Genomic DNA, 57,671 nt, shown 5'->3' on the forward strand with positions numbered 1-57,671 from the left:
GTGTCTTATTCTGGGAACTTAAATATTCAAATTCCAGATTTGGGCAGTTATAATTTGGCGAATGCGGCCGAGAAATTAGAAATTGAGAAAAGAGCAGGTGTTTATACGGATAAATACGGGAATCCAATTACTCAGCAAGGATATGATGAGAAATACGAGGCTTATTATAAAGAAGTTCTACGGGGAGTGAACACGTATTGGTTGAATAAACCGTTACGGGTAGGGGTAGGTCACAAGCATACGTTGTTACTTGAAGGTGGGGATGATGCTGTTCGTTACGGGATTGATTTTCAATATAACAATGTTGCCGGAGTAATGAAAGGATCTAGTCGTGAAGTGATTTCTGTTGGTTTTAATATGCAGTATCGTTACAAGAGTTTGATCTTTTCTGAGCAATTATCTGTCACTTTTAACAAAGCGAAAGAATCTCCTTATGGGACGTTTTCCGAGTATGCCAAGTTGAATCCTTATTGGAGAGCTTATAATGATGATGGTTCCGTGAAAGAGATTTTAGGTGATTATGAGAAGGCTAATTTCCAAGGGACAAAACCAATTTACAATCCGTTGACGAATGCGGATATAAATACGAAAAATGAAAGTACGTATACGGATGTAACCAATAATTTTTATATCGAGTGGTTGGCATTTCAAGGTATGAGGCTAAAAGGTCGTTTAGGGATAATCAGTAAAAAGGATGATTCTGAGATTTTTTATCCGCGTGACCACACGATGTTTAAAGATGTGGATCCGGATTCAGAAGAATATTTTGAAAGAGGTTCTTACACGATGGGAAATGGGAAAAATTTCGAGTATAACGCAGACTTGTCGGCAAACTATTCGCGGGATTTCGGTAAGAATGTGATCTTTGCCAACACACAATGGAGTTTTAGCGAGCGAAAATATAATTACGTTGAATTTAAAGCTCGTGGATTTGCTAATGATAAGATGGACTATATTACTCATGCTAAAGAATATGCAGAAGGTGGTCCGACGGGTTCTGAGTCCTTGTCTCGTGAGGCAAGTTTTTTGATCTCCACGAACTACTCCTATGACAATCGTTATTTGTTTGATGCGACTTATCGAGCTAATGCTTCTTCTTTGTTTGGTAATGACAAGAGATGGGGACATTTTTGGTCAGCCGGTATCGGGTGGAATGTGCATAAAGAGCATTTCATGGAAAATGTGAGTGCGCTTAATCAATTGCGTTTCCGGGCTTCAACGGGGTATTCCGGTTCTCAGAATTTTAATTCTTATCAAGCGATAGCAACTTATAAATATTATAACGAGATCTATGATAATATTATCGGTTCTTACTTGATGGGATTAGCTAATCCTGATTTGCAATGGCAAAAGACTCAAGATAATAACATCGGGATGGATTTGACTTTATTTGATGCTTTGGATATCACTTTCGATTACTATGTCAAAAATACGAAGAATTTGTTGACTCCCGTATCTTTACCTCCTTCAGCCGGCTTTACTAGCTACACGGAAAATTTAGGGGAAACAAAAAATAAAGGACTTGAATTTAAGGTAAATTACCGTGTATTAAAAGATACGGATCAGGATATGTATCTGTCAGTTTTCGTCTCTGGAATGCATAATAAAAATAGAATCACGAAAATTTCAGATGCTTTGTCATTGATGAATAAAAGCAGGGATGAGGATAAGGCAAATGGTGGAGGTGGAAATCCGAACTTGGAAGATAATTCGGATATAACGAAACCTTCAGTGCGTTATGAAGAAGGGCAGTCTATGGATGCCATCTGGGCAGTACGTTCATTGGGGATCGATCCGGCTACAGGATATGAGGTCTTCCTTGATCGGGAGGGCAAAATGACGTATGGTTGGAAATCTGATAACCAAGTTGTTGTCGGGGATAAGCAACCGAAATTAAGTGGAACGTTTGGTTTTAATTTTGAATATAAAGGTTTTAGTGTGAACACTTCATTCTATTATAAATTGGGTGGTCAGTATTATAACCAGACATTGGTGGATAAGGTGGAAAACGTGGATATTCAGTATAATGTTGACAAACGTATGCTGACAGATCGTTGGACGACTCCCGGGGTCCCGGCTAAATTTAGGAAATTTGATCCTTATGCAGCTTTGACTCGTCCGACCTCTCGTTTTGTGCAGGATGTGCGTGAATTGCAAATGACCTCTTTGAACGTGGGATATGACTTCCGCTATTGGGGATTCTTGAAAAAGACTGGAATTGAAAGATTGAAATTGCAATTTTATATGAATGATGTTTTCAGGACCTCTACGATAAAGGCTGAAAGAGGTATTGAATATCCGTTTGCACGTTCATGTTCATTCTCTTTGCAAGCAACATTCTAATTTGATAATGGTGATAAAATAAGAAGTTATGATGAAGAAAAATATATATCGTTTACGAGTCGTGTGTGCGGTGATGCTTGCGTTATTTTGCACGACTTCATGTAATGACTGGTTGGAGGTGAAGCCCAAGACGGAAGAGGAGGCTGATAAACTATTCTCAACACTGGATGGTTTTAAATCTGCTTTAGCCGGAGTCTACATTGGTATGTCCCAGACAGAATTGTACGGGCGTGAAATGACATTTGGAATGGTTGGTGTTTTAGGACAAGAATGGGGCAGTGGGTCAGACTTGGGTAACCAATATAGTGCTTATAGTTATTTGTTAAATTATAATTACGAGCAGGTTGTGTCTAAAGCTCTGATTGATGCTGTTTGGAATAAAATGTACGAGGGTATTGCTAATGTTAATACTTTGATTCAATATTCCGATTTGAAACGGGAAGTATTGGGTGATTATTATGGAGTAGTGCGTGGAGAGGCTTTGGCTTTGAGAGCATATATGCATTTTGATTTATTGCGTTTATTTGCTCCGTATGATTTTAGCGCAGAAGCTAAGGTGGCCATCCCTTACGTGTTGGAGGCGAAACCGGCGATCGCACCTCAATTGACTCCAACCAAGTTTGTGGAATATGCCTTGAAAGACGTGGAAGCTGCTTTGGAATTGTTGAAATCGGATCCTATTCTTACCGGAGAGGATGTGTCTGGTGTGGATAATGGGTATTTAGCTAATCGGAATTTCCATTTGAATTATTATGCCGTGTTGGGATTAAAAGCTCGTATTTGTTTGTACGCTAAGGATGTAACGGCGGCTTATGGTGCAGCTAATGAGGTTATTTTAGCCCAACAGCAGAAAGGATTATTTCCTTGGGTAAAAACGGCAGATATTACGACGACAGAAGCAAACTTACGGGATAGAACGTTCTCTTCCGAGCATCTTTTTGCTTTTAATACGACGAAGTTAGAAGAGTATATAAAAGGATATTTTAGGGAAGCATCGCTTCCTCTTATGGAGCGCTTGATGCCGGGAGAACTTTACGAGGCGGATGATTATCGTACGGCTCTTTACGAGACTTATAGCGGGTTCGCTAACGTGTTGACGAAATTCTGGCAAATGGATAAGGCCTACGTTCAAGGACAAGGTTACGTGACCTCGAAACGGAATCGAATGCCAGCTATCCGGATTGCCGAGATGTATTACATTGCCGCAGAGGCATTGAAGGAGTCTAATATCGGAGAGGCATTGGAAATGTTGAATACTCTTCGTGTTCATCGCGGATTGATGAAATTGGAAAATCTGGATAAAGATCAATTACAGGAAGAATTGGGGCGAGAGTATTATCGTGAATTTATAGGTGAAGGTCAAGTATTTTTCTACCATAAGCGTATGAACACAAGTATAATTGCCACCGCAAATGCTGTTTATGTACTTCCGATGCCAGATGATGAGATTGATTTAGGTCAGCGTGAACAATAAAGATCAGAACTATGAAAAGGATATTAATTACGAGTATATTGGGTTTTCTTTTTTCGGGATTATTCATGTCCTGTCAAGAAGATGAAATTAAATTTTACACGGGGCCTGTTGCTATTAATATGACTGTGGATGGGGATGGGACTTTTGTAAGTAACGAGACGAACGAAGAGAAAACATTCAAAATAGAGTTCGCCGTGCAAGGAGAGGTCTCCGATCGGGATCGTGTGTTAAAGCTTGCTTTCGGAAAAGGACATACGGCGGTGGCCGGGACTAATTTCGATATGCCGATGGAGGTGATTATTGAAGCGGGGAGATTGGATACGATCATTGAATGTAAAGCCTATCGTGAGGGGTTGACGATGGAACCGCTGATGTTTGATTTGGTGGTGGATCCGAGTGGGGATTTTGTTGGAGGGGTGAATGATGAGTTGTTGGTAAAGTTAATGCTCGGTTATCCCACGAAATGGATTGATCCTTCCGGTTGGGCCGCTGAATATTGGCTAGGGAAATGTACTCAAGCAAAATATGCATTCGTTTTTGAACAACTGGGTACATTGGATCTAGGGCCTTACCAAGGTAGTTTTGGTTCTGGTTATATGGATTTAATGAATAAGTTTAACAAGATTCTGGAAACAGATCCTCGGCTTGATGATGATGGGAAAGTGATGAAATTTGGTCCGGGTTATTGATTAATCATGAAAAACGAATAGTATGAATACATATAGATACATTTTGTTTTCTTTATTGTTGTCGTTAGGATTGTTTTCATCCTGTTTTGACGATAAGGGAAATTACGATTATAAAGAAATCGGGGAGGCTGTGATTAAGGCTATTCCCGGCGTAACTGATAATGGAGATAAACTGGTTTGTCTAGAGAATGATGTTATTCGCCTAACTCCTGAGGTAGAATTCAAGGCGGGAACTTCGGCTTCTGATTATGAATTTATTTGGTTCCGCTATCCCAAAAATCCTGCCGGACAATCGGGACATTACGAACAGGCCGATACATTGGCAATGACTCAGAATCTGGAATATAAGGTTATAAATACGCCCCGGGAATACTGGTTGGTTTATAAAGTGAGGAACAAAGTAACCGGAGCGTTGACAGAACAAAAGTTCGAGTTTATAATTTCAGCCATTAGTGGTTGGATGGTTCTGGATGAAAATGCTAGTGGAAAGGCCGATATTCAGGTGATTCGGGATAAAGATATTGTTGATGGAGGTGATGGTCGGATCGTAAAAGATTACTTTTCATTTAATAATGAAGGAAAAAAGATGGAGAATGCACGTTTTATGGCAATCTGTCCTTTTAGTTCCCGTGCTAATTTGTATGTTTATTCTGATGCCGGAGCTTATATCTTGGATATGTCGACGTATAAAGAAAAAGCGGATAGTTATACTGATTTGTTTAGCTCTACCGTTACTTTAGACCAGATTAATCCCCAAGCGGAGCATTATGATATATATGGTGGAAATGTTGAGGTCCTTGTGAATAATTATAAGATATATACCGTGGCTTACCGTATGATGGGGCAAACTCAATTCGTGGCAGCTTCCGGTGTGGATGATTATACTGCAGCCCCGGCAATAGCCCCGATACGCATAAATGGAAGTGCAAATAGTGCTGCCTTGTTTGACACGAAAAATAATCGTTTTATCACGGTTGGAACTTGGGGCTCGATAACGGCTCCCGTGTCTACTGGAGGGGCTTTTAATACGGGAGCGATCGACCCGGCATTGAAGTTTGTATGTATGGGAGAAGGGAAAGACGGGGAAACTTGTATGGTAATGAGAAAAGAGGATTCGGGAGAACCTTATTTGTTCCGTGCTAGTTTCGTGGAGACGGATCCTGTGGCTTTGACCAGTGATAATTTGAATGGATTGAAGGATATGGGGGTATCGAAATATTATGCTTTTGGAACACGGGGAAATTTCATGTTCTATGCGACAGATTCAAAAGTGTATGCTTGGCGCTATGGAAGTGAAAGTGCCTCGGAATTTATGACTGTAGGTGAAGGAGAGAAGATTGTTCAGATTAAAATGTATACGAACGTTTCGGATGCGACCTTTAACGGGAAAATTTTATTTGTAGCAACTCAAAAGGGGAATGAAGGTAAGGTTTATAAAGTTGTATTCAATGAAATGTCCGGTGTTGCGGAGAGTTCACCTGTGGAATATACAGGTTTCAATATCATAAAAGATATGTATTATAGATAAAAGGATATGGGGTTATGCGGACTTATCTTCGCATAACCCTTAGATATGAGGGACATGAAAAAATTGAATTTAATAAGTGGTGTTATCGTTTGTCTGTTAATGGGTTTTGTATCGCCTGTAAACGCTCAAAAATATAAGTCTGTTTTTCGGGATCTGACTTGGGAACAAGCTGCTGATTTGGCGCAAAAAGAAGGTAAAATTATTTTGGTTGATGCAATGATGCAGGCTCGTACTCTGGAAGATCAAAAAAGTAGAGAGGCCGCTGAACGTAAATTATTTTCTTCTTCAGGGATTCGGGATTTCTGTGATCAAAATATTATCGCTATTCATATTGATATGGGGTCAGAAGCTGGTAAAGCATTTGCTCCTAAATTAGTGATGAATATGTTCCCGACATATGGTTTTTTTATGCCTAATGGGGATATTCTTGGAGTTATTAGTCCTTTTATTTTGGCTAAGAAGCCGGAAGCTTTCTTGGAAACCGGTCAAAAAGCGGTAAAGGCGGCAGAAGTGAAGAGAAGTAATAAACGTTCTATTATTTTTGAAGAGATTGGGTATAAAGAAGCGTTGGTAAAAGCGAAGAAGGAGAATAAGTTGATTTTTATTGATGCTTATACAGCCTATTGTCAACCATGTGTAATGATGGTGAAAAATGTTTTTTCTTTGGATAAGGTGGCTGATTTTTATAACGAACATTTTATCAATTTGAAATTAGATTTTGGGAAAGAAAAGGAGTTAGCAGAAAAGTATGGGACTAGGGGATATCCTGCTTTTGTTTTCGTGAATGGTGATGGGAAATTGGTACATTTGGCAGGAGGTTATACAGAGGCAGAACCTTTTATTGCTTATGGGCAGGAGGCTTTAAAAAAGGCAAAAGGGATTGAATTTTTCGAGGGAAACTGGAATCAGGCATTGGAAAAAGCCCGTCAGGAAAATAAATTGATTTTCATGGATTGCTATACGTCTTGGTGTGGCCCTTGTAAACAGATGGCTCAGACAACATTTGTCGATCCTGAAGTGGCAGTTTTTTTTAACGAGAAATTTATTAACGTGAAAGTCGACATGGAGAAAGGGGAAGGAAAAGAGCTGAAAGACCGATATCACGTGAAGGCCTACCCGACATTAAATTTTATCAATACGGAAGGAGCAATGGTGCATTGTGTGGTTGGTGGAATGAACGTGAAAGAGTTGTTGGAACAAGGAAATGTTGCTTTGAATGGTAAGGGGTTAGCGTTTATGCAACATGAATATGCATGCGGGAATAGGGAGCCGGAGTTTATTGAAACTTATTTAAATGTGCTTGATATGGCAAATCTGGGCGAGGAAGCTCAACAGGTGAGCCTAAATTATTTTGCCACGTTGGATCGAGGAAAATTGAATGAAGAGGCTTATTGGAATATATTTGTCAAGTTCGTCAATGATGTAAGTAGTGATCTGTTTCAATATGTTTATGCTAATCAGTCAGAGTTTATCTCTCGTTACGGGGAACAACCGGTAAAACGTAAATTATCTGCGGTATGGTCCATCGGTGCCAATAAGTTTGTCCATGAGAAAAACGGAGAAATGGTTCTGGATAAGAAAGGTTTTGATCGTTATGTGAAATGGATGAAAAAATCGAAAGTAGAGGGATGGGAAAGTATTGCTACAAGTGCCCGTATGTTAAATGCAGAAAAATTAAAGGATTGGAAAACATATATTGATTTGGGGGAAGTACAGCTAAAGAAAGGTAAAGTTTCCGATTTGATTTTATATAACTGGGGATTGCGATTGACTCAAAATTGTAAAGATAAAACATTACGGTTACGGGCTGCTCGGTGGTTTGATGAGGCTGCGGCTACATCTGCTAAAAGAGAGACCGAAGGGAAAGGGAATATGATGTCTTTTCGTACCTATTTTGAAAAACTGGCAGAAGAGCTTAAACAATAGGGTATGTTGTTGTTCGAAATTTAATGAATTAATAATGAGATAATATGAGAAAGATTTTAAGATTATTGTTATTCGCTTGTATGATGGTTAGTACAAGTAGTGTTTTCGCTCAAAAGACGATTACGATCAAGGGAAAAGTGAAGTTCCCTTATAATCGGTTCAATATGGAAATTGTTGAACGGCAAGGATTCGACAAGACGATTATCGATTCATGCAAGGTGAAAGATGACGGGACATACGAATTCAAAATGAAGGTGGATAAACCGGGTGTTTACACGTTGGACTGTCAAAAGTGGCAATCTGTACAATTCTGGGCAGAGGACGAGGATTTGGAAATTAATTTCAGGGGAGAGGACACGGCTAAGATAAAAATAAAGAACCCGCCTTACGTGTATATTAAAGGTGGACCGAACAATGAGGTCATGAATTTAATGAACTGGGATGGATACCGAGGATACCAGTTAATGATTGGTATCTCTCAAGGAGTATATCGTATTCCGGGGATTGATGATCAGGCAAAGCAGGAAGTTTCCGGTAAGTTTTACGATATGTTGGGCAATGAATCGAGAGCGAGAATGAGATTTTTGGCAGAGCATTATGCTGACCGGAATAGCGTGTTAGCTGTGTTGCCGTCTTTGAGGGGTGAGGAAAACGAGGAGTTGGTGCAACAAGTATTGTCTCGTTTGGAAAGTAAGAATCCGAATTATGCTCCTCTTTTGAAATATAAGGCAGAAATGGCAGAAGCGAAAGCTCAAAAAGAGCGTTTAGCTGAAGGGAAAGTTGCTCCGGAATTTTCATTCCCTACTCCTGATGGAAAGAAAAAGTTAGGACCTCAGGATTTTAAAGGAAAGATTCTTGTGCTTGATTTCTGGGCTTCTTGGTGTGGACCTTGCCGGGCTGAAATTCCTCACTTGAAAGAGGCTTATAAAGAGTATAGCAACAAGGGTGTGGCATTCTTTAGTGTTTCGATTGATAAAGATGATGCTGCTTGGAGAAAAGCCATGAAGGAAGAGAATATGCCTTGGACTCAAGCGCAGGCTCCGAAGGCTGGAAAAGACGTGATGAAACAATACCAGTTCTCGGGAATCCCTTATATTTTGGTTTTGGACAAGGAGGGGAAAATCGTGGCAAAGAATTTGCGGGGAAAGGCATTGACGGATAAGCTAGAGGAATTACTTAGTGGTAAAAAGAAGAGCGTGGCGATGCCCGCTATGGGAATGTAGTAAAAAAGGGGCAGGGGGATGGCGTGTAAGGTTGGGAGTAAATGCTTCTTCTTATCACACAGTTCTTTGCATGCATCTCCCTACTTCTTTTAGAATATATAATGGTAAAGGAAATGAGAATATTACTTTGTTTTGTATTGATGTGTTGCATGTCCGGATTGGCTTCGGCACAAATGACGGCAGCGAAGAAAATACCGCCTGCTATCGAGAAAAAGATTGTGTTGAAAGCATCTGCTCAAAAAGTGTGGGATTACATCTCGGAGCCGGCAAATTACAAGAAGTTTTCGGGCGTGAAGGAATTTACTTGCGAGGAGAAGGCTTTGAATGCTAAAATTGAGTTGACTGGGAAAGATGGTAAAAAAAGGAGTCAATATATCAGCGTGATTGATTATGATGTCTTCAAGATTTGTTATTTTGTTACCCGATCGGATTACACGGGCGATAAACAGTGGGTTTATGCTTTTGAAGTTCATCCCAAAGGAGACAAAAAATGTGAGGTCGTGTTGTCTGTTTACAATGGGTTTGACGAACTTTCGCCAGAATTCAAGAAAGGAATGACCGAGGAGTTCGACACGATTATTGCCAGCTTGCAGAAGAAATTTAAATAGTGATATTACGAGAGGATGTTCAATTAAAGTTTTATGTAATGAAGAAATTATTTGTATTAATCGTTTTGATGGCCGGGATTGTTTGGGGCGCAGAGGCTCAAAGCAAGGGGATTACTTTCGAACAGACGAAAGAATGGAAGAAAGTTTTGAAAAAGGCTAAGAAAGAGAAAAAGTTGATATTTATCGATTGTTACACTTCTTGGTGCGGGCCTTGTAAGATGTTGTCATCACAGGTATTTACCCGTGAGGACGTGGGGAATCAGTTTAATGCGGATTTCGTGAACGTGAAGTATGATATGGAAAAGGATGCGGATGGTGTGATGTTGAAAGATAAATTTGAAGTGAAGGCCTTCCCAACTTTGGTTTTCGTGGACCCGAACACGCAGCAGGTGGTTCATAAGATGGTTGGGGCCGGTTCCGCCGAATGGTTAATGGAAGGTGGGAAGATTGCGAAAGATCCACAAAATAATTTGAGAGGCTTGACGAAGCGATACGAGGCTGGGGAGCGGAATACGGATTTATTAAGTCGTTATTTGACGGCGTTATCCTCTGCTTACATGCAGGAAAAACAAGGGGCTGTTGCCGCTGAATATTTGAATGCCTTGTCGGATGATGAGATTGTGACCAAGGATAATTGGGAGTTGATCAAAAAGAACGTGAGCGATCCATTATCAAAGCCTATACGTCAAGTGATTGCGAATATTGGACGTTTCTATGAAGTGGCCGGTAAAGAGGTGGTTGACTATAAATTGGAAAATTCGATCAAGGGAGCCGTGGCTGAAATTACGTATTGGCGTCCGGGAAACGGGGAGTTTGACGAGGCTAGAAATGGCGAGTTGATTAAATTACTTCAGTCTTTGGATTATGCTTTTATCCCGGGAGCTTTGGCTAGTTTATACACCGCCGAGTATGTTCGGAAAGGTGATTATAAAGGAATGTTGAATAGTATGCGTGAGGCATTCAAGTACAACGTGTTCAGGAATGGTGAAGAGCAAATGTATTTCCAAAATAATATCGAGGCGTTAGCCGGTTGTGACGACAAGACTCTCGTGCAGGAGGGAATCGATTGGATCGATGCCAGATGTACCCAGACAAAAGATTATTTTGCCAAAGCTAATTTGATGAATTCTAAAGCTCGCTTGTTGACCAAAAATGGGGATACGCTTGGAGCGGATAAGGCGAAAATGGAAGAAGAGAAATATAATGCAGAGGGAGAGAAAAGAAGTGGGGGAAAAGCAGTTAGAGCTATTCGAATGAATTAATAATGTTTTCTTTGTGTGATGAAGGCCGCCCACGCACGGGCGGCCTTGTTTTATTTATTTCTAGTAATTTTCGTGATAAACAGAACGAAAAGAGCGATTCCCACGATTGCTCCTATCGGGTAACTGATAGAAGGGGAAAGATACAAGCCACCCACTTTGTAAGGGGCTATCAAGAAATAGGTCGTACATACGATACTTAAAAACGTGGCGGGGATAGACATCATCCAATGAGCTTTTCCTTTTTTAGCCAAATAGGTGGCTGCGGTCCATAGCGTGATGGTGGCTAACACTTGGTTCCCGATGCCCACGTATTTCCATATCGTGGAGAAATCCACGTTACAAAGTAAATAGGCGATGATGAATATCGGGATAGAAACGATAAGACGATTCTTGATCGGTTTTTGGTTGAATTTTAAAGCGTCAGCAATGATCAATCGCATACTACGGAATGCTGTGTCTCCGGATGTAATCGGGCAAACAACAACCCCGATAATAGCGATAATCGCGCCAAAACGTCCTAACCACGAATTGCAGATTGCATCCACGATAATCGCAGGCGTTTTTCCTGCCGTGGCAGCGGCATTCAGGCCTTCCGCACCTCCAAAGTATGCCATGGCAGCGGTAGCCCAGATCATGGCCACGATTCCTTCTGAAATCATGGCTCCGTAAAAGATGGGGCGCCCATATTTTTCATCTGTCATACAACGTGCCATCATGGGAGATTGCGTGGCATGGAACCCGGAAATGGCCCCACAGGAGATCACGATAAATAGCATCGGGAAAAGAATGTTATTTGCCGGATCTGCGTGCATATTTTTCATCGTGTCGAAGGTTAATTCTTCGAGATAGAGTTTTCCGGAGAATCCCCCGTAAAGTAAATAGCCGCCCACCGCGACAGCCATGAATATTAATGCCAGCCCCATGAAGGGGTATATTTTTCCAATAATTTTATCGATGGGGAGCAACGTGGCAAGAATATAGTAGGCAAAGATAACATATAGCCAAGGTGTCATACTCATGTTTGTCAAGTTGCCGAGTAAATCCGCCGGTCCGTTCACGAAAGAGACCCCCACGGCCAATAACAAGAATCCTGTGAAAAATGTCATGAATTTACGCACGTTATTTCCAAGGTATTTCCCGACAATGTCAGGTAGGCTTGTTCCGTCGTGGCGGATAGAAAGCATACCGGAAAAATAGTCGTGAGTCGCTCCCATGAAAATACAACCGATCACGATCCACACGTAAGCCATCGGACCGTAAGCCGCTCCTAGTATGGCCCCGAAAATAGGTCCTAGGCCTGCGATGTTCAAAAACTGGATAACGAAAATGCGCCAAGGTTTTAGCTCGTGATAATCCACGCCGTCTGCTAGGCGTTTGACCGGAGTCTCTATTGCGGATGAGGCTCCGAAAAATCGTTCAACAAATTTACCGTAGGTAAAATAAGCAACGATTAATAGACCGATAGAGATAATAAATGTTAGCATTTGCTTGGAATTTTTGCATGATCACAAAGTTATAAAAAATGTAGTATATTATAATTCTTGAAAATGAAAAAAGAAATGGCGATCAGTCAGGCTGTGTGTAGGTGTTGAGGTTGCTCTGGAGCTGATCGCCCGGCCAAGGGACACGATATTGGTATAATCCGTTTTACAGGAAAAATAGGAACAGATTCCCTGTCTGACATTCCGGATTATTTCTGGATGTGGAATTGGATGTGGCCGTAGATGATATAACAAATCATTGTTATGTAAATTAATGTGTTTTTCATTAGACGTTTGTTTGTAACAAAATTAGGCAGAGCTTTGTGAATTCGGATAGAAATCCGGGTGGAAATTTATGTAGATCTTTTCTAAATAGATCGGGAAGATGGATTTTTGTATCCATTTTTGAAAATGTTGATTTATATTGACATACATCAGTTCGATTTTTGAAACAAAAAGCGCTGAGAGCTTTGTTAAGTGAAAAATGGTCTTGTTTTTTACAAATTCATCTTGGAAATTTTTCTCCGTAGAATTGAGTTTTTTATCTCAGAAGAGAAGAAGTACATTTGCATTTATTTAGAAAAAAACATATCTTAGTCGGGGGAAATTAAAATATCCCAATATGTTTTCGTCCGAAATGTCTATCCAAAGGCGAAAGTATGCTGATCGGCAAAATCCTGAGGCGTTTTTCGATAATATGGTGGAAGTTTGATAGGTTTATGATTATAGTTGATGATTATAGAACGAGATAAAATGAAACAGGAAGTTTTACATGATAATTTATTGAAAGCCATTCGGGAGAAGATTCCTCATGAAGAGAATTTGGCAAATGTTTTAGGGAATTTGTTGTGTATTGGCAAAGAGGCCATTTATCGGCGCCTACGGGGGGATGTCCCGTTTACCTTGTTGGAAACGGCGCAAATTTCTAAAGAAATGAATATCTCGATTGACGGGATTTTGGAGTCGGTTTCGCCTAAAAGTCGGCCCTTCCAGTTGAAATTGACGGAATTTATCAACCCGTTGGAAATTGATCTTGATATGATGGATAATTTTGTGGATGTTTTCCGTTCGATTGAGCCGAATGCTTATTCCGAGGCGGCTTCGTCTACCAATATCCTTCCACAGGCGCTTTATTTGAAATATAAATTCCTGACTCGTTTTTACCTGTTCAAGTGGAAAGCCCAGCATGACGGTTTGAATGCCGTGCAGCCATTGCACGAGATTATTTTCCCGGAGCGGATGGTACAAATTCAAAAGAATTTTGTTATAGAAACCCAGCGGGTAAAGGATTCTTGCTACATCTTTGATAACATGATCTTCGTGTACCTGATTAACGACATCAAATATTTTTCGAGTGTGAATTTGATTTCTGATGATGATGTACGCGAATTGAAAGAGGAATTATATCAGTTCTTGGATTACACGGAGCGACTAGCCGCCCGGGGAAAATTCGATAACGGGAACAGGATCAGTTTCTACATATCCAATATTAATTTTGACACGACCTACTCGTATGTCCAAACCCGGAAGTGTAAGTTGACATTAATAAAAGCTTTTACCTTGAATTCTGTGGCTTCTCTGGATGACAAAACGTTTGATAGCGTGAAAAACTGGATTTCATCGTTGAAGCGTTTTTCTACCTTGATCTCGGAAAGTGGTGATTTGCAACGTATTCATTTCTTTCGAAAACAACGGGAGTTGGTTTCGACATTATAATTTATTGAGAAATAACTCATAACTTTGGATGTAGGCCGGACGTAAATTTGCGATCTGATGCTTGTTATCATTTAAAGACGTTCGGGGGAACGAGAGTGTATGTGGCTGGGGATACTGAAGATATTCCGGAAATGCAAGACTTGAAGGATATTGATATCGCTTTTCTGCTTGTAAATCAACCTTACACGATGACGGTTCCCCAAGCGGATCGTGCGGCACTGGTGATAAAACCTAATGTCCTTTACCCCTATCATTACGGGGGAGACGAACGTGGAAGAATTGAAATCTTCCTTGAAAGATGTTGCGGGAATTGATGTACGAATCCGGCAGTTGCAATGATAAGGAAATAAGAGGGAGAAGACTTAGAATTCTCCCTCTTGTCAAATCTTTTATATCACTTCAAATAGGAATTTGAACGAGGGACTATTTACCATATCCTTGGCAGCATTTCCAGCGTAGGTTTCTCCGTTTGCGAGGTTTAATTTCTTGACAGGTGCCCCCGCGGAAAAGTCCAGATCTTTCATGTTAATCCAGAATACATTGGGCGTGATCGTGGATTCGAAGAAATATACTTTATTTTTTTGGTCTGCGACCGTTCTCCAGCGGGTGGAAGAGATATTAGGTTGAGCCGGGGTAGAAATCCCAAGCGGAACCGATACGTTTCGTATAACGCTAAAAACTCCGGCTACAGCCTCTCGTTGATTGTCGGTTTGTGGGATGACATTGATGTAAAATGATGCCCTGACAAAACGATCTACTGCCCGGTTGGTCCCCGGTAGCATCACTAGGCCCCCGATTTGTTGCCAGTAATTATTTAGCGTGATTTGTTGTTCGTAAGAGGGAGAGTTTGTCATGACCTGATATTCTTTCCCCTCGTGTATGATGAGTTTTCCCTTGATGTACTCAAATATGGCACTATTCCCCGATGCGTCGGAAATGGCTAGGTGTAAAGTTGATTTCGCCCCGTTCGGCATATCCGGAGCGTCTATCCGGAATGTCTCTTTGCTTAACTCTTTTACGGCCTCATCCACGGTTGCAAAATTGTCAAGCACGTACTGCGTCCAGATGCTGATCCCCATTGCCGGACGGGTGTCGTTTGGACGGTAATAATCGGATTCTGTCAGGTATAGGAGATTGGCGACCAAACCTTTTTCATTCATCCCGTCGGAAGTACCGATGTCGTATCCCGCCGTGATGACACTTCCATATTTTGATTTCCAATGAATCGTGTTCCCCTTGTCCGCCCCCGCTCTTTCAATTCCTCTGGGGAACACGTAAATATTGGATTTTAAATCTTCTTTCCAGTCCATGGTTCGGCCTGTCACGACCATCCCGTTTTTACCTAGGTATACCACACGGGTACAAGCCTGAGTGTATGTTGTCAGCATTCCTGCTATCAATAATGTTACAATAAATAATGTTTTCATTTCTATCCTTTTTGATTTATATATTAAACGGATAGAGCGTGTAATAAGTTCCTCAAAAGTTATACAAGATGATAAAATTCATATATTTGCTATAATTTAAAACCTAAAACCTAGATTATGGAAAACAAATTTTGTCAGAGTTGCGGGATGCCGATGACGGCAGAGGAACAATTTGGTCGTAATGCTGATGGTTCCAAGAATGGAGAATATTGTTCTTATTGCTATCGTGACGGGGCTTTTACTGAAGATTGTGCGATGGACGAGATGATTGACCATTGTCTGCAATTCCTTGATGAATTTAATAAAGATATGGAACATCCTTACACGAGAGAAGAGGCTCGTGCTGAGATGGAAAAATTCTTTCCCATGCTGAAGCGTTGGAAAAATTGATTGTCTTGTGAGCAAAGTTAGATATGTATAATTAGTTATCATTGCTATTCTGGATGGCGTATAATCTTATTATTGTGTGGGCTGAAAATTCTAAGAATAAAGTTTTATATTTGTGTCATTAAATGAACGTTTAATAATATAAAACTTCCGAATAAAATCGCAAAAACGAATATTATTCAAACTTATGGTAATTAATTATTTATAAGTTGCACAAATTCCTACATAAGTGAACGCTGCCGCCAAAATAGGCTATTATTAAACGTTCATTTTATGACATCAAAAGTTCCAATAAATCAAGATCGTTTAATAAATGGGGATGAAAAAGAATTTAAGTCCTTGTTTGATTTGTTGTATGTTGGAATGGTGCAGCAGGCGACGTTCTATACAAATGATTTTGCTGTAGCAGAAGATGTTGTGCAAGAGATTTTTGTTCGTTTGTGGGAAAAACGGGGGGAGTTGAAAAGTGTCCAGAACCTTGAGGGGTATCTGTTGCTATCTGTGAAAAATCGTTGTTTAAATTATTTGGAACATCAGCAAGTGGTGGATAAATATAAACAATATTGTTTGTTGCAGGAAATACAAGATGATGATGATGAAGATCCTGAACAATTCATAGAAGATATAGGAAAATTGTTGGATAAGTTACCGGAGAAGCGTAAAATGGTATTGGAACTATGTGTGATCGAGTCGAAATCCTACGCTGAAATTGCAGATTTATTAGGTATTTCTTTGAACACGGTAAAGGATCATGTGAAGAAAGCCTACGCTTTCTTACGAGAAGAATTGCGTAGAGAAGTTTCTTTTCCGGTATTATTTTTTGCCCTCTATTTCAAGGGGAAAGTGTATTTGAATAAATAATCTTTAATTTTTTTATTTTTTTTGAGCCACTCGTTTTATTTCTTCTCCTGTCTTTAGGGTATAACAGCCAGAAATAAAGAAAATGAATATAGAAGAAATAATAATAAAACGGCTTTCGGAAGAACATTTGTCAGAAGAAGAAAGTGCTTTTTTTGACAAGTGGTATCAAAATTCTTCCAACCGGGAATATTATAATGATTTACTGAAGATTCGTTCGGGCATCATCGCTTCTCAGGTTAAGGAGAGAATTGACAAGAGAAAGGCGTGGAATCAAGTTCGTCCAGCACGTAAAATATCCCTGATACGGACTTTGTTGAAATTCGCAGCTATTATGATATTACCTTTGAGTCTCGGGGTTTTCCTTCTCATCCGTGAAAATAAACAGGAAAAAGTGGTTTATGCTGAAGTGCCCGTGCAACCGGGTAAAAAGCAAGCCGTGTTGACCTTATCTTCTGGTCAGCAAGTAATGCTTGCGGACACGATCGTTCACGTGAACGAGAAAGGAATGGTGATTTCAAATTTTCCGGATAAAGAATTGGTTTATAAAATCATGAATGATACCATGAAGACAGAAACTATTTACAACACGGTCACTGTCCCTCGTGGGGGAGAATATAAGCTGGTGTTGGCTGATGGTACCATTGTTTGGTTAAACTCCGATAGCCACATTCGTTATCCGGTGACATTTTCCGGTAATACACGGCAGGTTGAATTAGAGGGGGAAGCCTATTTTGAGGTGGCTAAAGATGTGGAAAAACCTTTCATCGTGCGTATGAACGAGTATAATGTGAGAGTGACAGGTACTCAATTTAACGTTCGGAATTATTCGAATGAGAGTCTGGCGACAACGCTAGTTGAAGGGGGAGTACAGATCGAGAGAAAGGGAAAGGTAGACAGGTTACGACCGGGACAACAAGCTGTTTTGGAAAATAATGAAATACGGATACGGGTTGTAAATGTTGAAGAGCAAGTGGCTTGGAGACATGGTGCGTTTGGTTTCACGCAATGCCGTTTGGAAAATATCATGGAAGAGCTTGCCCGTTGGTATGATGTTGACGTGTTTTATATGAATCAACAGGTAAAAGATTATCACTTCTCCGCTTGGTTTAAACGAAGTTCTTCGATAAACGAGGTGATTAATATATTAGAAAAAACAAAGAAAATAAGTTTAGATTTAAAGGGACGGATTCTCACGGTAAAAGATATAAGTAGAAATTGAAAATAAAACAGGAAGCTTGCGCCAACATGCTTCCTGGATGAAAACTCCTCGTCAAAGGAATTTTAATGTTAAACTTGAAAAACAAAGTTATGAAATTTTTATGTAGAAACCTAATCTGGATTATGATTAAAATCAAGCTAGTATTCCTGGTATTGATTTTGGGCTTCTCTAGTTTGAATGCGAAAGTGTGGTCGCAACAGGATCGGATTGATCTGGTATTTGAGAACATGAATATGGTTCAGCTTTTTGAACAGATTCAGCAAAAGACCAATCTAAAATTCGTATTTAACCATGAGGATGTTCAAAAATATACCGTTAGTGGAAAAGTACATTACAAGACGGTATCGGAGATTCTTGATCTTGTTTTCGTGGATAAACCTTTACGGTACGAGATTACGAGTGATCATGTTGTGATTTTTTATGCTCAACAACAAGATGATGAGAAGAAAGTTACTGGAGTAAAGGTAAAAGGTACGGTTACAGACGAGGAGGGTATTCCGTTACCGGGTGTTACGGTAATGATAAAATGGACATCAATAGGAACGGCAACGGATATTGATGGAAAGTTTAACTTGGAAGTGCCTCAATCGGATACGACAAAATTGATTTTCTCTTTTGTGGGAATGCAGAATTATGAGTTAAAGATCTCCAAGAAGAAAACAGAGTATAATGTTGTGATGAAGTCTGATACCAAGGCATTAGATGATGTTGTGGTTACCGGATTTTTCACCAAGAAGAAAGAAAGTTTCACGGGGTCTGTCAAGACAATGACCGTTGAGGAAATTAAGGCGGTATCTAATACAAATTTGGTTAGTGCCATTTCGATGTTAACTCCCGGTATGCGAATGGTGGAAAATAACGCTTTCGGGTCGAACCCGAACCGGATGCCTGAAATCGTCATTCGAGGGACTTCATCTCTGTCCACGGAAGCGGACCAAAGTGCGAACCAGCCAGTTATTATGTTGGATGGTGTAGAGATCACGATGCGAGATTTGTATGATATTGATATTAATGATATCGAACGTGTGGATGTTTTAAAAGATGCTTCTGCTACGGCACTTTATGGAGAAAAGGCTGCTAATGGTGTTATTGTTATTGAACGAAAAAGAGTGCTGAATGATAAATTACGATTGTCCTATAATTTGGATGGAGCATTAGAGGTCCCTGATTTGAGATCATACGATTATCTGAATGCAAAAGACAAATTAGAGTTTGAACGTTTGGCGGGGTTATATAATTTTTCTTTGTTGAATGATTTTGAAGAATATAATAGGAAGAAAATATTAATTTCTAAGGGAATGGATACTGACTGGATGTCCAAGCCTCTACGTTCGGGTTACACGATTAATAATTCTATCGGGGCTAGTGGCCGAGGAAACGGGATGACCTATCGGTTGAATGCTAATGTGCGAACGGTGAAAGGAGTTATGCAAAAAGACTATCGTAATACGATAGGTCTGAATATGTTCCTTTCCTATCATGTCGATAATAAATTGACCGTGTCCTTTCAATCCAGTTTTTCTGATTTGAAATGGAAAGAGAGTCCTTATGGAAAGTTCTCGGATTACGTGGTTATGAATCCTTATGATTCTCCTTATGATGAATATGGGCGTTTGAACAAGACTCTTTCATGGGAAATGGCAAATCCTCTGTATGAGGCTGAATGTGGTAATTATGATAAAGGGTCAAGTCGTTCCTTTACGAATTCATTGTCCTTCCGTTGGGATGTGAGACCCGGTCTTTTTGTGAATGGGACGGGGACGATTGTAACTTCTAAAGATAGAACGGAAGTTTTCTATTCTCCTGAATCTAATGTGTTTAAGGATGCAACGAGTCGTTCGGAGCAAGGTTCTTTGCTTATTGAAAATGAGCAGTATCTGAAATATGAGGGACGGGTTGTTGTGAATTATGCTCAAAATTTTGGAGAGGACTTCTTGTTAACCTTGCATGGTGGTGCGGACATAATGAAGGAGACTACTACAACAGATGGATATACGGCTTATGGTTTCTACAAATCTTCCTTACATGCACCAAATTTTGCGGCAGGCTTTGGTGAAGGAAAGCGTCCTACCGGGTCGGAAGAAATAAGTACGAGTATAGGACCTTTTGTAAATGCAAACTTTATCGTGAAAAATCGTTATTTCGTGGACGGGTCTTTCCGTCGTTCCGGTTCTTCTAAATTTGGAGATAAGAATCGTTTTGCTCCTTTCTGGTCTGTAGGTGCCGGATGGAACATTCATAACGAGGAATTCGCAACTCGTTTTGGCTGGTTGAACACGTTCCGTCTTCGCTATTCTTATGGTGTCACTGGTAATGTTAGTTTTGCTCCTTATCAAGCTGTGACAACTTATTTCTATAATGGTGAAAATTTTTATTTGCATGGTATTGGTGCGGTGCCGAAAACAATGGGTAATCGAGATCTGAAATGGGAATTGACGAAAGCTCATAACTTTGGGTTAAATCTTGATCTTTGGGATAATCGTATCAGTGCGACATTTGATTATTACGTGAAGACAACAGATGACGTGTTGATTGATATGTCAGTTCCGCCTTCTGTAGGAGAAGTTACGGTTCGAAATAACTTGGGCCAGATGCGTAACAAAGGATTCGAATTTGAAGTAACGGCTTTGCTGGTAGCCTTGGAAGATTGGCGGTTTAGCTTGAAAGTAAACGGGGACCATAATAAAAATGAAATTTTGGGAATTAGTAATAGCTTGGCAAAATATAACGAGGAGGCTAATGCTGATGGATCCTCGGCTCCAAAAATCTTGTATAAAGAAGGAGAGTCAACTTCTGCCATTTATGCTGTACGTTCTGCAGGAATTAACCCGGCAACGGGAGAAGAGGTATTTATCAAGCGAAATGGAGCTTGGACCTTGGAGTATGATCCTAATGACAAAGTGGTCGTGGGTGATGAGTCTGCTTGGTTAAAAGGTGCGTTTTTCCCGATGTTATCATATAAGGGATGGCAATTGAATATGGCTTTCGAGTATAATTTCGGAGGACAAATATATAATACGACTCGTGCAGATAACGTGGAGAACGTGAATCCGAGAAATAATGTGGATCGGAGAGCTTTTGAAGAACGTTGGAAAAATGTGAATGATGTTCCCGCTTATTTGGATATTGCAAATGCAGATTCCCGCACAAGTTATCATACTAGTCGATTTGTAGAAGATGATAATAACGTGATATGTAGAAGTATAGAGTTAGCTTATGATTTTAATCAAAATCTATTGAAAAAAATTGGTTTCAAGCGTTTAAGACTGAGTGTGGGAATGAAAGACCCATTCCGTATGTCAACCGTGAAATTTGAACGGGGTACGGAATATCCATTTAGCCGGGGATTTACTTTCTCAATTAGTCCGACCTTCTAAAATGATATGATTATGAAAAGATTGATATACACATTATTTATCTTATTGACAATCTGTTATTCTTGTGATAGTTTCTTGGATGTTAGACCGACAGGAGAAATTGTGAATAATGAATTGTTTGAAACTGCCGAAGGATTTGAAGAGGCAATTTATGGCGTCTATTCTTATTTAGCGAGAGAACCTCTGTATGGGAAAAATATGACGTATGGTTTGGTGGATGTTGTCGGACAGTATTTTTCCGGAGGATGGGATCAGCACTGGTCTAATCAGTTGCGGCTTTACAATTACAAACATATGGAAGTGCGCCCGGAAATCGATGCGATATGGGAATCCATGTATAAAGGGATCTCTTACGTGAATAATATGCTGGAGAATCTTGCCAAACATGATTCTACAAAATTTGCCTTGTATAATGTTTATAAAGCTGAGGGATTGGGATTGCGAGCTTTCATGCATTTTGAACTTTTACGTTTGTTTTCAGAGAGTATAATACAGAATCCGAATGCAACGGGAATCCCATATCGTGAGAATTATACTTACCAAGTAACCCCATTCGATCCGATCAATGAGTCTTATAATAAGATCATTCGTGATTTTAAAGAAGCTGAAAGATTATTAGCTGCTCATGGAGAGTATTTTGATCGGGTGGATGAAAATGCTGGGGGATTCGTGAAGGATCGTGTGATTCATATGAATCTTTATGCAGTACAAGCTTTACTTGCTCGTGTTTATTGGGAAAAAGGAGATTTAGAAACAGCGAAGAATTATGCCATGAAAGTGATTGATTGTCCTTTCTTCTCGATGGAGGATAAGACAAATGTGGAGGATATTATGAACGGTATTATTTCTGATAAAGAAACGATTTGGGGGTTATATTCTGAAGAATTTCCTAATTATACGCGGGATGTAATGTATTCTAGTGGTGGAAACAATTACTATGATCCGAAACCGGATTATAGGGAGATTTACGAGGTTGACCAAGACGGGTTTGATTATCGCTTGGATAAGTGGTTCCAGACTTTGTCTGATCATGGAGCGGAAGGTTTGCGGTGTATGAAAGTGGTAGATCGTTTTAAAGTACGATTAAATACTCGTCCCGTGGCTAAATTAAGTGGGATTAACATGATTCGATTACCAGAGTTGTATTATATCGTGTCAGAATATTATCTTGTATCAGATAATATGGAAATGGCAGCGACTTATTTAGATAAAGTTGTGAAGGCTCGCGGTTTAAATGGCTTTAACAAAGGGGATGGCATTGTTGTTGTGTCGCGAATGAATATTAATAATGATCGCCGTAAAGAATTGGTTTGTGAAGGACAATGGTTCCAGATTATGAAACACTATAATATGTCAATTTATGAATCAATAACCGATCAAACATTCCAGGCCTCAAAAGATATTTATGTGTTCCCGGTACCTGATAATGAGTATGAATATAGAAATTAATATGAATGTTGTTATGAGAAAATTATTATACACGAGTATTACTGCGCTATTGTTATTAGGGGCATTGTTTTCATGTACGGATGAAGATTATAAATTGTATAATACCTCTTTAACAAATAAGATTTATTTTGACAAGGACACGTTCTTTTTTGAATATGGTCCCCGTGAAGATAAAGAAGTTGATCTGGAAGTCCCGATTAGTTTGATTGGTTTAGCTAATTTTGATCGAGATGTTGAATTTAAGGTGAGTGCGGATGTGCGTAATTCAACGGCGAAATTAGGAGTTCATTATAACATGGATGAAATTCAAGTGTTTATGAAAGACTCTGTGACAGCAGCTATCAAATTAGATTTTAAACGAGATAACCTAGTAAAAGATATTCAGTATAAATTATACTTGAATTTGGAAGCAAACGATGAATATATACCAACCAATAGGACAAAATGCCTCGTGTTTTTTGGTGATATTAGTATCGAACAACCCGAATGGTGGCGTCCTGATCGATTAGGAACCTATAATCAGGATAAGTTGATATTATTTATCAAGTATTTCCATGAAACTAAAGAAAAATTGCCCGTCTTGTATGACGATATTGAATCCAAATGGGGAGAATATCTGGATAACGAATCACATAGCCGCTATCCGTATTTACTGACGACCTATGTTTATTTAGGTTATTTTAAACAGCATATTTATACTCCGATGTATGAGTATTATCTACAGACAGGAGATGAACATTATAAATTGCCCAATCCGGCGACAACAGAGTATGAATAATTGAAAATTAGGCTTTTATGAATAGAATAAAATATATATGGGGTATATTGATCGTTTTATGTTGTTTGCAAGCATGCTATGATGATAATTCTAGATTGGCAGATCAACCTATTATAGAGGTAAATATTTTACCTACAGCAAAAGATTCGATCAATATTTATTTCAATAACACGCTGGAAATTAAAGCTGATATTGAAAGTGAGACAGACGAGTTAACCTATCAATGGGATATGGGGCTTTATGCTGAAGATCCAAAAACTGGGGAATCTACAACGGTTTTTAAAAACATTTCTCAAGAAAAAGATTTGAGTTACGTCGTTCGAGAGTTGGGGCATTACCACTTACGGCAGATAGTGACAAGTGAGGATGGAAGTACAATTAAATATTATCATGTTTTTGTTAATTCTCAGTTTGAGGAAGGTTTTACAATCCTAGAGCGTCGTCCCGATGGAAAAGGTGGTATTTCTTTCTTGAAAACGTTAACTCCGGAAGAGATAGAAGCAGGAATGGAACCATCGTTCATGCAGAATGCTTTTGCGTATGCGAATGGAGGTAAAGAATTATATCTAGATCCAGTGGATATAGATAAAGTGGGGAATTATTTATACATTCTGCATGGGGAAAGTCAGAAATTAGTGCAGATAGACGCTAAAACTTTTGAAGAAATATATGAATATGATTTCAAATTCTATCAACTGGATTTTGTTCCAACCACGATGATGACCTGTGATTACCGTTATTGTACAGAGTTTACTGTAACTTCTAAAAATGGAGGGGTTGCAATGGTACAAGTGCAACAACAAGCGATTTTCCCATTCCCGGGACTTCCACAAGGTACAGTTTACACGGATGGGTATGATCGTCCTAGTTATTTTAGTAGTTCAACAGAGGTCTTTATTAGTAAAGATCGGGATGCTGTATGTTGGAGTGGTGCTAATGGTTATGATCCATTCTTTTCATTTCAAAATTGTTTCGATTATTTTAAAGGAAAGTATGTATTGAAGATTTTCCAGAATGAGAAAAGTGATGGTAATGATGTTTTTGTTGTGTATCGTGATGGTGGCCAGACTAAAGTTGTTGGTATTCATTCTGCTATGTTAAATTTATCCACGGGAAAAGGATTATGGGTCTTATTTGAACGTCCTGTAAGAGAAGGAATTATTACAGAAGAATCGCAAATTCTACCTAATGATTACTATACTTGTGCATTTGTATCTCATAAAAATGAAGTGTATAAATGGTTCTATACTCAATTAGATTTGGACGCAATGCCATTCATCAAGTTACCTGAAGGAGAGGAAATTCGTTGTTTGAATCATTATCAAAAAAGTCGTAATGATTCAAATTATCAAGATTATTCTGTACAAAAAGAAATTTATATAGCTTCATATAATCCGAATCGAGAAGGGGAATTCAAGGGATCGTTATGGGTTTATAATGCGGATACAGGAGAACTGATAAATAAATATGAAGGGATTTCTTATGAGCCTATTGATATGTTCTACAAGATTAAATAGAAATTAATAATGAAGATTATGAAACGATATATTGTAAATCTAGTGCTTTATAGCATTGTGTCGCTTTGGATATTTTCATCTTGCGAGGATTACGACTTCAAGGATATTCCTGATCCGGTGATTCCGGAAGATATGACCCCGGGTTTGAAATTATCGCGGGATGAGATTATGATCGATGCCATGGGAAATGCCCAGGGATTCGAGTTGCGTTCCATTGGTGGCGGGTGGAGTATTGAGCCGATCGAGGAAACCAATTGGATTTTTGATTATGAACCGAAATCCGGGGACGAGGGTAATGCTGTTGTCGGGATTACTTTGAGGGTAAACGAGGGGATGCAGGAACGCTACACGAGAATGATTGTTCGCCAGGAGAATACCGGCGTGACCGACACCGTGTTCGTTGGTCAGTACACGTATGAATCCAAATATACTCGCAGAAGTGATAGTTTGGCATTACTTGTTCTTCACGAATCACTTAATGGTGAAGGATGGCGTAACCCGTGGAACCCTAGAAAACCGATGACAGAGTGGTCCGGAGTTACCTTAGAAGAGATAAATGGAGAATTGCGAGTGACAGCATTGCTATTGTCTGACTTCAGTTTGTCTGGTAACTTGCCGAATGAAATTGGGAATTTACGGGAATTGACCTCTCTGCGGATTACCGGGAAAGTTTACAAATGTCCGAATAGCTTGATTAACTTGAGAAAGTTGGAATCCTTGAATGTGAACTTCTCGGATGGGACGGAGTGGTTCTTGCCGAATGATATGTCTTCCATGCTTTCATTAAAGGAATTTAAGCCGGGACAATTGAAAATCCCGATGGAATCTTTTGCGGCATTCTATACTTTGCCTGCGCTGGAATCCTTGTCGTTATCAACGATATATCTGATCGGGGACTTGCCGGAAGGAATATCCAAGTTGAAACACTTGAAATCGTTAGATCTTGCAGGAACGAATATTTATAGTTTACCGGATGATATTGGGGAATTGGCGGAGAATTTAACAACATTGAATTTACGTGGATGTCAGGCTTTGGCCTCTTTAGGTGAGAATATCGGGAAATTAGTGAATTTGAAAACTTTGACCTTATCCGGTTGTAAAGTGTTGAAAGAACTTCCCGAAGGTTTTGGAAACTTGATCCAGTTGACGGCATTAGATTTATCTGATTGTGAGAGGTTGGAGCGTTTGTCAAGTGATATAGGAAATTTACAAGTAAGCACCTTGACTTTAAGAGGATGTAAGCTACTGAAAGCCGTCCCGGAAAGTTTTGGTAAACTGGATAAACTGACGAAATTGAATTTTTACGATTGTGCTGCTTTGGAATCATTACCCGAGAGCATTGGTAACCTGACCAAAGTAACGGAAATAGACGTGAGTCAATGTACTGCACTGACTTCTCTTCCGGCTAGCTTGGGACAGTTGACAGGTTTGAAGAAATTGACCATGCCGAGAACTGGTTTAACGACACTACCCGCTGCGATTTCTTCTTTGTCCGCCTTGGAAGAGTTGGATGTTACCGGGAAAGAGGGTACGCCGGGAATCCGTGGAGTTGCTGCCGATGTCTTCTCTGGTTTGACGAAATTGAAAAAATTGAATGCAAGTAACAATTCATTCTCGGGTGATCTTTCTTGGCTGAAAAACCTATCGGCATTGCAGACGTTGAGATTGGATGGTAACCAATTATCCGGGCAACTTGATTTGAGCCAGTTCAGTCCGAATTTGACCGATGTCTATCTTTCAAATAACAAGTTAGAAGGTAACTTGAACGGGATTTCAACTCTGACGAAGGTTCGGAACCTGTACTTGGAACACAACTTGTTATCAGGTGAATTACCTGCCGAATTAGGAAATTGTTCGACCTTGAGTTATTTCTATTTAAGTAATAATAATATTACCGGAACAATTCCTGTAGAGGTGGCAAAAATGAACTTGGGTTACAGTGGATTGAAGCTGAATGGGAACAGAATGTCAGGAGAAATTCCGGCAGAAGTATTATCATCAGCCGTGTGGAAGAAGTTATATCCGGAAACGAATATCTATCCTCAGCAAGAGGGATATGGATTCTCGAATGTAAAATAATACAGTGTGTTGTTTTTATCAAGGGGGCTTTTTTAGCCCTCTTGATTTATAAACTTACTCTTCGGGGGTGGTTTGGGATAATCATATAATGAAAATAGCATGAAGAAAATAATTATTGTCGGGTTATTTTTACTTGTTCTGTTCGGCTGCAAACAAACTACAGTCCAGATTACGGGAGAAGTTGAAAAGCAATGGAAAAGTGATAGCGTGGAAGTCACGCTTCCTGACGCCCGACGAGGAGAACGCTTGATGGTTGCTTCGATTCAGAAAGACGGGACTTTTCATCTTTCGGGTAATATTGCACCGGGTAAGCTTGTGTTTGTTAATTTCCCGAAAGATTATGTTCGGATACCGGTATATATCGAGCAAAAGCATTACATGCTTGTTGAGTCCGGGGATAAGTATTACCTGCTTTCCGAAGAATCGTCATTGCAAAATCGATACGTGGAATTCCTGAAAGAACTCGATAAATTGAATCAGGATTACGAGAAGGCGTGTCAGGGTTACGATACCATCACGGACATTCATCAGAAAGCCGCCCGTTCGGAAATGCTGGATCAAAAGTTCACGAAAAAGAATGAACTTGTGTTAGAAGGTATTCGTGAATTTGCCGGAACGGAAATTGCACAAAACCTGATACACGAAATCCTTTTTTATTGTGAGGTCGATTTTAAATTCTTTACCCAAGCAATCGAAGCATTGGGAGATAGCATTCCGAATAGCGGGATGAAGACGAGGATTTTTGATACTTACAATAAGTTGAAAGTAAAACAATTGACCGGGCAGGCTCCGGATTTTGAACTACCGGACGTGAAAGGGCAGAAAATTCGATTGGCTGATTTCCGGGGGAAACACGTGCTTTTGGATTTTTGGGCATCTTGGTGCGCTCCTTGTCGAAAAAAGAACAAGGAATTGAACCAACAATATCCGGAATTACGGGATGCGGGATTAGAAGTGATTTCTGTTTCTCTAGATAGTAAAAAGGCTCCTTGGTTACAGGCATTGAAGGAAGACCGGGTAGCGTGGGTGCAGTTGATTGACGAGACTGGTTTTGAACAGAGTGAAGTGCGGAAGGCTTACAAGGTGGAACAAGTTCCCACGGTTTATCTGATAGGTCCGGACGGGAATATCTTGTTGAAGAATCCGGAGGTTGAAGAGATACATGAAATCATAAGACAGAAGAGATCATGAGATTAATAGGTTGTGTTATAATATCTCTCCTGTGTTGTTTCCATGGAAATGCGCAGGAGAAGGCGATCATCCTGAAGAATGTGAATGTCGTGGATGTCGTGGAAGGAAGCATCCGTAAGGGTCAGGATGTCGTGATAAAAGAGGGAATAATTCAAGCGGTTGGTAAAGGTGCCGGGACTGGCGTTTCAGGAGAGGTGAAAGATCTGACGGGAATGTACGTGATGCCGGGATTGATCGATGCACACGTGCATATTGCAAATGACCCGAAGGAATCACAGGCGGATCGGGCGAAGCATTTGGAGTATTTCTTACGCCACGGGGTAACCTCTATCCGGGATGCGGCGGGAGATGCCCGTGTGTTGCGGGAATTGAAGGAGGGTGTACAACAGGGGAAATACTTGGGACCGGACATCTATTACGCAGCCTTCATGGCCGGACCGGCTTATTTTGAGGGAAACGACCGGGAGAAAAGTATGGTGGAAGGCTGGCCCGAACCTTACGCTCCTTGGATGCAGTGTATCCGTCCGGATTCCGATTTGGATAAGGCGATGGAGGATGCGAAAGAATGGGGATGCACGGGAGTAAAGATTTATGGCGGGTTTGATAGGGAAACATTGTTACCCGTCATCCGGAAAGCCAAGGAACACGGGTTACAGGTATGGGGACATGCCACGCTTTTCCCCGCTAAACCGTGGGATGTGGCGGATGCCGGGGTACAGGTGATCTCTCATGCTTATATGTTGGAGTGGGAAGGGGTTTCGGAAGAGTTGAGCGGGAATATCTTTGAGAATTACGAGAAATTCTACGACAAGATTGATCATGATAAAATATCGGTAGAACGGTTTCTACAAACCGTAAAATCGAAAGGACTTATTTTTGATCCCACTCTTTTCCTGTGCATAGAGAACAAGATGGATTGGGCTACCCGCTTTGTCAAAAGGGCGAACCAGATCGGTGTGAAAATCTGTGGGGGTACCGATTATATCAATGATTTAAACCGTCCCTTCCCTTTTATTTTCGACGAACTTGACCTGTACGTGGAGAAATGTGGTTTTTACCCCATGGAGGCGATTTTCACGGTGACAAAAGTTGCAGCCGAGGCGTTGGGAGCTGCCGATAAAGTGGGTTCCGTAGAAGTCGGGAAACAAGCTGATTTGTTAGTCCTCCCCGGTAACCCGTATGATGATATTAAGGAGCTGCGGAAAATTCGGATGATAATCAAAACCGGTAACGTAATAGAATAGACGGAATGTTATATTGTCGATGCATAATATTAATAATGATCTTCCCGTTTATAGGTCTAGAGCTTTACGGACAAGTTGCTAAGGAGAATTATCAGGATTCTATCTTTTTGGATTTGAGGGGAGATCTAAGAGATCCAGAGGTATTAGGTCGGGATTGGGAAGTGTATATTCGGGCTTATAGACGGGTGCAACAACACATGAGATTTCAGATAGAGGGACAAGCTATTCGTTTTGTGTGGGATGTGAAAAGTGGATCAGAACTGAAAGTTTCGGAGCAGATATTCAATCATATTGTCCGCTTGTGGGAAAAGTACAATAGAAGGTTGGCTACGGGGAGGTATGATATTCTTTTAGAATTGGGAATATTTATTGTACAGCCTAAAAAGAATCCTCAACTTTATCCCGTGGGAGGGAAATATCAAGATTCGACTTTTTTATTTATAAATGGGGATCTAAATGATCCTATGGTTGCCGCAGCTAATGCTTTCACTTTTGTAAAGGCCCAAGAGCGTGTTGAGAGGTATTTGTACATCCGAAATAATCGGTATGAATGGAAAGATATTAGTGCGCCGGAATTGAGAATTTCCGATAATATTTTTGATTACATCGTGGATATGCGGGAGCGGGAGAATGATCGACTTACCACGGGAAAATATGTAATTCGGCGTTTGCGGCTGAACGGTCGATATTATACATTGAGAAAAGATTATTATTGTAGTAATGAGGAATGGTATCCTTTGGAGGGGGAATGAACCATGAGAAAAGCGATTTTACTTTTTTTATTCTCTGCTTTTTGTTTCCTGTGCTTGTTATTATGAAGATGTACGCCAAGAGGGAGAAATATTAAATCCCACGTCTTACGTTTATGATTTTCCAGAAATGGAAGTACGGAGGGTGTTGGATTCGTGTTTTGCTTTACACGGATTTCAACTTCCGCCGGATGCGCGGAAGAAGTATTGGGAGGGTTTAAAATCTTTAGTGTTATTACCCTGTCGTGACGTTCTGGATTCTCTGGGGGAGAGTAAGTCTTGTCGTTTCTTAAATCATCAAGATACGTTGTACCCCGTGTCATTCCCCCTTCGTTCTTACGTGTTTAAGAATCGGAAAGGAGAATTTCTTTGGGCTTATTCGGAATATATTCTGCGAATTGATTCTATTGCGAGGAATAAGACAAAGATTGCAGTTTTTTCACATAAAGGTAATGTGACTGTGGGGCGTAAGTTAGGTTTTAACCCGGTTTCAAATGGGTTGCTCGTTTCGAGGCTTATGGAGGCAACTTCAACAACAATAGAAGAATACGAGATATTGAAATATATAGGCAATAAATTGGGACAAGAAGGTATGCCGCCGATTCACTATCCTAAAGCGTTGACGAGAGAAGAGATATTGGAACATTTTTACAATGGATTCTCTTTGAGTTTTCCTTTCACTGAGAAGGATATTTACGGGTGGTAACATAAAAAGAAGTTCTCTCGAAATGGTTTTGTAGAGAACTTCTTCTTTCTAAATAAATAATGTCTGTATCTTTTATTTTTTCTTTCTGCCCTTTTGTTCTTTTTTCCGTTTGGTGGGTGCATCCCCCCGTCGTCCTCGTCGGAGTTTACGTTCCGGGCGTTGGCGGCTGCCACTGGCTTTGGGAGGAACCACTTTTGCCGGGGCGGCCGTTGTGGTGCTTTCACTGCCTGCGAGAGCGAAATCCAGTTGGCGGGCAACTAAATTAGCCTTTACCACTTTCACGAGTACTTGATCACCAAGTTGGTACACTTTCCGATGGTGGCGGCCCACGATGCAGTAGTTTTCTTCGTCGAATTCGTAATAGTCTCCTTCCAGTTCGTTGATAGAAACAAGTCCCTCGCATTTGGTGTCATTCAGTTCCACGTAGAACCCCCATTGCGTTACGCCGGAGATCGTTCCCATGAAATTCTCGCCCAGTTTGTCGCTCATGAACTCGACTTGCTTGTACTTGATAGAAGCTCTCTCTGCATTGGCGGCGATCTGTTCCATGTCGGAGCAATGTTTACACATCTCCTCGTACTTCTCGGCATTGGCTGAACGTCCGCCGTCGAGGTAGCGTTGCAGCAAGCGGTGGGTCATCACGTCCGGGTACCGACGGATCGGTGACGTGAAGTGCGAATAGTAGTCGAAAGCCAGTCCGTAGTGTCCCACGTTCACCGTCGAGTAGACGGCTTTTGCCATCGTGCGGATAGCCAGTGTTTCGATCATGTTCTGTTCCGGGCGGTCCTGCACGTCTTCCATCAATTTATTCATGGAAGACGATATTTGTCGGGGTGTACCTGTCCGGATGCGATAGCCGAACTTGGCGATAAAACGGCCGAAATCTTCCAGTTTCTCGGTGTTCGGTTGTTCGTGAATACGATACACGAACGTTTTGGCTTTTTGATTTTCTTTGACTTTTCCGATTCTTTCCGCGACCTTTTTGTTGGCGAGAAGCATAAATTCCTCGATCAGCTTGTTGGCCTCTTTCGAGCGTTTGAAATACACGCCTGTGGGTTTCCCGTTCTCGTCAATATCGAAACGAACCTCGATCCGGTCGAAAGCGATGGCACCGTTCTGGAAACGGGCGGCCCGTAATTTCTGGGCCAGATCGTTAAGGGTTAATATCTCTTCTTTATAGTCACCCTCGCCGCCCTCGATCATGGCTTGTGCTTCCTCGTAAGTGAAACGGCGGTTTGACTTGATGACGGTCCGTCCGAACCATTGTTTCACCACCTCGGCTTTGTCGTTCAACTCGAAAACCGCCGAGAAACAAAGTTTTTCCTCGTCGGGGCGTAGCGAACACAACCCGTTGGACAGGTGTTCCGGCAGCATCGGGATCGTGCGGTCCACGAGATACACGGATGTAGCACGGGAGTAAGCTTCCTTGTCCAGCACCGAATCCGGGGTCACGTAGAAACTGACATCCGCGATATGCACGCCGACCTCGTAATTCCCGTTTTTCAGTTTTTGGAGCGAGAGGGCATCGTCAAAGTCCTTCGCATCTTTCGGGTCGATCGTGAACGTCGTGACTTCCCGGAAGTCTCTCCGGTTCTTGATCTCTTCTGCCGGGATGGCGTCCTTTATTCTCTTCGCGGCTTTCTCCACGTTCGTCGGGAACTGCACGGGCAGTTCGTATTCCGCCATGATGGCGTTCATTTCCGTGTCGTTGTCTCCCGGTGTCCCGAGAACTTCTAGCACTTTACCCACGGGGTTTTTCTGGTTCTCCGGCCATTCGGTGATCTTGACGATGGCTTTCTCCCCGTCCTTGGCCCCGTTCAAATCGCTCAAGGGGATGAATATGTCGTAGGGTAACTGTTTGCCCGTGGGAACGAGAAAGGCGTATTGTTTGGAGCATTGTATGATGCCCACGAAGGTCTCTTTCTTGCGTTCGAGGATTTCCACTACTTCCCCTTCGGGGCGTCTTTTGGAACTCCGGGCGTAGAGCAACACTTTTACCTTGTCACCGTTTAAGGCGTGGTTCAGACCGACTTGGGGGATGAAAACATCTTCCTTGCAATCATCCGAGATCAGGTAGGCGGTGCCTTTGGCCGTCAGGTCAATAATTCCGGTAACGTAAATGGTATTTACCTTGAATTTAAATACCCCGGTCGATTCTTCCGTGAGCATGTTGTCATTTTTCATCTCGTAAAGAACCGTCATGATCAATTGCTTGGCATTCATGTTCTTGATGCCTAGTCTTTGGGCTAGTTGCTTGTAATTGAAGTTTTGATCGGGGTTACCGGAAAATATATCGTATAATAATCGGTGTAATTCTTTTTTACCGATGTCTCTCTTGCTTTTTTTCTCTTTCTTTGGCATAATCTAAATCGTAAAATATCGGGTGTGGGCGCTAAAAGAACGCCTGTCCTTCTTAAATGAAGTTACTAATGTACTGTTTTATTTTCGTATTTTTATATATAAAGTTTCAAAATCTCCATTTTTCTTTCCTGAGAGATATTTAGACAACTTGAATTGCTTGTCGGGGAGAATATTTTAGCTTTCTTCCAAATAATCGTTTTTGATATTGTTAGTTGTATGATTTTTAAGTGGTTATTTATGCCCTTGTTAATAACGATTTGTGGAATTATACATGAGCAATAGCTGATTAATCTCGTGTAAAGCGCTATTAGAACGCTATTAAAACGCTATTAAAGTGCTATACTAGATAGCGTTTTAATAGAATTTTAATAGTGTGATTATAATTTTTTATCCGGAAGTGATCATCAAGTGATCTATTATACTTGATGTAATGATTATTAAATAAGGGACTTAAAAGGTTTGTCGTGGGGAGAACGACCCGATGGGTACCCGTTTTGTATTTACGGGATACCCATTTTTTTGATCAATTTTGGGCTCGGAACTCGTTGGGTGTGCATCCGGCCACCCGTTTGAACATCCGGCTTAAATGCTGGGGATATTGGAATCCCAGATCGTAGGCGATTTCGCTCATCGTTTTGTCCGAGGAGAGTAGGTTTTCCTTGGCGCGTTCGATGACCTTGGTCTGGATGTATTCCGAGGCCGTTTTTCCGGTTTGTTTGCGGATCATGTCACCGAAATAATTCGAGGAAAGAAAGACCTTGTCGGCGAAGTATTTGACTGAAGGTAGGCCTTCTTGTTGTGGCATCGGGCCATCGAAATATTCATCCAGCAAGCGTTCGAACCGGACGATGATGTCGTTGTTTTGCTGGTTACGGGTAACGAATTGTCGGTCATAGAAGCGGAGACAATAATCCAATAGCACGCCAATGTTCGCCGTGATCAGCCGTCGGCTGTGTTTATCGATGGCGTGTTCCAGTTCTGCCTGTATTTTATTCAGGCAATCCATGATGGTCTGGCGTTCCTCCTCCGAGAGATGTAGGGCTTCATTTACTTCGTAGGAGAAAAACGTGTAGTTACGAATTTCTTGTCCGAGTGCCGTACCCCGGATCAGGTCGGGATGAAACAGTAGTCCGTGGGCAATGGGGCGAACCCCGGGTGCCATATCAATCCCGGTGATCTGTCCCGGGCCGAAACTGACGATGGTGCCGTCCTGATAGTCATAGAATTGCCGTCCGTAGCGGATGTCTCCGCATTTGACGTCTTTCAGGAAAAGAGCATAGATGCCGTAATTAAAAACCGCTTGAGTGGGCCATCGAGTGGCTTGTGATAAATCGACGATGCTGACTAACGGGTGGCGGGTTTCCAATCCGTAGAGCTTGTTATAGTCGTCCACGTTGTTTATTTTCAGAATCTCTTCCATGTTGTTCGTTATTAGCTATTCACAAAAATAAGATATTTTGTCGGAAAAATAATCGGTGTACTTTGAAGTTCCGTAATTCGGGTATAAACTTCTGTAAATCGTGTACAGGCGGGCCGCTTGAGGGTGTGTCAAAAGGTATTAAAAAAAGCAGCCCGATAAAGGCTGCTTTTCTTGCTCTGAAGTTGTATCTTTATTTGATCAATCCTTTGTCGAATTTTTCTTTCACCTTGATCAACATATCGTTTGTCATGCTGGTAAGATCGAATTTCGGAGCCCAGCCCCATTCTTCGCGGGCGCAAGTGTCGTCCATGCTGTTTGGCCAGCTGTTGGCGATGGCTTGTTTCACCGGATCAATCTGGTAATCCATCTTGAAGTCGGGGAGGTGCTTGCGGATTTCGGCTGCGATTTGCTCGGGTTCGAAGCTCATGGACGCGATGTTGAAGCTGTTCCGGTGTTTTAATTTGCTGGGATCAGCTTCCATTAATTGTACAACCGCGTTTAAGGCATCCGGCATGTACATCATGTCCATGTAGGTTCCCTCTTTCACGTTACAGGTGAATGAACCTTTGCGGATGGCGTCGTAGTAGATCTCTACGGCATAATCCGTGGTTCCACCACCGGGGAGAGTCACGTATGAAATCAATCCCGGGAAACGCACACTACGGGTGTCAACACCGAAACGGTTGAAGTAGTAGTCGCTTAAAAGCTCGCCTGTTACCTTGCAAACCCCGTAGATCGTGGTGTTGGAACGTTGCAGCGTGTCTTGGGGAGTTTTGTCTTTTGGGGTATCGTTCCCGAAAGCCCCGATAGAACTCGGCGTGAACACGGCACAGTTGTTATCCTTGGCAATGTACAGAGAGTTGGTTAAAGCACCAATATTGATGTCCCAAGCGAGTTTGGGGTTCTTTTCTCCCGTGGCTGACAACAGGGCAACCAAGTTGAAGATGGTGTCAATATTGTATTTTTTCACGATGGCACTGAAACCTTCCCCGTCAAGAGCGTTCAATTCCTCGAATGGACCTGCTTCTGCCAATGCTTTACATTTTTCAGCACTAATATCAGCTGCCACTACATTGTTGTTTCCATAAATGGATCTCAAGTGGGGTACCAGTTCGGAACCGATTTGTCCCCCTGCACCAACGATTAATATTTTTTTCATCTCTATAAGTTTTTGTGATGAATGATGTTACTTTTTCTAGTTTTAGATTGTAGCGCGAAAATAGTTATTTTAGAATCTCCTTGACTAACAATTGACAATTTTTTTTGCCTATTCACTAAAAAGTTGTTCGTCAGAATTCTGTTCTGCTTCATAATATTCATCGATTTGCAGGTTCGGGGCTTTATAGGCGGCCACGGCGAGCTGGTCACAGCGTTCGTTTTCCGGGATATTGGCGTGTCCTTTTACCCAAATGAATTTCACGCGGTGTTTGCGATAAAGGGCGAGGAATTGTCGCCAGAGATCTGGGTTCTTTTTTTTCTTGAATCCGGTCTTTTCCCAACCGAATACCCAACCTTTTTCAACGGCATCGACCACGTATTTCGAGTCGGAGTAGATGGTCACGTTGCTCCCTTCGAAGCGCAGGGCGGCAAGCCCGATGATGACGGCGAGCAATTCCATGCGGTTGTTCGTGGTCCGGCGAAAGCCTTCCGACAGTTCTTTACGATGCGGTCCGGCCATGAGTACGACCCCGTAGCCTCCCGGTCCGGGGTTGCCGCTGGCGGCTCCGTCTGTGTATATCGTGATATTATGTGACATATATTCGTTTTTACGGTGTAAAAGTAAGTATTTTGTTAAAATATTTGTATATTTATATCGAGGAAACAACAGGCCTTTGCGTGGACCTGATAAAATAGCAAATATGATAAAATTAAGTCAAACTGTCTTGATGTTCCTGTTCGTGGGCATTCTCGTCGCTTGCCAACCGAGGGAACGGGTGATTGATTACCCGGCCTTTCAGGCTAAAAATTCTGCATCACTTGAGATTTCCCGTATTGTTTTGAATGACTCGGCTACTATTATTTATGCCGATGTCGAGCAATTTCCCGGTGGCTGGGCCCGGGTGGATTCCGGGATCTATATCTTGGCGAACGGGCAAAAGTATCTTGCCTTGAACTCGGAAGGATTGAAGTTGAGCGAGAAATTCGAGATGCGTGATACCGGGTTGCTCTCGTTCAAGTTGTTTTTCCCGCCTCTCCCGAGAGGGGTGAATTCGATCGATGTGATCGAGAGCCGGATGAATCTGGGGGGCTGGCATGTCTGGGGATTGAATTTGAATCCTGATGTTGAAGTGGCCGCGGTGGCTGTCCCGTCGGACGTGTCTGTCCGGGACTGGAAGGAGGCTACCACGTTGCCACCGGCTGAGTTGAAGACAGGGAAGACGAGGGTGAAGGTGCGTTTATGTGGTTATCGTGATTTGATGGATGGGCGGGATGTCGAGCTTTTCGTGAGCGATATGTTTAGCCCGGGGAAGGAGTTGTCGAAGAGGATAGATCAGGATCACAGTTGTACGTTTGAATTTGATCAGTATTCCACGATGTGTGTTCATTTGAGTAACACGCTTTTCCACACGATGATCGTGCTTGATCCGGGGGATGACGTGGAGGTGTATGTCGATTTGGAAGAGGCAACCCGAAGGGCTTCTCGCTACCAGAAAGACCGGATGAAGGCTCATCGTTTGGCTTACGTGGTCGGGGAAAGTCGATTTATCCCCTTGAATTACGCGTTACAGGATGAGTACGAGGATGGATTTTCTATGTATTCTTTCTATGAGGATATCAACGGGATGAATGCCGACGAGTATATTGCGTACGTGATGAAGCTTTACAGGACCGAGATGGATCGTTTGGCGAATGACAAGGCGCTACCGGATGGGGTACGGAAATACCGGGAGATCGGGGTGAAAGGTTTTGTGATGAGGCTGGTTTGTTCCGGGGAGTCTAATTTGGAAACGGCTTACCGGGAGGCGAATCATATCGGGTGGGATCAACGGGAGATCGATTTCAAGGCCCCGGAGTTCACGGATAAGCATTTCGCGGTGTTGAAGGATTTGGATGTGAATCGGTTGGATATGTTGTACGCTCGTGATTTCCCGTATTGTTTTGATATTGTTGGCTACCGGATTCCGTCGCTGAATCGGTTGGAAAAGATACTGGGGAGTCAAGAAGGATTTTTGATCGATTATTTCAAATTGCAGGGCATTTATGATCAACTGGAGAATATGAAGCCCTTGACAAAAGAGCAACTACGGAATCTAGCTACTATCGATCCTTACTATACGAAGGCTTTTGAACAGGTGAAACGGCAGATCGATGCTAAAGTTGCGGAAAGTAAGGTGAAAGCGGAAAAACGAATCCGGGAGGTGCCGTCGGTGTCTGATAAAAAGCTATTCGACGCGATTATGGCCCGCTATAAGGGGAAAGTGGTGATGGTGGACTTGTGGGCTACGTGGTGCGGACCTTGCCGGGGGGCGATTGCCGCTTTTGAACCCCGGAAGAATAAGTTCAAGGATAAGGATGTCGTTTTCGTGTATATCACGAACGAATCTTCCCCGGAATCCAAATGGTTGGAGATGGTGGCAGGAATCGAGGGGGAGCATTATCGTTTGAATCGTAAACAATGGGATTATATATGTGATTATTTCGGTGTGGACGGGATTCCCTCGTATGTTATTGTTGACCGGGACGGGAATGCCCGGTTGAGAAATGATTTGAGGGGATCGGGGATGTTGGAACAGGAATTGTCGGGGATGCTTTAAGCGCCCCGTTGATATTTCATCGTGAACTCTTGCCGACCGGTTTGTTCGTCGGTTTGTTCACGTGTGACCGTGAAGCCTTGGCGTTTGTAGAATGCCAAGGCTTGCGTGTTTTCCGCGTAAACGTTTAATTCCAGTTCGGGGTGTTGTTGTTTAACATGTGCCATGAGGGTTTGCCCGATTCCTTGTCCTTGCCGGTCGGGAGGGACGAAGAGAGCGGCGATGTAGTTGTTGATCAGTGAGATGAATCCCGTGACCTCGTTCGTGTGTTCGTCTTCGTGGATGAGGGTTTGGCTTTGTGGCAGGTACTTGTTACGCATATCCGGGATCTTGCTTTCCCAGTAGGAACGGGGAATGAAGGAGTGGGCAATGGCGGATGCTTCCAGCCATATCTGGATAACGGCGGCCTCGTCTTGTTGTTGAAAGTGGCGGATCATGGTCTTGTATATTTTTGCGTTTATGTGAGCGAATGTAATAAAAAATAGGCGAGATTGAAAGTGTTTTTTAATGGAGAGGAATAAATGTTGGAAAAGAGGGGGATAAAATTGTAATAGCTTGAAGTGCTGATTTTCAGAAAAAAGTTGTTACTTTTGCATGGTTGCGATTCATTGAGGAGGAGTGGAGACATTGATTTTTTGTCATGAGGTGCGGCGCTTTACAAAAAAGTGTATGTTTGAATATTTTTTGCATTAAATAAAAATAAGAATAATGGATTTTGTATCTCCTGAACATTTGTTCGAGGAACTTCCTCTCACGAAAGAAGAGGCAGGCATTCTTGACGAGTATATTTGCGATTATGATTTCACGGTTGTTGGAAAACAAGGGCCGGAGTGGATATTTTCTTTCTTGGGTGTTGTTCGTGCGGAGTTAGGGGGAGAGGAAATGATCTTGGAGGATTATGATCTTCTGAATGATATTTTTATTCGTATACTGGAATGGATGCTTGAGGGATCCGATTATTTGAAATGTTTTGAGGGGGTCAAGCTGAATGATGCCCGAATGCAGGTGGAACGTTATCTGGATGAGGCTATTGCCAGTAGGGAGGCGGTCCGGCTGATTGATGCTGGGGAAGAAGGGGAGTATATTACTTCGAAGTTGGAGAAATTGATGGTGTCGGGTTACCTGTACAAGAAATCGCTCGTGTGGATAACGCTACTGACGATCGTTCGGTTTAGTCCGAGGTTGCATTTATTGCCGGCACGGGGACTCGTTTTACTGGTGTATAACACGTTGAATAAACCTAATCCAAGGGTGATGGAACGTTTTAACGAACGGATAGCTCTTGTGAGAGAACAGGATGATACGCTGTGTTTTGAGGGATATACCCGGGATCAGATTCAGGAGGCTGTTTGGATTCTGGGGACCCGGATCTTGTTGGGGGATCCCGTGCAGGAAGAGCTGGCAAGCTTGCGTTCCATGTTTTTCAGGTACTTGTATGTGTTACGGGATAAGGAAGATGAGGTGATTCGGAAGAACGCGTTTAATTCTTTGTTATTTAACCAGAAGAATGCCGTGTTCACGTGGGAGGATTTGTTAAAGTTCTCCATTCCTGTCTTGATGGAATCTATTGCAGAAAAGACGGTTGATGCGATTAGAAATTGTCAGGGGCGTCTGTACGAGGGGCACGGGCAGTTATTGGTGGAAACGAAAGCGATCACGCTTGCTGCCCCGGTTTCATTAAAGTTTGACACGCTGATGGAGATTGACGGTGTTGCTCTGAAACTCGGGTACAGTAAGAAAAAGTTGAGTTTCGAGGAAGGGTTGGTGGGAACGACTCAAGCGTGGAGAGGTATCCTCGCTGACTTTTCGGATGAATTGAGAAAGAGCGTGATTCATAAAAAGCGGCCGCCCGTGGGGGCTGTCGTGAATATACGGGTGAAGCTGGTGCATAATTTTAAACCCACGCTGGCTTTCGTCGCGATCGTGGACCCGCAGTACGACGGGCAGGGTATTCTGCATGTCAGTCAAGTGACACGGGCAAGGCTGGATAGTTTGAAAGATATTCTTCATCCCGGGGATATTATGACGGCGACGGTGGTGGAGTCGGAGGATGACCGCTTGCAGTTCTCGATCTGGGAGGAACTGAATCAGGTGGCCGTGGAGCATTTGCGGGTTGGTGATCAGTGTAACGCCTTACTCTTGAGCGAGAAGAATGGTTTCGTGACATGGCTGTCTGAAAGTGGTTTCTTGGTTTCTACTCCTCTGGCAGAGGGGGTAAGCGAGGAAAGGGGTGGTTACTATCTTTTGGAAATCACGGATGTCCCCCCGGTAGGGAGAATCAAGGGAAAGATTTTGGAAGCGACGAAGGAACGGTTTGACCGGCATGAGGCAGTGGCCAATCTGGTTTACAGTTATATAGAAGAGTGCAAGAAATATAAAAACGGGGACGGGCAGGGAAAGTTTAACACGGGCAAGATCGAGCGTTCTATCGGGGTTTCGGGTAAGTACGTGAAGGAGTTGATCCGACTGTTGCAGCTTTACCTGACGCAAGAGGTCTGTTTGGAGAATCTGAATTTACTTTATTTTATTCGCTTGTTGGCTCACGTGTTGGGTGATTATCGTTTGAAAGGGTATTATGATTGCCTGATCAATCATTTGATCGTGAAGTATGAATTTATAGAGGGGCGTTTGGAAACATTGGATCTGGGCGTGTTGGAGAAAGACTTCCGGGCTTACCCGGCATTGGAGCCTTTGTGGGCGGTGATCCGGATGCTGGCGTCCTACGGGGACCGTTCTTTCGCGGGGGATTTGGAACGTCTTTCTCATTCGAAGGATGATTACGTGGCTAAAGTGGCCGAATCTATATTGGCAAAAGAGGGGCAGGGAAATCTTACGGAAGAATCCCGTTGGAGGGAGGATGAGGTATTGGAATTGTTGTCGCTGAAGGGGAAGGAAGATACTATGGTCGGGAACATGAAAGAAAAGCAAACGTTTAAGAACTCACTGGTCTATCCGGTGGGGGCGAAACACGTGGACGTGGAGGCGCAGTTGGATTCGATCATGCAGGATATGTGCAGTTTTTTGAATGGACAGGGGGGAACCGTGTATATCGGGATGAGTGATAAAGGGATACCCGTGGGGATTCAGGCGGATTTGGATTACTTGTGTTGTAATCTGGATAAGTATGAGTTGTTTCTTCATCAAAGGATAAGGGAGGCTTTCGGGGAAGAGGTGGACCGGACAATTCAGATTGAAAGAAAGCAATTCGGAGATAAGGTGGTGGAGGCTCTCGTGGTTCCGCATTTCGACCGGGTGGTGGAGTATCATTCGGAGAATTGAAAGGCCGTCGGGAACGTGTTTCAAGAGTTTTAGGATTGTTATATAAATAATTGGAGTTATGAAATGGGGTTGAATAGTAACAATCGTGAAAAGTTCGAAGAAAAAATTGTAACCAATACTAAATATTTTTCCTATATTTGTTTCTAAGTAGCACATTTATATGGAGCTTGGTGATGGATATACGAAATTAGTTTACGGGGTAAATCGTAAAGACGAGAAAGCGTGGCAAGAGTTGTTCAACTCTTACTATGAAAGTTTATGTCATCATGCGGCTCGGATTTTATTAGATGATCACGTGGCGGAGGATGTCGTGCAGGAGGTGTTCGTGAACCTGTGGAACGGAACAGCCGTTTTCGAGAACGAGAAGGCTTTGACGGTTTATTTATATCGTTCAGTGACGAATAATGCTTTGAAATATTTGCGGGATCGGAACACGGAAGAGGCCCGGTTGAGGTTGTGGAACGAGGTGGAATTGGAGATGTCCGAAGAGGATTTCTCGAGCGTGGTGCGGGAAGAGGTGTTGCGCAAGTTGAGGGAGTTGATCGATTTATTGCCGGGAGAACGTCGGAAAGTGATTTTGATGAGCATGGACGGGATGAGCGGGGAGGAGATTGCGGTGAAGTTGGGCGTGACGATTCATACGGTTAAACAACAAAAATATCTAGCCTATAAATTTATAAAACAGGAACTTGGCAAGTACTGGATCGTGGCCATGTTATTTTTCCTGTAAAAAAATCATTTTTCTTTTTATACTTTTTCGGTTTTTTGGATTTGATAGATGAATCCAATATAAAAAGTGTAATGAAACGTCATGGTCATACTATATTTGAGGTTGTTCAACAAGTGGTTCGAAACTTTTTCAACGAAGAAGATGAAGAGGCGAAAAAGGAGTTTCAGCGATTGATGCGGGAACCGGGTTTGTTGAATAATGCTTCCGGGCTGGAAGACAAGGAACAGCTTGTATCTTGGCTGAAGGAATCCTCTCGTTTTTCTTCGAAGGATGGGTACAAGAAATTTCAGGCATACGTGAAACGGGGACGGAGAGTCCGGGTATTACGGAAGGTGAGGATTGCCGCCTCGTTTTTACTGGCTCTTGTTCTGGGAGGGGCTGCTTACTGGTTGAATGTGCATTGGGAGAAACGGAATCACGTGGAGTTAGCTGAAGAAATACAGCCCATCATGTCAAAGGGATATATCATGCTGGACGACGGGACCCGGATTGATTTGGGAGAGGATAAAGGAGAGGTTCGGGAGGCGGATGGGATAAAGATTACCCGGGATTCCGTGAAGGTGGTGTATGCCTCGGAGGATGTAACGCCAACGGATAGAATTGCTTATAACGAGTTGAATGTCCCGCGGGGAGGGGAGTACATGCTGGTACTGACGGATGGAACGAAAGTGTGGGTGAACGCCGATTCCCGGTTAAAGTTCCCTGTACGTTTTCGAGAGGATCACCGAGAGGTGTATCTGTTATCGGGAGAGGCTTATTTTGAGGTGGAGAGAGACGAATCGAAGCCTTTTTTGGTGCATACTTCCCGGGGATGCGTGAAGGTGTTGGGGACGGAATTTAACGTGCGTGATTACCCGGAAGAGCATCGGGTGGTAACCACGCTGGTCAATGGTTCCGTGCAGTTCACGGGGAAGGATAAGAAAAAGGTTGTGCTGGAGCCGGGGTTTCAGGTTGTCGCTGATTCCTTGACGGGAACGTGGGATGTGCGGGAAGTGAATCTGAAAGAGTACGTGGGATGGCGTAACGGGCTTTACGTGTTTAGTCATTTGACGCTGGAGGAATTGATGAGGGTGATCGAGCGGAATTATGACGTGACGGTCTTTTTCGCGAACGAAGAGTGTAAGCGACTGGTTTTTTCGGGAGATTTACAGAAGTACGAGACGGTCGAGCATTTTTTGAAATTTATAGAGACGGGCGGGGATGTTCGCTTTGTGGTGAAGGAGCGTACGATTACTGTGTATAAAAAATAAGACAGGGTTGCCCTGGTCCGGCACCCCCGTCTAAGTTGTTATAATTATCTATAATTAAACATTCAAATGTATGAAAAAAAATTGGATTAGTAGGCGTGGTGTACCTATCCATGTCTTAAAAAAAGTTTTTTTGATGATGAAACTGACTTTCTTATTAACCGTTGTGTTGCAGGTCAGTACTTGGGCAACGGGGTTCTCTCAGGAGAACAAGGTGTCTTTGCAGATGAAGGATGTTTCCTTGGAAACGATTATTCTGGAGTTACGGGAACAGACGGGGATTCGCTTTTTTTATAGCATCGATAAGATAAAAGCGATCGATCATCTTTCTATTGATGTCAAGAACGAGGTGCTGAAGGACGTGTTGAGTCGCTTGCTGGAGGGGACGGGGCTCACGTACACCTTGCTGGATGATGTGATCGTGATCAAGGATTTGGTGATCAATCAAGATCCCGTGAGGATTTTCGTCCGGTTGAAAGGATGGGTCGTGGACGAGAAAAAGCGGGCGATGCCGGGGGTTACGGTAAAATTATCGGGAACTTCTCTCGGGACGGCCACGGACGCGAAGGGGTGGTTTTCGTTGCAATTACCCGTTCCCGAGGGTAGGTTGGAGTTTTCTTTCGTGGGGTTTGCTACCCAGATCGTTGACTTCTCGGTCCGCACGGCAAGAGACACGATGCGAGTTGTTTTGAAAGAGGATCTGATTAAAATGGATGAAGTGGTTGTCACGGGCTATCAGGCCGTGAAGAAAAAAGCGATGGCCGGCTCATACTCGAAAGTGAATGCTGATGAATTGGTGATGACCGGATCGCAGACGCTCGAACAGATGCTGCAGGGGAAACTGCCGGGAGTGATGGTAATTAACCAGAGCGGTTTGACCGGTACCCGTCAGAAAGTGCGTGTTCGGGGAACTTCCACGCTGGTCGGGAATGCCGATCCGGTGTGGGTGGTTGACGGGATTATCCAACAGGACCCGTTGCCTTTCAGCACCAGTGAATTGACCAATATTGGTGATGATAATATGGATATGATCAAGAACTTTGTCGGAGGGGCTATTGCTTGGTTGAATCCCAATGATATTCAGGATATAACCGTGTTGAAGGATGCTTCGTCCACGGCCATTTATGGGGTAAAGGCTGCTAACGGGGTGATCGTGATCACGACGAAGAAAGGGGAGCGGGGACGTTTGTCATTGAACTATTCCGGTAATTTCTCCGTGGGGGAGAAGTTGAATTATGACAAGCTGGAGATTATGAATTCCAAACAGCGGGTTGATCTTTCCCGGGAGGCTTACCAGAGAGGGGCTCAGGTGCCGAATGATAAAATCGGTTATATTGGGTTGGCGTTGGCTTACCAGCGGGGAGAGATTTCTTACGACGAGTTTGATCGGGGGGCTAAGGCGTTGGAATCCGTGAACACGAACTGGTTTGACGTGCTTTACCAAACCCCGTTTTCTCATTCTCATTCGTTGAGTTTTTCGGGAGGTAATGAAAACTCGACTTATTATGCCTCTCTGGGGTATTCAAATAACCAAAATACGGCAAAGGGAAATTCACAGACTTCTTATACCGGCCGGTTGAATCTGAGTTCGACGTTTTGGAATAAGCTACGGTTGAATGTCTCTTTATCCGGCTCGCACACGGAGACAAAGGCTTTTGCCAATGGGGTGGACCCGTTCAATTATGCTATTAATGCCAACCGGGCTATTGCTTGTTACGAGGAGGACGGGAGCCTGTTTTATTATGCTAGCGGAGACGACGGGTATGATTATAATATTTTGAATGAATTGAAATATTCCGGGAATGAAAATAGGAGTAGAAGTCTGAATTTGAGTGTTGATGCACGCTGGACGATTCTGGAAGGTTTTGTTTTCTCTACCACCTTGGGGGGAGGTTCTATTTCTACGTTCGGGGAGTCGTGGTTTACGGAACGGACTCATTACATTGCCGGAATTCGTGGGTATAATTATGGCGAATACGATGTGTTTGATGCGGACCTCAAGACTTCGCCTTTACCTTACGGGGGTGAGTTGAACGTGAACGAAAATGAAGGATTCAATTATAGCTGGCGAGGACAGTTTGAATATATAAAGAATTTTGGCCGTCACGCTGTGAATGTGATGGTTGGAGGAGAGTTGAGTAGTAATAAGCATAAATCTTACGCGCAAACGAATTATGGTTATATGCCGGAGCGAGGGTTGTCGTTCGTGGATGTGCCTTTGGGTATGAGACCGAGTACGGATGTCAATTACACGTTGAACGGCTATGCGCGCACGTCACCCTCTTTGACGAAATCGTTGAATAACACGTTGTCTTACTATGTTTCGGGTTCTTATATGTATGATAATCGGTATGCCTTGAATTTTTCCGTGAGAGGTGATGGTTCCAACCGTTTCGGGCAGGATGAGAAGGAGAAATATCTGCCGGTGTGGTCTATCGGTGCCCGTTGGAACGTGACGGATGAACATTGGTTGCAGGGGCAGGATTTGTTGAATTATTTGTCTTTGTCGGCAACCTTCGGTTACCAAGGGAACGTGGTGGAGAACGTGAGCGCGAATCTGATTGCTAAGATCCTGCCTTTAGACCCGGAGACGGGAGAGTTCAAGATGACTTACACGAAATTACCGAATCCCGACTTGAAATGGGAAAAGACGAAGTCGATTAATTTAGGAATTAATTTCAGCGTTTTGCATAGTAAGGTAAACGGTTCGTTCGAGTATTATTACAAGAAAACGGAAGATTTGGTTACCCAACGGGAGATTCCTTACGAGAACGGAGAGCATTCCATGTACGTGAATGGTGGTAATATGAAAAATTCTGGTTGGGAGTTGTCATTCAGTCTGGTACCTGTTCGGACACGGGATTTCGTGTGGAGCTTGGGATTCAATACCTCGAAAGTGTATAATGAGGTGAGTTCGGAATTTGAGCCGACAGGGGATTGGAAAGAGGTTACAGGCGGGAAATATAACAAGAAAGGGTATCCTGTTTCCAGTTTCTGGGCATTCCGTTTTGCAGGGTTGAACCCGAGAAATGGCGGGCCTTTATTCGATATGTCCGGGGCGGCCACGAACGCGGGGGAACTGGACGTGACACAGTACATGGTTCATGCCGGGAAGCTGGACCCGGATTTAACGGCGGGGTTGAATATGAACTTCCGCTACAAGAATTGGACGCTGGCGACTTCTTTCTATTTATCGACCGGGAACCAGTGTTTTTTGAGTTCGCCGTATGGAGAGATGAATAACACGTACGGTATGCCGAGTGAGTACAAGAATGCCTCGACCCAGCTGTTGAAACGCTGGCGGGAGTCGGGTGACGAGAAGTACACGAATATTCCTTCTATTCCGGTGGGTGAGAATTGTTTGCCGATGTACCCGTTTAAAGATTCCAGTGTGAGCCTTTATCCTTACGAGGCGTGGGCGAATTCGGATGTCCGGGTCGTGGACGCGTGGTATTTGCGTTGCAACAGTATAAGTCTTTCTTACGTGTTCCCGGAGAGATTGATTCGTCGGTTTGCCCAAAACGTGGGTTTTACCATGACGTTATCCAATCCCTTCCAGATCGTGAGTAGCGATTTTGATAGCCGGGATCCGGAGGTGGCGAAGGGAAGCCAGCCATTGACGAGGAATTTTACCTTTAGTTTGAACGTGAGTTTTTAATTAAAATAGATAAAGAGCATGAAATCGATCGTATTAACACTCGTTGGTTCGTTCATGTTGTGGATGCTTGTCGGTTGTGACGGTTTCCTTGACGAATATAGTATAACTGAAGTTCGGCCGACAGAACTTACCGATATAGAACAGTTGTTGCTGGGAGATGCTTATCTGGATGCCGGACAGAAAGAGGTGCAGTATAATATCATGGATATTTTCACGGATGATATAAAGTGTAACGGGTTGGGGAATGAAGGTTTCCGGACTTATTTCGAGAATATGAGGTGGCGTTTTTTGTGGGATGCGGATATGTTCAACAATGCCGGGGGCGGGTATGATGCGGCCTTCTGGGAGTTGCCTTACAACAAGATCTTGGGATGTAATATCGTGCTGGATTGTCTGGATGACATGACTGGGGAGGCATCTTTGAGAGAGAATCTTCGGGGGGAGGCGTTGACGTTACGTTCCATGTATTACCTGATGTTGGTGAATATGTATGGAATGCCTTACAATGAGGGTGATCCGAGCCTGAATCCGGGAGTACCTTTGAAGTTGACGATGGAGGTGCGGGACGAACGATTTCCTCGTAATTCCGTGGCCGAGGTGTACGGGCAGATCGAACAGGATTTGTTGAGGGGTAATCGGCTGTTGACAGAGTACGATTATAACCGTAACTTTTTGCGGATAGGTCATTTGGCAGCCAAGGCTCTTTTGTCGAGGGTGTATCTGTACATGGAGGACTGGGACCGGGCGATAGCTTACGCGGATAGCGTGTTGCAGGTGAAACCGAATCTATTGGATTTGAACACGGTGAATTGGGGAACGCCTAGATCCCCGGAATCGTTATCCGTGTACGCTACCGGAACACCGGACGAGGTGATTTGGATGCGTGAAGGTTACCGGGAGTTGGGGGATATGCAGGCTTCCGATCCTTGTTATATGGTTTCCGATGAACTGTTGGATTTGTACGGTTCTTGTAACCAGACGATGGTGCAACAAAAGACGATCCGGGATATACGGGGTTGTTTGTATTTCGCATGGAATTTTAAAATGGCTTTCCCGTCTATAACCTACTACCGGAGTTTTTTGTCTATCGGGGGAAGTGATAATGGCGTGTATCAAGGGATTCGCACGGCTGAAATGTATTTGAATCGAGCCGAGGGATATATCCGTAAATATATGGCCGGAGGGGATGCGTCTTATTGCCGGAAGGCTTTAGATGATTTGAATGAATTACGTCGCCACCGTTTTAATAATCAGTACACGTATGAGGAGGTGAATATCACGGATCCGGATGATTTGTTTCAGTTTTACCAAGAGGAACGCCGTCGGGAGTTAGCCGGGGACTGGATGCATCGTTGGTGTGATTTGAGAAGGTACGGTATGCCGGAAATTAGTCATACTCTTTTCGAGACGGCTTCCGGCAACAAGACCGAGGCGACTTTGCAGAAGAACAGGTACGTGTTGCCGATTGCGGAAGAGGTGATCCGTTTGAATCCCAGATTGGAACAGAATAAATAGTCATGGAATTTAAAACTAAGGGTATTATGAGATATTTTTTGATAATAATATTAGGATTGTTTTTGTGGACGGGATGTAATGATGATGATGAGAAGTTAACGCCTTCCACGGAACCGGAGTTTCGTTATGTCCTTCCGCAAGGGAATCACGATTATGACACGAAGATCGTGAACTGGTATGAAGACTGCGGGATTTATTTCCTGTACAAGTTCGAGGATAAGGATGTGTATTATAACGAAAATGACCGGTGGGCGGGATTTGTGGATGATACGATGCGAGTTAATGATGGTGAGCTAGCGTTTTATAATTCCGGTTTGCGTGTGGAATTGCCGGACGAGGAGTATGTCGGTAAGCAATTGGAGTGGATCGAGAAGTTGTTTTTGAATCATTATTCCAAAGAACTTCTGAAAAAGAAGATGGTGAAAAAGGTGATTCTTGCCAAGAATGTGACTTACTGTTATCGTTTGGGAAATAAGGATCTGGCAGAACAGGAACGGGATTATTTCAATAATATTGCCAATACGCTGATATTTAGTCATGGGGATGCGTCTGTGGAGAATATGACGAATGAAGATTTGCTGGAGATGAAGAATGAGCTGCACTTATGGATGCTGACGGAAAAATTGGTGGATGATTACCCGATGGCGGATTTGGAGGATTTCCTTTCCGTGACGGATTATTCTAAAACTTTGTCCGCGGATTATTACGAGGAGTGGATGGCTGAAGGTTGGTTGGGACGGTTGGCAAACTCCGAGGAAGCGGCAAAGAGTGAGGACATTCGGGCTTACGTGGAGATGATTATTACAACCCCGAAGGAGATGCTGGAAATAGATGTAAATTCAATCTCCTATCCTGACCCGTTGTTTTGGGTAATCGGGGATTATAATTATGCCGGTTTTTTACATCCGTCGATGGACGTGGCGGGGAACATTAAGAAGAAATATGATCTTATTGTCGCCGCGTTTAAAGACTGGGGGGTAGATTTACCGGTTATTGGTGAGTTGTATTATGAGTAGTTGAGTGGCAATAGAGCATACATATCTTTGTAATGACTTATTTTATTGTGAGTTATAATATGGGATATTAGAAATAATATCTAAAGACGGTGAGTAATTCAACTCTCCCTCTGTTTATAGAGGGAGTACCCGAAGGGGGAGGGAGTTCTTGTAAATAAGTTGACTACATTGAAATAAACTCCTCCGTCACTTCGTGCCACCTCCTCTATAAACAGAGGAGGAGTTGGGATACAATCTTGCTTTGAAAGATGTGTATAGAGAAATGATGGCAACTTGCTGTCATGGGAGAACTATGTCTAGAATTTTATAATAATAAATCGTTTGTATGGAAAATCCAATTGTAAAAGTTGAACATTTGTATCATCGGTATACCTCCAGTCGCTGGGCGATAGAGGATATTAATTTCCAGATCGATGAGGCCGGGGTGGTTGGTTTGTTAGGATCGAACGGGGCGGGTAAGTCAACCACGATGAACATTATTTGTGGTGTGATGAGACAGACCACGGGCGAGGTGTATATCGACGGGATAAACACGTTGAAAGAGCCCGTGAAGGCTCGTAAGTTAATTGGTTTTTTGCCACAGAAACCGCCTTTGTATCCGGATCTGACGATCGACGAGTATTTGCGTTTTTGTGCTGAAATACAGTGGATGGATAAGAAAAAGATTAAATCGGCGATCGCTGTCGCCGAGGAACGTTGCGGCATTACTCACATGAAAGACCGGTTATTGCGTAATCTTTCGGGTGGATACCAGCAACGCGTCGGGTTGGCTCAAGCCATCCTGCATGACCCGAAGTTCGTGGTGCTTGATGAACCGACGAACGGGTTGGACCCGAACCAGATTCTGGAAGTTCGCCAGTTAATCAAGGATATTGCCGTGGATCGGACCGTGATGCTTTCGACGCATATCTTGTCGGAAGTGCAGGCCACCTGTTCTTCTATCAAGATGATTGAACACGGGAGAGTGGTTTTTTCCGGTAGCACGGAAGATTTTGATAATTATATCGAACCGAACACGCTTTATTTGGAATTTGATCAGCTTCCGGTCGTGGATGAATTGATGAAATTACCCGGTATCAAACGGGCGGAAGTGTTGGACAATCATGGCGTTCGCTTGTGGTATGACGGGGAGCGGGGAACGATCAAGCAAGTGATGCGGGAGGCGGTTTCCCGGGGATGGGATATGACAGAATTGCGAAAGGAGAAGAGTTCCATGGAGGCCGTGTTCGCTAAATTGTCCGGTAAATAATCAATTAATTCTAAGAAGTAAATGTTATGAGAGCAATATACAGAATAGCTCGTTTGGAGTTATCAAATCTTTTTTACTCGCCGATTGCGTGGTTGATCCTGATCCTTTTTGTCTTTATGACAGCGATGAACTTTACGGATGTGCTTTGGGCGTATGCCAGAAGTCAGGAATTCCGGGGTGGGGGCTTGTCTGATTTGTCCCGGGCGTTGTTTTTCGATGTAACGGGACGGGGGTTGTGGCCCAAGATTAGTAATTTGTTGTACATGATCATGCCTTTGTTGACGATGGGATTAATCAGTCAGGAGTTCAGTCGGGGATCGATCAAGTTGTTGTTCGTGGCCCCGATTACCAGTCGTCATATCGTGCTGGGAAAGTTTCTGGGGATGATGATGTACGGGTTGTTAATGTTTAGCGTGTTGCTGGTGTACGTTATCCTTGGCGGATGTTGGATTGAATCCTTTGACTGGGCGGCCGTGTTGACCGGATTGTTGGGGTTGTACCTTCTTTTCGGGACTTACGCGGCAATCGGTCTGTTCATGTCCACGCTGACGACTTACCCGATCGTGGCGGCTATTTATATGCTGGCTTTGTTGACTTTTCTGCGTTTCGTGTCCGGGCTGTGGCAGGAATATACTTTTGTCCGGGACATCACGTATTGGCTGGCCTTGGACCGACGGGCCGGTACGTTTATTAACGGGATGATTTGCAGCGAGGATTTCCTTTATTTCGTTATCATGACGGCCATGTTTCTCGGGTTCGCGATTTTGAAATTGCAGTTTATCCGGGAGCGTCGTTCCATGTTGAGTAAAGTCGGGCGATTCTTGGGTGTGTTTATCGTGGCGATGTTGCTGGGGTACGTGACTTCTCGTCCTACGTTGCGATTTTATCACGATTCAACGCATACCAAGACAAACACGTTGACCGAAGCTAGCCAAGAGATCGTGTCCAAGTTGGACGGGGGATTGAAGATGACGACTTACGTGAATCTGTTTGGTAGTATTTACAATATTACTCCTGCCAAGGTGATGGCCGATATAGCACGCTATAATTCTTATATTCGGTTCAAGCCGGAGACGAAGATGGATTACGTGTTTTATTATTATACGGATACGACGGACGGGTTCTTTGCACATCGTTTTGCCGGAAAAACGTTGAGCGAGGCTGCGAAAGAGATGGCAAAGTTTCAAGGTGTTAATGCTAAAAAATATGTTCCCTTGTCTAAAGTTGACCCGGACGTGGATTTGAGAGATGAGGGGTATCGTTTCGTGGTATTGCTGGAACGTGAAAACGGGGAAAAGACTTTTCTACGAGTGTTCAACGACGCTCAAAGGGTCCCTTTTGAGACGGAGATTTCCGCCGCGTTAAAACGGATTGGCATGAAATTACCAAGTGTGGGTTTCCTCTCGGATCACTATGCCCGCACGATTACCGGAGATCGGAACCGGGATTATTCCTACATGGTGTCGGAAAAGCTCTATCGTTCGGCCTTGATTAATCAAGGTTTTGATGTGGTGGACGTGAAATTGAGCCGTAATCCTCAATTGCTTGATAGTTTGGATGTGCTGGTCGTTTCTGAACCGAGGGAACCCTTCTCGGAAGAGGAATTGGATAAATTATATCGTTACGTGGAGAGCGGGAAGAACTTGATTATTGCGGGGAAACCAAGGACGAACAGTTATCTGGCCCCGTTGATGGAGAAACTGGGATTGCGTTTTGAGCCGGGGATTCTGGTGCAGAAACAGGATCAGATAGCGGATAAAAATGCTGCCAGTATGCCTTCTGCCAGAGGTGCGGGTGGCGGCCCCGGAGCTTTGGGGCAGGCCGAGGAAAGAGAATATCCGGTTAGCCTGTTTCTTTGTAGAGCTACCGATGAAGCCAAGGGATTATCTAAACTTTGGGACGATTTGTACATAAAAACCAATCATCCTGAATGGCCTTACTCGATCGTGATGCCGGAGGCTTCAGCGGTTTTGCAAGTGGAAGATAAAGGTTTTAGGGTGACCCCGTTACTGGTTGGGCGTGATCCTTCGAGTTGGAACGAGTTGGAGACGATTGATTTTGTGAATGAAACACCCCTGTTGAATCTTAATGCCGGGGAGCAAGCCGGGACGAAAACGACGATGATGGCTTTGGAGCGTCAACAGGCAGGAAAGGAACAGCGAATCGTGGTTATCGGGGATGCGGATGCTTTCAGTATGGGAGAGGTGATGGCGAATCGTAGGGGGATACTTTCTATAAACGGGGGGCTGATCATGTCGATGTTTGAATGGTTGTCTTACGGGGAACTCCCGGTGGATACTTCCCGTCCCGAACCGGTTGACAATAACCTGACGATTGGTGCGGAGGCCGCCGGAAACGTGAAGACGATGTTGCAATGGATTCTACCGGTGTTGATTTTGCTGGGTGGTGTGTTATTGCTATTCAGGAGAAAGGGAAAATAGAGAATGTATTTTGGTGCTGTTTTAATACAGTGTTTTGTGCAATAATTTTCGTGTCACAGGGCCGTGGCGGGAGTGTCTCTTTTGACACGGCTCTGTGATTTAACTAATTTGAGAATGATGATGAAGAAATTGATTTACATGGTTGTATTATTGTTTGCAGCTATTTCTGTTAAGGCTCAGGATTACGAGGCTTTTAACAAGTTTATGAGAGATTATTCCAAAGGTTGGATGACAGATTACAGGAAACCGGCAGGCAACACGATGGAGATGATTAAACAAGTGGGTGAGCCTGCCCCGGAATTTTATTTTGATAAAAAGTTAAATAGCAAGGCGTTAAAAGGGAAGTTTATCGTGATAAATTTCTGGTCCACGTGGTGTGGTAGTTGTATCAATCTGGTTCACGATTTGGACACCGTGCTGTTCCGGAATATGCAGCCTTACGAGGGAGTGCAGTTTATCGGGGTGGATTCACACGAGACGGTTCCGGAACGTGAGGCCCGGAAATGGTGGGAAGATCGTGGGCTTCATTATCCTTGCGGTTACGGGAAAGGAGCAGATGCTTGTGCGGAGGCGTTTCATGGCAATCACCCGTCGGCTATAATTATTGATGATCAAGGGATCATTCGAGGACGTTGGGATGGGTGGAGTCCGAGGTTAGCGGAAATCATTCGAATGGCCATCTGGGCGCTTAAAATTGTCCCGGGACAGGGAATTCAGGCCGATCTGGCAACAGTCAAGGGGCTTGTAGAAGAAAAGGAGTATCTTAAAGCGCTCTATTTACTCGAAATTATGCCGGAAAATATAGAGAGCGCTGCTTTGAAATACCAGTGTAAACTGAAGGTTTCCGAAAACAGTGCTATCCGGTATTTTGATGTAATACAGGAAAAATACAGGGGAGACGAGCAATATCCTGCTGTTATGGAGAGTATTATGCATTTGGTGCTGGACTCTGATTTGAGAACAGATGCCGTTATCAAGAATGGTTTAGATGCGGCCGAGAGGTTATTGAGAAGTGGAAGAAACGGGGACTACCGTGTTCATGAAGCGATGGGCATTTTGTGTTACAGGTATGGCGAAAGTTTCAAACGTAAAGGTGTTCAGGCTTTGGAAAATAGTATTCCGGCAGCCAAGATGAATCGTGTGGGGGATGATGTTATCAAGCATCTGGAAGAGCAGGTGAAGATTTATCGGGAGAAATTAGATTGATTGTTGTCGATAGATGTGAGGAAATCACAACGTTCGTCCACGATTGCTCTGGGGTAGAGCTGGGGATGGGCTAGGACAAGTACCCAATAATTACACGGCACAAACATAGCAAGAACACTGGAGATTGTTCTTGCTATGTTTATGCTATGAAGATGCTGTTTTCTTGTCCTAGCCCATCGGCAGACAAAGGGATAATCATGGGCGGACAAATGGCGAATGTTCGGGATTTGTTCACGTATGTAAAGTTCGGCAGTTAGTTGTTGGGGTATTTTATGTATTAGTTTTATGATTGAGTGTCACCGTTTTTCTATCTTTTGCTTTTTCTGCTAAAATACCGGAAATATCCGGGCATTTCTTTTTGAATTTTTCGAACGTGTCACGGGAAAGCTCGTAGTGACGGCATATCGTGATAATTGATTTTCCTTCTTTTAACATTTTGATGATCGTGTGACGATTGTCCATCAATATCTTCAATTTTGTATAACTTCCCTTTTTACGTCCGAGTGTAACTCCTTCTGCTCGCCTTAAAGCTAGGGCTTCTTTGGTCCGCATGGAGATCAGGTTACGTTCTATTTCAGCCACGAGTCCGAAGGCGAAACATAACACTTTACTGTTGATGGAGTCATCGAAAGTATAGCCGTCCTTGACGCTGTGGAGAACAATTCCTTTTTCCAGGCATTTACCCATGATACTCATGATGTCTGTCAGGGTTCGACTTAAACGTGAAATTTCTGTAACGATCAGGGTATCTCCTTTTTTGAGTTTCTTCAGCAGGCTTCCTAGTTGACGCTCTTTACCTGCTTTTTTCCCGCTAGCAATTTCCATGATAAAACGATCAACTGTAATGTTTTTTTGAACTGCAAATCGCTCAATCTCAGATCTTTGATTGAATAAATTCTGTTTTTCTGTACTGACTCTCAAATAGGCAATAATCATAATAATTTGTATTAAATAATGGCAACCAAAAGTACAACTATTTAGATGTCGTTTTATACAAATTATATGAATATTCTATAAGTAAAATTGTTGGTTAAAACGTTGGTTTTCTGATACAAAGATATGGATGTTATGTGAAAAAACAAAATATTATTGTAAAATAATGACACTTAATGGAAAACGTTTGCAATGTAGCTAATAACTGGATAGTCATTTTTTTATCTTTTTAGTAACCGTTTTAAACGAACGATTAAATCGGCCATTTTAGGTGTTAATCGTTTCAATATCAAATGAAATATGATATTGTCAATCTCTCGGCGTGTAAGATTGGGTTTTCGGCGTAGTAGAAGGATAATTATACTATAATTAAAAAGAAGGTGACATGAAGAAATCGTGTGTACTGGCCTTGCTGATACTTTTATTGTTCGGCGGGGGCCGTGTTTTTGCACAGAAAGTCGCGGTTAAGACCAATGTGTTATACTGGGCAACAACAACTCCAAATCTTGGTTTCGAGTTTGGTTTGGGTAAGAAAACCTCGTTAGAACTTTTTGGTGGGTACAATCCTTGGAACTTAAACAAGGGGGAGAACAAAAAGATGAAACATTATTTAATTCAACCGGAATTTCGTTACTGGTTATGCGAACGTTTTCAAGGGCATTTTTTCGGGATCCATGCCGGGTTCTCTGAATACAACGTGAGCGGCGTGCGCTTGCCCCTGCCGCAGTTCCCCAAACGGATGAAGGATCACCGTTACGAGGGCTGGGGGATGCTGTTCGGTGTCTCTTACGGTTACTCTTGGATACTGGGGCGGCGTTGGAACCTGGAGGCCACGATCGGTGGTGGTTACCTCTACGGTAAATACGACGTTTACGATTGCGTGAAGTGCGGTGATTTCCGGGGTTCGAACAAGAAGAGCCGTTTCGGGATCACGAAGGCCGGCTTGACTTTAGTTTACTTGATAAAATAAAGGTTATGAGAGATATAGTGTTGCTTTTAAGCATGTTTTTGCTTCCGGGTCTGGTAGTAGCCCAGATCGATGTGAAGAACAGTTCCTTGAAGAAAACCAAGAGAGAGGTAGAGGTGAGTTTTGACTTGAAAACGACAAAGGCGGACTTGAAAAGTCGTTACCGTATGACGCTTACCCCTTACCTCCTTCATGGAACGGACACGGCATGGTTGTCCCCGGTCACGGTTTATGGCCCGATAAAATACAAGCGTGAGCGTCAGGAACGCCTCTTGGTAGATCGAACTCGTTGGACCCTAGAAGAGGGAGAGATGATGCGGGGAGACTCGATGACTTACCGAGTGGTGATCCCTTACGAGAGATGGATGCGGGTGGCTTCCTTGCAGATGGACCGGAAAGTGGACGGTTGTGGTTGCGATTGTTATGACGGCTCGCAGGAGATCGTGGGAGAAACACCTATTTATATAGCTCCGGTACCCGTGGTGACGGAAACGAAGGATGTCCCCGGTAAATACGAGGTGAAGGAGGTTGCCAAACGCTGGACGTTCAAGGAGAAAGAGATGAAGGTGATTTTCCAAGTGGGCCGGACGGAATTGCAGCCTGATCGTTACGGGAACCAGAAAGTACTGGACGAAATCATGGTAGGAGTGGAGAAGTTGCGTG

Annotated in this window: 41 protein-coding genes and 1 pseudogene (2 of these 42 only partly in view); 34 read left to right on the top strand and 8 right to left on the bottom strand. The window is 43.0% G+C overall.

The features are described 5' to 3' along the window. The 8 genes from QVC79_RS11380 to QVC79_RS11415 form a co-directional block, all read left to right on the top strand. A protein-coding gene (locus tag QVC79_RS11380) for a SusC/RagA family TonB-linked outer membrane protein (protein WP_270594556.1) crosses the window boundary here: on the top strand, window positions 1-2,343 show its 3' portion. Its footprint begins 1,050 nt before the window's first position; the window shows 2,343 of its 3,393 coding nt (coding positions 1,051-3,393); its start codon lies off the left edge, out of view; its stop codon occupies window positions 2,341-2,343. A gap of 28 nt (window positions 2,344-2,371) precedes the next feature. Next, the gene (locus QVC79_RS11385) at window positions 2,372-3,817 is read left to right on the top strand and encodes a RagB/SusD family nutrient uptake outer membrane protein (protein ID WP_270594554.1); all 1,446 of its coding nucleotides are present in this window, start codon (window positions 2,372-2,374) and stop codon (window positions 3,815-3,817) included. An 11-nt stretch (window positions 3,818-3,828) separates the two neighbouring features. Further along, window positions 3,829-4,506, top strand: a complete 678-nt coding sequence (locus tag QVC79_RS11390) for a DUF4843 domain-containing protein (protein WP_124316754.1) — start codon at window positions 3,829-3,831, stop codon at window positions 4,504-4,506. 22 nt (window positions 4,507-4,528) lie between these two features. Beyond that, window positions 4,529-6,034 (top strand): PKD-like family lipoprotein, encoded by a 1,506-nt coding sequence (locus tag QVC79_RS11395; protein WP_270594551.1) that lies wholly within the window; start codon window positions 4,529-4,531, stop codon window positions 6,032-6,034. 54 nt (window positions 6,035-6,088) lie between these two features. After that, entirely contained in the window at window positions 6,089-7,960 is a 1,872-nt protein-coding gene (locus tag QVC79_RS11400) for a thioredoxin family protein (protein ID WP_270594548.1), read from the top strand. Between the two features lie 44 nt (window positions 7,961-8,004). Next, window positions 8,005-9,183 carry a TlpA disulfide reductase family protein gene (locus QVC79_RS11405; protein ID WP_124316900.1) on the top strand — a complete coding sequence of 393 codons (1,179 nt, stop codon included), beginning with the start codon at window positions 8,005-8,007 and terminating at the stop codon, window positions 9,181-9,183. A gap of 113 nt (window positions 9,184-9,296) precedes the next feature. Next, the gene (locus tag QVC79_RS11410) at window positions 9,297-9,791 is read left to right on the top strand and encodes an SRPBCC family protein (RefSeq protein WP_270594546.1); all 495 of its coding nucleotides are present in this window, start codon (window positions 9,297-9,299) and stop codon (window positions 9,789-9,791) included. A gap of 38 nt (window positions 9,792-9,829) precedes the next feature. Beyond that, a complete protein-coding gene (locus tag QVC79_RS11415) occupies window positions 9,830-11,053 on the top strand; it encodes a thioredoxin family protein (protein WP_124316898.1) in 1,224 nt (407 codons plus the stop codon). A gap of 50 nt (window positions 11,054-11,103) precedes the next feature. Here QVC79_RS11415 and QVC79_RS11420 read toward each other — a convergent pair whose 3' ends face one another. Continuing rightward, window positions 11,104-12,537: a carbon starvation CstA family protein gene (locus QVC79_RS11420; RefSeq protein ID WP_124316897.1), complete on the bottom strand. Its 1,434-nt coding sequence runs from the start codon at window positions 12,535-12,537 to the stop codon at window positions 11,104-11,106. Between the two features lie 750 nt (window positions 12,538-13,287). Here QVC79_RS11420 and QVC79_RS11425 point away from each other — a divergent pair. Both QVC79_RS11425 and QVC79_RS11430 read left to right on the top strand, forming a co-directional pair. Continuing rightward, on the top strand, window positions 13,288-14,250 hold the full coding sequence (locus tag QVC79_RS11425) for a hypothetical protein (RefSeq protein ID WP_124316896.1): 963 nt from the start codon (window positions 13,288-13,290) through the stop codon (window positions 14,248-14,250). A 68-nt stretch (window positions 14,251-14,318) separates the two neighbouring features. Next, window positions 14,319-14,589 (top strand): annotated as a pseudogene (locus QVC79_RS11430) (MBL fold metallo-hydrolase); the annotation flags it as partial. A 50-nt stretch (window positions 14,590-14,639) separates the two neighbouring features. On the opposite strand, the gene QVC79_RS11435 reads toward QVC79_RS11430, so the two are convergent. Further along, window positions 14,640-15,677, bottom strand: coding sequence for a linear amide C-N hydrolase (locus QVC79_RS11435; protein WP_124316895.1), 1,038 nt, complete (start codon window positions 15,675-15,677; stop codon window positions 14,640-14,642). A 117-nt stretch (window positions 15,678-15,794) separates the two neighbouring features. Here QVC79_RS11435 and QVC79_RS11440 point away from each other — a divergent pair, with 117 nt between their 5' ends. The 12 genes from QVC79_RS11440 to QVC79_RS11495 all read left to right on the top strand — a co-directional run bounded on the left by QVC79_RS11440 (window position 15,795) and on the right by QVC79_RS11495 (window position 31,234). Then, window positions 15,795-16,067, top strand: coding sequence for a zinc ribbon domain-containing protein (locus QVC79_RS11440; protein WP_270594544.1), 273 nt, complete (start codon window positions 15,795-15,797; stop codon window positions 16,065-16,067). 270 nt (window positions 16,068-16,337) lie between these two features. Next, window positions 16,338-16,925: an RNA polymerase sigma-70 factor gene (locus QVC79_RS11445; protein WP_124318489.1), complete on the top strand. Its 588-nt coding sequence runs from the start codon at window positions 16,338-16,340 to the stop codon at window positions 16,923-16,925. An 82-nt stretch (window positions 16,926-17,007) separates the two neighbouring features. Then, the gene (locus QVC79_RS11450; RefSeq protein WP_151411710.1) at window positions 17,008-18,144 is read left to right on the top strand and encodes a FecR family protein; all 1,137 of its coding nucleotides are present in this window, start codon (window positions 17,008-17,010) and stop codon (window positions 18,142-18,144) included. An 89-nt stretch (window positions 18,145-18,233) separates the two neighbouring features. Further along, on the top strand, window positions 18,234-21,521 hold the full coding sequence (locus tag QVC79_RS11455; protein WP_270594542.1) for a SusC/RagA family TonB-linked outer membrane protein: 3,288 nt from the start codon (window positions 18,234-18,236) through the stop codon (window positions 21,519-21,521). A 12-nt stretch (window positions 21,522-21,533) separates the two neighbouring features. After that, a complete protein-coding gene (locus tag QVC79_RS11460; protein ID WP_164719845.1) occupies window positions 21,534-22,970 on the top strand; it encodes a RagB/SusD family nutrient uptake outer membrane protein in 1,437 nt (478 codons plus the stop codon). 13 nt (window positions 22,971-22,983) lie between these two features. Next, on the top strand, window positions 22,984-23,748 hold the full coding sequence (locus QVC79_RS11465; protein WP_158581815.1) for a DUF4843 domain-containing protein: 765 nt from the start codon (window positions 22,984-22,986) through the stop codon (window positions 23,746-23,748). A gap of 17 nt (window positions 23,749-23,765) precedes the next feature. Continuing rightward, complete coding sequence (locus tag QVC79_RS11470; RefSeq protein WP_270594536.1) at window positions 23,766-25,265, top strand: hypothetical protein; 1,500 nt, start codon at window positions 23,766-23,768, stop codon at window positions 25,263-25,265. Between the two features lie 18 nt (window positions 25,266-25,283). Beyond that, window positions 25,284-27,344, top strand: coding sequence for a leucine-rich repeat domain-containing protein (locus QVC79_RS11475; protein ID WP_270594534.1), 2,061 nt, complete (start codon window positions 25,284-25,286; stop codon window positions 27,342-27,344). Between the two features lie 99 nt (window positions 27,345-27,443). Further along, window positions 27,444-28,535: a peroxiredoxin family protein gene (locus QVC79_RS11480; RefSeq protein WP_270594532.1), complete on the top strand. Its 1,092-nt coding sequence runs from the start codon at window positions 27,444-27,446 to the stop codon at window positions 28,533-28,535. Continuing rightward, window positions 28,532-29,779: an amidohydrolase family protein gene (locus QVC79_RS11485; protein WP_270594530.1), complete on the top strand. Its 1,248-nt coding sequence runs from the start codon at window positions 28,532-28,534 to the stop codon at window positions 29,777-29,779. Before QVC79_RS11480 ends, QVC79_RS11485 begins: the two co-directional genes overlap by 4 nt. A 35-nt stretch (window positions 29,780-29,814) precedes the next feature. Beyond that, complete coding sequence (locus QVC79_RS11490; RefSeq protein ID WP_287642483.1) at window positions 29,815-30,531, top strand: hypothetical protein; 717 nt, start codon at window positions 29,815-29,817, stop codon at window positions 30,529-30,531. 127 nt (window positions 30,532-30,658) lie between these two features. Then, a complete protein-coding gene (locus QVC79_RS11495) occupies window positions 30,659-31,234 on the top strand; it encodes a hypothetical protein (RefSeq protein ID WP_270594527.1) in 576 nt (191 codons plus the stop codon). Between the two features lie 72 nt (window positions 31,235-31,306). Here the strand turns inward: QVC79_RS11495 and rnr are convergent, their stop codons facing one another. The 4 genes from rnr to rnhA all read right to left on the bottom strand — a co-directional run bounded on the left by rnr (window position 31,307) and on the right by rnhA (window position 36,771). Further along, the gene (gene rnr / locus QVC79_RS11500; RefSeq protein WP_270594526.1) at window positions 31,307-33,595 is read right to left on the bottom strand and encodes a ribonuclease R; all 2,289 of its coding nucleotides are present in this window, start codon (window positions 33,593-33,595) and stop codon (window positions 31,307-31,309) included. Between the two features lie 523 nt (window positions 33,596-34,118). After that, window positions 34,119-35,015, bottom strand: coding sequence for a helix-turn-helix domain-containing protein (locus QVC79_RS11505; protein WP_270594525.1), 897 nt, complete (start codon window positions 35,013-35,015; stop codon window positions 34,119-34,121). A 190-nt stretch (window positions 35,016-35,205) separates the two neighbouring features. Continuing rightward, window positions 35,206-36,174 carry an NAD-dependent epimerase/dehydratase family protein gene (locus tag QVC79_RS11510; RefSeq protein ID WP_087419403.1) on the bottom strand — a complete coding sequence of 323 codons (969 nt, stop codon included), beginning with the start codon at window positions 36,172-36,174 and terminating at the stop codon, window positions 35,206-35,208. 108 nt (window positions 36,175-36,282) lie between these two features. Then, a complete protein-coding gene (gene rnhA / locus QVC79_RS11515) occupies window positions 36,283-36,771 on the bottom strand; it encodes a ribonuclease HI (protein WP_124317546.1) in 489 nt (162 codons plus the stop codon). 103 nt (window positions 36,772-36,874) lie between these two features. Between rnhA and QVC79_RS11520 the strand changes: the two genes are divergently transcribed. Continuing rightward, on the top strand, window positions 36,875-38,770 hold the full coding sequence (locus tag QVC79_RS11520; protein WP_270594523.1) for a TlpA family protein disulfide reductase: 1,896 nt from the start codon (window positions 36,875-36,877) through the stop codon (window positions 38,768-38,770). On the opposite strand, the gene QVC79_RS11525 is transcribed toward QVC79_RS11520, so the two are convergent. After that, complete coding sequence (locus QVC79_RS11525) at window positions 38,767-39,204, bottom strand: N-acetyltransferase (protein ID WP_124317544.1); 438 nt, start codon at window positions 39,202-39,204, stop codon at window positions 38,767-38,769. The genes QVC79_RS11520 and QVC79_RS11525 overlap by 4 nt on opposite strands. Window positions 39,205-39,475: 271 nt before the next feature. Between QVC79_RS11525 and QVC79_RS11530 the strand changes: the two genes are divergently transcribed. The 9 genes from QVC79_RS11530 to QVC79_RS11570 all read left to right on the top strand — a co-directional run bounded on the left by QVC79_RS11530 (window position 39,476) and on the right by QVC79_RS11570 (window position 55,108). Continuing rightward, window positions 39,476-42,046 carry an RNA-binding domain-containing protein gene (locus tag QVC79_RS11530; protein ID WP_270594519.1) on the top strand — a complete coding sequence of 857 codons (2,571 nt, stop codon included), beginning with the start codon at window positions 39,476-39,478 and terminating at the stop codon, window positions 42,044-42,046. Window positions 42,047-42,206: 160 nt separating this feature from the next. After that, window positions 42,207-42,776 (top strand): RNA polymerase sigma factor, encoded by a 570-nt coding sequence (locus QVC79_RS11535; protein WP_270594517.1) that lies wholly within the window; start codon window positions 42,207-42,209, stop codon window positions 42,774-42,776. A 71-nt stretch (window positions 42,777-42,847) separates the two neighbouring features. Next, window positions 42,848-44,026 carry a FecR family protein gene (locus QVC79_RS11540; RefSeq protein ID WP_270594515.1) on the top strand — a complete coding sequence of 393 codons (1,179 nt, stop codon included), beginning with the start codon at window positions 42,848-42,850 and terminating at the stop codon, window positions 44,024-44,026. Between the two features lie 133 nt (window positions 44,027-44,159). Beyond that, window positions 44,160-47,681, top strand: a complete 3,522-nt coding sequence (locus QVC79_RS11545; RefSeq protein WP_270594513.1) for a SusC/RagA family TonB-linked outer membrane protein — start codon at window positions 44,160-44,162, stop codon at window positions 47,679-47,681. Between the two features lie 18 nt (window positions 47,682-47,699). After that, window positions 47,700-49,196, top strand: a complete 1,497-nt coding sequence (locus QVC79_RS11550) for a RagB/SusD family nutrient uptake outer membrane protein (RefSeq protein ID WP_270594511.1) — start codon at window positions 47,700-47,702, stop codon at window positions 49,194-49,196. Window positions 49,197-49,222: 26 nt separating this feature from the next. Then, a complete protein-coding gene (locus tag QVC79_RS11555; RefSeq protein WP_270594510.1) occupies window positions 49,223-50,212 on the top strand; it encodes a hypothetical protein in 990 nt (329 codons plus the stop codon). 325 nt (window positions 50,213-50,537) lie between these two features. Then, window positions 50,538-51,461 (top strand): ABC transporter ATP-binding protein, encoded by a 924-nt coding sequence (locus QVC79_RS11560; protein ID WP_118303082.1) that lies wholly within the window; start codon window positions 50,538-50,540, stop codon window positions 51,459-51,461. Window positions 51,462-51,487: 26 nt separating this feature from the next. Further along, window positions 51,488-53,902, top strand: coding sequence for a Gldg family protein (locus QVC79_RS11565; protein ID WP_270594509.1), 2,415 nt, complete (start codon window positions 51,488-51,490; stop codon window positions 53,900-53,902). Between the two features lie 114 nt (window positions 53,903-54,016). Next, entirely contained in the window at window positions 54,017-55,108 is a 1,092-nt protein-coding gene (locus tag QVC79_RS11570) for a TlpA family protein disulfide reductase (protein WP_287642484.1), read from the top strand. Window positions 55,109-55,378: 270 nt separating this feature from the next. Here the strand turns inward: QVC79_RS11570 and QVC79_RS11575 are convergent, their stop codons facing one another. Then, window positions 55,379-56,044 carry a recombinase family protein gene (locus QVC79_RS11575; protein WP_270594505.1) on the bottom strand — a complete coding sequence of 222 codons (666 nt, stop codon included), beginning with the start codon at window positions 56,042-56,044 and terminating at the stop codon, window positions 55,379-55,381. A gap of 382 nt (window positions 56,045-56,426) precedes the next feature. Between QVC79_RS11575 and QVC79_RS11580 the strand changes: the two genes are divergently transcribed. Then, the gene (locus QVC79_RS11580) at window positions 56,427-57,011 is read left to right on the top strand and encodes a DUF3575 domain-containing protein (RefSeq protein ID WP_270594503.1); all 585 of its coding nucleotides are present in this window, start codon (window positions 56,427-56,429) and stop codon (window positions 57,009-57,011) included. A 5-nt stretch (window positions 57,012-57,016) separates the two neighbouring features. Then, window positions 57,017-57,671: the 5' portion of a hypothetical protein gene (locus tag QVC79_RS11585; protein WP_270594501.1), read on the top strand. The gene runs 614 nt beyond the window's last position; 655 of the gene's 1,269 nt are visible here — the first part of the coding sequence; it begins with the start codon at window positions 57,017-57,019; the stop codon falls past the right edge of the window.

Origin of the sequence: Butyricimonas sp. (assembly GCF_019423355.1) — a bacterium.
Taxonomy (GTDB): domain Bacteria; phylum Bacteroidota; class Bacteroidia; order Bacteroidales; family Marinifilaceae; genus Butyricimonas; species Butyricimonas faecihominis.

Coding starts and splice junctions, on each gene's coding strand:
- QVC79_RS11385 (WP_270594554.1), top strand. CDS start 2,372: ATGATGAAGAAAAATATATATCGTTTACGAGTCGTGTGTGCGGTGATG.
- QVC79_RS11390 (WP_124316754.1), top strand. CDS start 3,829: ATGAAAAGGATATTAATTACGAGTATATTGGGTTTTCTTTTTTCGGGA.
- QVC79_RS11395 (WP_270594551.1), top strand. CDS start 4,529: ATGAATACATATAGATACATTTTGTTTTCTTTATTGTTGTCGTTAGGA.
- QVC79_RS11400 (WP_270594548.1), top strand. CDS start 6,089: ATGAAAAAATTGAATTTAATAAGTGGTGTTATCGTTTGTCTGTTAATG.
- QVC79_RS11405 (WP_124316900.1), top strand. CDS start 8,005: ATGAGAAAGATTTTAAGATTATTGTTATTCGCTTGTATGATGGTTAGT.
- QVC79_RS11410 (WP_270594546.1), top strand. CDS start 9,297: ATGAGAATATTACTTTGTTTTGTATTGATGTGTTGCATGTCCGGATTG.
- QVC79_RS11415 (WP_124316898.1), top strand. CDS start 9,830: ATGAAGAAATTATTTGTATTAATCGTTTTGATGGCCGGGATTGTTTGG.
- QVC79_RS11420 (WP_124316897.1), bottom strand. CDS start 12,537: ATGCTAACATTTATTATCTCTATCGGTCTATTAATCGTTGCTTATTTT.
- QVC79_RS11425 (WP_124316896.1), top strand. CDS start 13,288: ATGAAACAGGAAGTTTTACATGATAATTTATTGAAAGCCATTCGGGAG.
- QVC79_RS11435 (WP_124316895.1), bottom strand. CDS start 15,677: ATGAAAACATTATTTATTGTAACATTATTGATAGCAGGAATGCTGACA.
- QVC79_RS11440 (WP_270594544.1), top strand. CDS start 15,795: ATGGAAAACAAATTTTGTCAGAGTTGCGGGATGCCGATGACGGCAGAG.
- QVC79_RS11445 (WP_124318489.1), top strand. CDS start 16,338: ATGACATCAAAAGTTCCAATAAATCAAGATCGTTTAATAAATGGGGAT.
- QVC79_RS11450 (WP_151411710.1), top strand. CDS start 17,008: ATGAATATAGAAGAAATAATAATAAAACGGCTTTCGGAAGAACATTTG.
- QVC79_RS11455 (WP_270594542.1), top strand. CDS start 18,234: ATGAAATTTTTATGTAGAAACCTAATCTGGATTATGATTAAAATCAAG.
- QVC79_RS11460 (WP_164719845.1), top strand. CDS start 21,534: ATGAAAAGATTGATATACACATTATTTATCTTATTGACAATCTGTTAT.
- QVC79_RS11465 (WP_158581815.1), top strand. CDS start 22,984: ATGAGAAAATTATTATACACGAGTATTACTGCGCTATTGTTATTAGGG.
- QVC79_RS11470 (WP_270594536.1), top strand. CDS start 23,766: ATGAATAGAATAAAATATATATGGGGTATATTGATCGTTTTATGTTGT.
- QVC79_RS11475 (WP_270594534.1), top strand. CDS start 25,284: ATGAAACGATATATTGTAAATCTAGTGCTTTATAGCATTGTGTCGCTT.
- QVC79_RS11480 (WP_270594532.1), top strand. CDS start 27,444: ATGAAGAAAATAATTATTGTCGGGTTATTTTTACTTGTTCTGTTCGGC.
- QVC79_RS11485 (WP_270594530.1), top strand. CDS start 28,532: ATGAGATTAATAGGTTGTGTTATAATATCTCTCCTGTGTTGTTTCCAT.
- QVC79_RS11490 (WP_287642483.1), top strand. CDS start 29,815: ATGATCTTCCCGTTTATAGGTCTAGAGCTTTACGGACAAGTTGCTAAG.
- QVC79_RS11495 (WP_270594527.1), top strand. CDS start 30,659: ATGGAAGTACGGAGGGTGTTGGATTCGTGTTTTGCTTTACACGGATTT.
- rnr (WP_270594526.1), bottom strand. CDS start 33,595: ATGCCAAAGAAAGAGAAAAAAAGCAAGAGAGACATCGGTAAAAAAGAA.
- QVC79_RS11505 (WP_270594525.1), bottom strand. CDS start 35,015: ATGGAAGAGATTCTGAAAATAAACAACGTGGACGACTATAACAAGCTC.
- QVC79_RS11510 (WP_087419403.1), bottom strand. CDS start 36,174: ATGAAAAAAATATTAATCGTTGGTGCAGGGGGACAAATCGGTTCCGAA.
- rnhA (WP_124317546.1), bottom strand. CDS start 36,771: ATGTCACATAATATCACGATATACACAGACGGAGCCGCCAGCGGCAAC.
- QVC79_RS11520 (WP_270594523.1), top strand. CDS start 36,875: ATGATAAAATTAAGTCAAACTGTCTTGATGTTCCTGTTCGTGGGCATT.
- QVC79_RS11525 (WP_124317544.1), bottom strand. CDS start 39,204: ATGATCCGCCACTTTCAACAACAAGACGAGGCCGCCGTTATCCAGATA.
- QVC79_RS11530 (WP_270594519.1), top strand. CDS start 39,476: ATGGATTTTGTATCTCCTGAACATTTGTTCGAGGAACTTCCTCTCACG.
- QVC79_RS11535 (WP_270594517.1), top strand. CDS start 42,207: ATGGAGCTTGGTGATGGATATACGAAATTAGTTTACGGGGTAAATCGT.
- QVC79_RS11540 (WP_270594515.1), top strand. CDS start 42,848: ATGAAACGTCATGGTCATACTATATTTGAGGTTGTTCAACAAGTGGTT.
- QVC79_RS11545 (WP_270594513.1), top strand. CDS start 44,160: ATGATGAAACTGACTTTCTTATTAACCGTTGTGTTGCAGGTCAGTACT.
- QVC79_RS11550 (WP_270594511.1), top strand. CDS start 47,700: ATGAAATCGATCGTATTAACACTCGTTGGTTCGTTCATGTTGTGGATG.
- QVC79_RS11555 (WP_270594510.1), top strand. CDS start 49,223: ATGAGATATTTTTTGATAATAATATTAGGATTGTTTTTGTGGACGGGA.
- QVC79_RS11560 (WP_118303082.1), top strand. CDS start 50,538: ATGGAAAATCCAATTGTAAAAGTTGAACATTTGTATCATCGGTATACC.
- QVC79_RS11565 (WP_270594509.1), top strand. CDS start 51,488: ATGAGAGCAATATACAGAATAGCTCGTTTGGAGTTATCAAATCTTTTT.
- QVC79_RS11570 (WP_287642484.1), top strand. CDS start 54,017: ATGATGATGAAGAAATTGATTTACATGGTTGTATTATTGTTTGCAGCT.
- QVC79_RS11575 (WP_270594505.1), bottom strand. CDS start 56,044: ATGATTATTGCCTATTTGAGAGTCAGTACAGAAAAACAGAATTTATTC.
- QVC79_RS11580 (WP_270594503.1), top strand. CDS start 56,427: ATGAAGAAATCGTGTGTACTGGCCTTGCTGATACTTTTATTGTTCGGC.